53 protein-coding genes (1 of these 53 cut by a window edge) are annotated in these 57379 nt (G+C 61.5%); 26 read left to right on the top strand and 27 right to left on the bottom strand.

The genetic code is table 11. From position 1 onward, the window contains the following. Positions 1-144: 144 nt before the first annotated feature. From FOY53_RS00520 to FOY53_RS00490, 7 genes are read left to right on the top strand one after another with little or no spacing between them, the layout of a single operon-like run. Positions 145-849, top strand: a complete 705-nt coding sequence (locus FOY53_RS00520) for a FadR/GntR family transcriptional regulator (protein ID WP_186766470.1) — start codon at positions 145-147, stop codon at positions 847-849. Positions 850-851: 2 nt separating this feature from the next. Next, positions 852-1847: an ABC transporter ATP-binding protein gene (locus tag FOY53_RS00515; RefSeq protein WP_146585394.1), complete on the top strand. Its 996-nt coding sequence runs from the start codon at positions 852-854 to the stop codon at positions 1845-1847. Next, positions 1844-2959 (top strand): ABC transporter ATP-binding protein, encoded by a 1116-nt coding sequence (locus FOY53_RS00510; RefSeq protein WP_146584583.1) that lies wholly within the window; start codon positions 1844-1846, stop codon positions 2957-2959. The genes FOY53_RS00515 and FOY53_RS00510 overlap by 4 nt, the downstream gene beginning before the upstream one ends. Further along, positions 2956-4467 (top strand): ABC transporter substrate-binding protein, encoded by a 1512-nt coding sequence (locus tag FOY53_RS00505; RefSeq protein ID WP_146584581.1) that lies wholly within the window; start codon positions 2956-2958, stop codon positions 4465-4467. The genes FOY53_RS00510 and FOY53_RS00505 overlap by 4 nt, the downstream gene beginning before the upstream one ends. Positions 4468-4521: 54 nt before the next feature. Beyond that, positions 4522-5466, top strand: a complete 945-nt coding sequence (locus tag FOY53_RS00500) for an ABC transporter permease (RefSeq protein ID WP_146584579.1) — start codon at positions 4522-4524, stop codon at positions 5464-5466. Further along, positions 5463-6332, top strand: a complete 870-nt coding sequence (locus FOY53_RS00495) for an ABC transporter permease (RefSeq protein ID WP_146584577.1) — start codon at positions 5463-5465, stop codon at positions 6330-6332. The genes FOY53_RS00500 and FOY53_RS00495 overlap by 4 nt, the downstream gene beginning before the upstream one ends. 36 nt (positions 6333-6368) lie before the next feature. Continuing rightward, the gene (locus FOY53_RS00490; RefSeq protein ID WP_146584575.1) at positions 6369-7124 is read left to right on the top strand and encodes a DUF1028 domain-containing protein; all 756 of its coding nucleotides are present in this window, start codon (positions 6369-6371) and stop codon (positions 7122-7124) included. Positions 7125-7218: 94 nt separating this feature from the next. Here the strand turns inward: FOY53_RS00490 and FOY53_RS00485 are convergent, their stop codons facing one another. The 12 genes from FOY53_RS00485 to FOY53_RS00430 form a co-directional block, all read right to left on the bottom strand. Beyond that, complete coding sequence (locus FOY53_RS00485; RefSeq protein ID WP_146584573.1) at positions 7219-7647, bottom strand: hypothetical protein; 429 nt, start codon at positions 7645-7647, stop codon at positions 7219-7221. Further along, entirely contained in the window at positions 7647-8738 is a 1092-nt protein-coding gene (locus FOY53_RS00480) for an EscU/YscU/HrcU family type III secretion system export apparatus switch protein (RefSeq protein WP_146584571.1), read from the bottom strand. Before FOY53_RS00480 ends, FOY53_RS00485 begins: the two co-directional genes overlap by 1 nt. Then, positions 8738-9499 (bottom strand): flagellar biosynthetic protein FliR, encoded by a 762-nt coding sequence (locus FOY53_RS00475; protein ID WP_146584569.1) that lies wholly within the window; start codon positions 9497-9499, stop codon positions 8738-8740. Before FOY53_RS00475 ends, FOY53_RS00480 begins: the two co-directional genes overlap by 1 nt. Further along, the gene (flhA, locus tag FOY53_RS00470; protein WP_246107253.1) at positions 9499-11523 is read right to left on the bottom strand and encodes a flagellar biosynthesis protein FlhA; all 2025 of its coding nucleotides are present in this window, start codon (positions 11521-11523) and stop codon (positions 9499-9501) included. The genes FOY53_RS00475 and flhA overlap by 1 nt, the downstream gene beginning before the upstream one ends. Before the next feature lie 342 nt (positions 11524-11865). After that, positions 11866-12405 carry a transposase gene (locus FOY53_RS24125; protein WP_369333830.1) on the bottom strand — a complete coding sequence of 180 codons (540 nt, stop codon included), beginning with the start codon at positions 12403-12405 and terminating at the stop codon, positions 11866-11868. Positions 12406-13038: 633 nt separating this feature from the next. Further along, positions 13039-15273 carry a hypothetical protein gene (locus FOY53_RS00460; RefSeq protein ID WP_146584563.1) on the bottom strand — a complete coding sequence of 745 codons (2235 nt, stop codon included), beginning with the start codon at positions 15271-15273 and terminating at the stop codon, positions 13039-13041. Next, the gene (gene motA, locus FOY53_RS00455) at positions 15270-16139 is read right to left on the bottom strand and encodes a flagellar motor stator protein MotA (protein ID WP_146584561.1); all 870 of its coding nucleotides are present in this window, start codon (positions 16137-16139) and stop codon (positions 15270-15272) included. The genes FOY53_RS00460 and motA overlap by 4 nt, the downstream gene beginning before the upstream one ends. Positions 16140-16248: 109 nt before the next feature. Further along, entirely contained in the window at positions 16249-17298 is a 1050-nt protein-coding gene (locus FOY53_RS00450) for a flagellar basal body P-ring protein FlgI (RefSeq protein WP_246107252.1), read from the bottom strand. A gap of 62 nt (positions 17299-17360) precedes the next feature. Then, positions 17361-18365, bottom strand: a complete 1005-nt coding sequence (locus FOY53_RS00445; protein ID WP_146584556.1) for a flagellin — start codon at positions 18363-18365, stop codon at positions 17361-17363. A gap of 10 nt (positions 18366-18375) precedes the next feature. Further along, a complete protein-coding gene (gene flgK / locus FOY53_RS00440; protein WP_146584554.1) occupies positions 18376-19821 on the bottom strand; it encodes a flagellar hook-associated protein FlgK in 1446 nt (481 codons plus the stop codon). 50 nt (positions 19822-19871) lie between these two features. Beyond that, the gene (locus tag FOY53_RS00435; RefSeq protein WP_146584552.1) at positions 19872-21173 is read right to left on the bottom strand and encodes a flagellar hook protein FlgE; all 1302 of its coding nucleotides are present in this window, start codon (positions 21171-21173) and stop codon (positions 19872-19874) included. A 108-nt stretch (positions 21174-21281) separates the two neighbouring features. Continuing rightward, entirely contained in the window at positions 21282-22121 is an 840-nt protein-coding gene (locus FOY53_RS00430) for a flagellar motor protein MotB (RefSeq protein ID WP_146584550.1), read from the bottom strand. Between the two features lie 295 nt (positions 22122-22416). On the opposite strand from FOY53_RS00430, the gene FOY53_RS00425 reads away from it, so the two are divergent. Together FOY53_RS00425 and FOY53_RS00420 are read left to right on the top strand one after the other, a co-directional pair. Continuing rightward, the gene (locus FOY53_RS00425) at positions 22417-24462 is read left to right on the top strand and encodes a YjbH domain-containing protein (protein ID WP_146585392.1); all 2046 of its coding nucleotides are present in this window, start codon (positions 22417-22419) and stop codon (positions 24460-24462) included. Positions 24463-24464: 2 nt separating this feature from the next. Continuing rightward, on the top strand, positions 24465-25142 hold the full coding sequence (locus FOY53_RS00420) for a YjbF family lipoprotein (protein WP_186766467.1): 678 nt from the start codon (positions 24465-24467) through the stop codon (positions 25140-25142). Positions 25143-25152: 10 nt separating this feature from the next. Here FOY53_RS00420 and FOY53_RS00415 read toward each other — a convergent pair whose 3' ends face one another. Both FOY53_RS00415 and FOY53_RS00410 read right to left on the bottom strand, forming a co-directional pair. Next, positions 25153-25776: a sugar transferase gene (locus FOY53_RS00415; RefSeq protein ID WP_146584547.1), complete on the bottom strand. Its 624-nt coding sequence runs from the start codon at positions 25774-25776 to the stop codon at positions 25153-25155. Then, positions 25773-26633: an NAD-dependent epimerase/dehydratase family protein gene (locus FOY53_RS00410; RefSeq protein WP_186766466.1), complete on the bottom strand. Its 861-nt coding sequence runs from the start codon at positions 26631-26633 to the stop codon at positions 25773-25775. Before FOY53_RS00410 ends, FOY53_RS00415 begins: the two co-directional genes overlap by 4 nt. A gap of 131 nt (positions 26634-26764) precedes the next feature. On the opposite strand from FOY53_RS00410, the gene FOY53_RS00405 reads away from it, so the two are divergent. Further along, the gene (locus FOY53_RS00405) at positions 26765-27859 is read left to right on the top strand and encodes a polysaccharide biosynthesis/export family protein (protein ID WP_146584543.1); all 1095 of its coding nucleotides are present in this window, start codon (positions 26765-26767) and stop codon (positions 27857-27859) included. A gap of 141 nt (positions 27860-28000) precedes the next feature. Next, complete coding sequence (locus FOY53_RS00400) at positions 28001-28537, top strand: isopentenyl-diphosphate Delta-isomerase (RefSeq protein ID WP_146584541.1); 537 nt, start codon at positions 28001-28003, stop codon at positions 28535-28537. Between the two features lie 55 nt (positions 28538-28592). Here the strand turns inward: FOY53_RS00400 and FOY53_RS00395 are convergent, their stop codons facing one another. Continuing rightward, entirely contained in the window at positions 28593-29459 is an 867-nt protein-coding gene (locus FOY53_RS00395; RefSeq protein WP_146584539.1) for a polyprenyl synthetase family protein, read from the bottom strand. Positions 29460-29901: 442 nt separating this feature from the next. On the opposite strand from FOY53_RS00395, the gene FOY53_RS00390 reads away from it, so the two are divergent. Then, positions 29902-31128 carry an MFS transporter gene (locus FOY53_RS00390; RefSeq protein WP_186766465.1) on the top strand — a complete coding sequence of 409 codons (1227 nt, stop codon included), beginning with the start codon at positions 29902-29904 and terminating at the stop codon, positions 31126-31128. On the opposite strand, the gene FOY53_RS00385 is transcribed toward FOY53_RS00390, so the two are convergent. Genes FOY53_RS00385 through FOY53_RS00375 form a run of 3 tightly spaced genes read right to left on the bottom strand, consistent with a single transcriptional unit; the run spans position 31125 to position 33414 of the window. After that, on the bottom strand, positions 31125-31718 hold the full coding sequence (locus tag FOY53_RS00385) for a Smr/MutS family protein (protein WP_146584537.1): 594 nt from the start codon (positions 31716-31718) through the stop codon (positions 31125-31127). The genes FOY53_RS00390 and FOY53_RS00385 overlap by 4 nt on opposite strands. Then, entirely contained in the window at positions 31715-32758 is a 1044-nt protein-coding gene (gene mltA / locus FOY53_RS00380) for a murein transglycosylase A (RefSeq protein WP_146584535.1), read from the bottom strand. The genes FOY53_RS00385 and mltA overlap by 4 nt, the downstream gene beginning before the upstream one ends. After that, positions 32755-33414, bottom strand: a complete 660-nt coding sequence (locus FOY53_RS00375; RefSeq protein ID WP_146584533.1) for a Tim44/TimA family putative adaptor protein — start codon at positions 33412-33414, stop codon at positions 32755-32757. Before FOY53_RS00375 ends, mltA begins: the two co-directional genes overlap by 4 nt. A 105-nt stretch (positions 33415-33519) precedes the next feature. Here FOY53_RS00375 and FOY53_RS00370 point away from each other — a divergent pair, with 105 nt between their 5' ends. Both FOY53_RS00370 and secB read left to right on the top strand, forming a co-directional pair. Next, positions 33520-34038: an FxsA family protein gene (locus FOY53_RS00370; RefSeq protein ID WP_146584531.1), complete on the top strand. Its 519-nt coding sequence runs from the start codon at positions 33520-33522 to the stop codon at positions 34036-34038. 89 nt (positions 34039-34127) lie between these two features. Then, a complete protein-coding gene (gene secB / locus FOY53_RS00365; RefSeq protein ID WP_146584529.1) occupies positions 34128-34646 on the top strand; it encodes a protein-export chaperone SecB in 519 nt (172 codons plus the stop codon). A gap of 7 nt (positions 34647-34653) precedes the next feature. Here secB and dnaQ read toward each other — a convergent pair whose 3' ends face one another. From dnaQ to FOY53_RS00345, 4 genes are read right to left on the bottom strand one after another with little or no spacing between them, the layout of a single operon-like run. Further along, complete coding sequence (gene dnaQ / locus FOY53_RS00360; RefSeq protein ID WP_146584527.1) at positions 34654-35346, bottom strand: DNA polymerase III subunit epsilon; 693 nt, start codon at positions 35344-35346, stop codon at positions 34654-34656. Then, a complete protein-coding gene (gene coaE / locus FOY53_RS00355) occupies positions 35339-35932 on the bottom strand; it encodes a dephospho-CoA kinase (protein WP_146584525.1) in 594 nt (197 codons plus the stop codon). The genes dnaQ and coaE overlap by 8 nt, the downstream gene beginning before the upstream one ends. Then, positions 35929-36762 (bottom strand): shikimate dehydrogenase, encoded by an 834-nt coding sequence (locus FOY53_RS00350; protein ID WP_146584523.1) that lies wholly within the window; start codon positions 36760-36762, stop codon positions 35929-35931. The genes coaE and FOY53_RS00350 overlap by 4 nt, the downstream gene beginning before the upstream one ends. Further along, a complete protein-coding gene (locus FOY53_RS00345; protein WP_146584521.1) occupies positions 36759-37358 on the bottom strand; it encodes a Maf family protein in 600 nt (199 codons plus the stop codon). The genes FOY53_RS00350 and FOY53_RS00345 overlap by 4 nt, the downstream gene beginning before the upstream one ends. Positions 37359-37899: 541 nt before the next feature. On the opposite strand from FOY53_RS00345, the gene rho reads away from it, so the two are divergent. The 6 genes from rho to FOY53_RS00315 are packed head-to-tail and all read left to right on the top strand — an operon-like array spanning position 37900 to position 44716. After that, positions 37900-39171, top strand: a complete 1272-nt coding sequence (gene rho / locus FOY53_RS00340; RefSeq protein ID WP_146584518.1) for a transcription termination factor Rho — start codon at positions 37900-37902, stop codon at positions 39169-39171. 17 nt (positions 39172-39188) lie between these two features. Next, entirely contained in the window at positions 39189-40472 is a 1284-nt protein-coding gene (mnmE, locus tag FOY53_RS00335; RefSeq protein WP_146584516.1) for a tRNA uridine-5-carboxymethylaminomethyl(34) synthesis GTPase MnmE, read from the top strand. 12 nt (positions 40473-40484) lie between these two features. Continuing rightward, positions 40485-42353, top strand: a complete 1869-nt coding sequence (gene mnmG, locus FOY53_RS00330; RefSeq protein ID WP_146584514.1) for a tRNA uridine-5-carboxymethylaminomethyl(34) synthesis enzyme MnmG — start codon at positions 40485-40487, stop codon at positions 42351-42353. Further along, positions 42350-42973: a 16S rRNA (guanine(527)-N(7))-methyltransferase RsmG gene (rsmG, locus tag FOY53_RS00325; RefSeq protein WP_146584512.1), complete on the top strand. Its 624-nt coding sequence runs from the start codon at positions 42350-42352 to the stop codon at positions 42971-42973. The genes mnmG and rsmG overlap by 4 nt, the downstream gene beginning before the upstream one ends. Next, positions 42966-43775, top strand: a complete 810-nt coding sequence (locus tag FOY53_RS00320; protein ID WP_146584510.1) for a ParA family protein — start codon at positions 42966-42968, stop codon at positions 43773-43775. The genes rsmG and FOY53_RS00320 overlap by 8 nt, the downstream gene beginning before the upstream one ends. A gap of 14 nt (positions 43776-43789) precedes the next feature. Beyond that, positions 43790-44716 carry a ParB/RepB/Spo0J family partition protein gene (locus tag FOY53_RS00315; protein ID WP_146584508.1) on the top strand — a complete coding sequence of 309 codons (927 nt, stop codon included), beginning with the start codon at positions 43790-43792 and terminating at the stop codon, positions 44714-44716. Here FOY53_RS00315 and hemW read toward each other — a convergent pair. The 3 genes from hemW to rph are packed head-to-tail and all read right to left on the bottom strand — an operon-like array spanning position 44713 to position 47194. After that, positions 44713-45879, bottom strand: coding sequence for a radical SAM family heme chaperone HemW (gene hemW / locus FOY53_RS00310; RefSeq protein WP_146584506.1), 1167 nt, complete (start codon positions 45877-45879; stop codon positions 44713-44715). The two genes, FOY53_RS00315 and hemW, sit on opposite strands and share 4 nt — an antisense overlap. Then, positions 45876-46484, bottom strand: a complete 609-nt coding sequence (rdgB, locus tag FOY53_RS00305) for an RdgB/HAM1 family non-canonical purine NTP pyrophosphatase (RefSeq protein WP_146584504.1) — start codon at positions 46482-46484, stop codon at positions 45876-45878. Before rdgB ends, hemW begins: the two co-directional genes overlap by 4 nt. Next, positions 46481-47194, bottom strand: a complete 714-nt coding sequence (gene rph, locus FOY53_RS00300) for a ribonuclease PH (protein ID WP_146584502.1) — start codon at positions 47192-47194, stop codon at positions 46481-46483. Before rph ends, rdgB begins: the two co-directional genes overlap by 4 nt. Positions 47195-47314: 120 nt before the next feature. On the opposite strand from rph, the gene hrcA reads away from it, so the two are divergent. Together hrcA and FOY53_RS00290 are read left to right on the top strand one after the other, a co-directional pair. Then, complete coding sequence (gene hrcA, locus FOY53_RS00295; RefSeq protein WP_146584500.1) at positions 47315-48379, top strand: heat-inducible transcriptional repressor HrcA; 1065 nt, start codon at positions 47315-47317, stop codon at positions 48377-48379. 9 nt (positions 48380-48388) lie between these two features. Further along, on the top strand, positions 48389-48952 hold the full coding sequence (locus tag FOY53_RS00290; RefSeq protein ID WP_146584498.1) for a nucleotide exchange factor GrpE: 564 nt from the start codon (positions 48389-48391) through the stop codon (positions 48950-48952). Between the two features lie 31 nt (positions 48953-48983). Here FOY53_RS00290 and mutS read toward each other — a convergent pair whose 3' ends face one another. Further along, a complete protein-coding gene (mutS, locus tag FOY53_RS00285; protein ID WP_146584496.1) occupies positions 48984-51638 on the bottom strand; it encodes a DNA mismatch repair protein MutS in 2655 nt (884 codons plus the stop codon). A gap of 126 nt (positions 51639-51764) precedes the next feature. Here mutS and FOY53_RS00280 point away from each other — a divergent pair, with 126 nt between their 5' ends. Next, positions 51765-54020 (top strand): NADP-dependent malic enzyme, encoded by a 2256-nt coding sequence (locus FOY53_RS00280; protein WP_146584494.1) that lies wholly within the window; start codon positions 51765-51767, stop codon positions 54018-54020. An 81-nt stretch (positions 54021-54101) separates the two neighbouring features. Further along, entirely contained in the window at positions 54102-54977 is an 876-nt protein-coding gene (locus FOY53_RS00275) for a ribokinase (protein WP_146584492.1), read from the top strand. On the opposite strand, the gene msrA is transcribed toward FOY53_RS00275, so the two are convergent. After that, the gene (msrA, locus tag FOY53_RS00270; protein WP_146584490.1) at positions 54974-55627 is read right to left on the bottom strand and encodes a peptide-methionine (S)-S-oxide reductase MsrA; all 654 of its coding nucleotides are present in this window, start codon (positions 55625-55627) and stop codon (positions 54974-54976) included. The two genes, FOY53_RS00275 and msrA, sit on opposite strands and share 4 nt — an antisense overlap. A gap of 145 nt (positions 55628-55772) precedes the next feature. On the opposite strand from msrA, the gene FOY53_RS00265 reads away from it, so the two are divergent. Together FOY53_RS00265 and FOY53_RS00260 are read left to right on the top strand one after the other, a co-directional pair. Further along, positions 55773-56681, top strand: coding sequence for a D-amino acid aminotransferase (locus FOY53_RS00265; RefSeq protein WP_146584488.1), 909 nt, complete (start codon positions 55773-55775; stop codon positions 56679-56681). Further along, on the top strand, positions 56681-57379 hold the 5' portion of the coding sequence (locus FOY53_RS00260; protein WP_146584487.1) for a sulfotransferase-like domain-containing protein. 18 nt of this gene lie beyond the right edge of the window; only the first 699 of its 717 coding nucleotides appear in the window; it begins with the start codon at positions 56681-56683; its stop codon lies off the right edge, out of view. Before FOY53_RS00265 ends, FOY53_RS00260 begins: the two co-directional genes overlap by 1 nt.

Genomic DNA, 57379 nt, shown 5'->3' with positions numbered 1-57379 from the left:
CCGCCGGACCATCCGCAGAACATCGTCGCCATGCTGAATGGAAAGGGATTGACAGACGGCACAGATGAACCAATCCTTAAATGGTTCGCACGCTGATCCCATCCGGTATCGTCGCGTGTGGTTTTGCAAAGGATGCGCGCTGCCGTGCCGTCAGAAGACTCCTCACCCCGGAATGCCTCTCAGGTGCTGGCCGACGTCCGCAAGCTGATTGCCGGTGGCGGGTTGGATGCAGATGGCAAGCTGCCGAATGAACGCGACCTGTCGGTGCAACTGAATGTCGGGCGTCGCGGCCTGCGCCGCGCGCTGGATGCGCTCGAAGCCGAGGGGCTGATCTGGCGGCGTCAGGGCAAGGGCACATTCATCGGCCAGCCGCCGGATCCCAAGGGCAAGCTGGCTGCCGAAATCAGCGCCGAGGCCAACCCGCTGAGCGTGATGGAAGCGCGGCTGTGCCTGGAGCCGGAACTTGCCGCGCTCTGCGCCCAGCGCGCCGGCCCCGAGGATCTGGTCCGGATGCACCACCTGGTGGATCGCATCGACCAGACATCGGACGCAGAATCCGCCGAACTGTGGGATGGTTCGCTGCACCGGCTGATCGCCCGGGTCGCCGGCAACCCGATCCTGATGACCGCCTTCGCGCTTCTGGATGCGGTGCGCACGTCGCAGACCTGGCAAGATCAGCGCGACCGCGCCCGCTCTCCGGAACTGCGCCGTCTCTACACCCAGCAGCACCGGTCGATCGTGTCCGCCATTGCCCGGCACGATACTGACGGCGCGCGGGCGACGATGCGCGAACACCTGTCTTTGTTGTCCCTGAACCTCAGGGCCGTTTATCCAGGGGACAGGCCGTGACCATGAACACCCCGTTGCTCGAGGTGCGCGACCTGTCCATTCGCGTCGCAGGGGTCGGCCCTGCGCTGGTCGACCGGATTTCGTTCACCCTGAACCCGGGCAAGACGCTGTGTATCGTAGGCGAAAGCGGCTGCGGCAAAAGCCTGACATCACTCGCCCTGATGGGTCTGTTGCAGACGCCGCCCCTGTCCGTGGCAAGTGGCACGGCGGTTTTTGGCGGTCAGGATCTTCTCGCGATGACGCAGGGCGCGCTTGGTCGCGTGCGGGGCGACCGGATGGCAATGATCTTTCAGGAGCCGATGTCTTCCCTGAACCCGTCGTTGAAGATCGGCGAACAGATCGCCGAGTCCGTGCGACGCCACAAGCGGGTGGGCCGGGAGGCCGCCCGCGCCCGAGCACTTGAAATGCTCGAACGGGTCCGGATCCCGGCAGCGGCGCGTCGACTGGACGCGTATCCGCACGAGCTGTCCGGCGGCATGCGCCAGCGGGCGATGATCGCCATGGCACTGGCCAATGACCCGGAACTGCTGATCGCCGACGAACCCACAACGGCTCTGGACGTGACCATTCAGGCGCAAATCCTCAACCTGATGCGCGACCTGCAGGCGGAAACCGGCGCCGCGATGATCCTGATCACCCACGATCTGGGGGTGGTGGCCGAAATGGCGGACGAGGTTGCGGTGATGTATGCCGGTCGCATCGTCGAAATTGGCCCTGTTGCCCGGATCTTTGACGACCCGCAGCACCCCTACACGATCGGCCTCATGGCCTCGATGCCGTCGCTTGGGGCCCGCGCAGACAGGTTGGTGACAATTCCCGGAGTGGTTCCGCAGGCGGCCGAAATGCCGCCAGGGTGCCGCTTTGCCAGCCGCTGTCCCTTTGCCTCGGCGGTGTGCAACACCGTCCCGATGCTGGCCGAACTGGGATCGGATCACGCGGTGGCCTGCTTTCATGCGCCGCTGGAGCAGCCGTCACGGCCGCGCGCGGTCGCCCTGTGAGCGCCCCGGTGATCCTGAGCGCCCAGGGGTTGCGGCGCGATTTCGTGACCCGCAAACCGCTGTTCGGCGCCAACACCATCGTGCGCGCCGTCGATGGAGTCGACTTGCAGATTCTGCAGGGCGAAACCGTGGCGATCGTCGGCGAAAGCGGCTGCGGAAAGTCGACGCTTGCGCGCCTGCTGGTGCGGTTGATCGACCCGTCCGAGGGTTCGGTCTGGTACGGGGGCCGCGACATCGCACAATTGGATCCGCGCGCTCTGCGGGATTTGCGCCGCGACCTGCAATTCATCTTTCAGGATCCGTTTTCATCGCTCAATCCGCGGATGACCGTCGGCGCCCTGATCGAAGAGCCGCTGATAACCCACGGCATCGGGGACAAGGCCCAGCGACGGGCCAGGACCAACGAGCTTCTGGCCCGGGTGGGTCTGCTCCCCAGCCATGCAAACCGGTATCCACACGAGTTTTCGGGCGGGCAGCGGCAGCGTATCGGCATCGCCCGCGCGCTGGCCACCGGCCCGAAACTGATCGTCGCGGACGAACCGGTCAGTGCACTCGACGTGTCGATCCAGGCGCAGGTGGTGAATATTCTCGAGGATCTCAAAGAGGCCTTCGGTCTGACCCTGGTGATCATCGCCCATGACCTGGCAGTCATCCGCCACATGGCCGACCGGGTGGCGGTGATGTATCTGGGCGAAGTGGTCGAAATCGCCCGGACCGAAGACCTGTTTACCGCGCCGCGCCACCCCTATTCCGAGACGTTGCTGGCGGCGATTCCGATCGCCAGCGTCAGGCCCCGCCGCGCCCGGGCGCGGTTCGAAGGCGATCTGCCCAACCCGACTGCGCCACCTCCGGGATGCCGGTTCCACACCCGGTGCCCCTATGCACAGCCACGCTGCCAGACCCACCGGCCGACGTTGCAGGATCTCGGTGACCGTCAGGTGGCCTGCCATTTCGCCGATACGCTGGATCTGAAGGGGCTGAACGGCGGTGCCGTCATGCGCAGTCCAGCCACCACCGCCCGGTTTGCGCTATATCGCGCGGCACGGGCGCAAGAAGACGGGAAAACCGTCGCCGGAAAGACCGACAGCTCAACAGAGGAGTCACTCACATGACCATCACGAAAACACTTGCGCTCGCGCTGACGCTGGGGATCAGCGCCTCGGCGCTGCAGGCCGCCGACCTGCGCATCGGCCTGCAGGAAGATCCCGACATCCTCGACCCCGATCAGTCGCGGACCTTTGTTGGTCGGATTGTCTATGCCTCGCTCTGCGACAAGCTGGTCGACATCACGCCCGAACTGGAAATCGTCCCGCAACTCGCAACCGGCTGGGACTGGTCCGACGACGGTCTCGAGCTGACGATGACCCTGCGCGACGGCGTCACCTTTCATGACGGAACCGCCTTCGACGCCAAGGCCGTGGTCGCCAATATCGATCGCAGCCAGAACATGGACGAGAGCCGCCGCAAATCCGAGCTGACCTCGATCACAGCCGCTGAGGCGGTTGACGATCTGACCGTCAAGTTCACCCTCGGCGCACCCGATGCGACCTTGCTGGCGCAGTTGGCCGATCGTGCCGGCATGATGGTCTCCCCCACCGCCGCGACGGAGGCAGGCGTCGATTTCGGTCTCAACCCGGTCTGTTCCGGACCCTTCAAGTTTGTCGAAAGGGTTCAGCAAGACCGGATCGTGCTGGAAAAATTCACCGGATACTGGGATGCCGACGCGATCCATTTCGACACCGTGGTCTTTCTGCCGATCCCGGACACCACCGTGCGGCTGGCCAATCTGCGTTCCGGCGACCTGGACATGCTGGAACGGCTGGCCGCCACCGATGTCGCCTCGGTGGCAGACGATGGGTTTCTGCTGATGGAGCAGGCGGTTTCGCTGGGCTATCAGGGAATTACCGTGAACGTCGCCAACGGCGAACGCGCCGCCAGCCCGATCGGAGAAAATTCCGCAGTGCGCCGTGCGCTGTCGCTGGCCATCGACCGCAAGGTGATCAATCAGGTGGTGTTCGAGGGCGCCTTTGCCGCCGGCAACCAGCCGTTCCCGCCGACCTCGCCCTGGTACAACAAGGATTTCCCGGTGCCCGAACGTGACGTGGCAGCCGCGAGGGCCCTGCTGGAAGAAGCCGGTTTCGCGGATGGCATCACGATCGAGGTGCAGGTGCCCAACAACCCGGTACAGATGCAGCTGATGCAGGTGGTGCAGGCAATGGCCGCCGAAGCCGGGATCACTGTCGAACTGCTGGCCAAGGAATTTGCCACCCTGCTGTCCGATCAGACCGCCGGCGCCTATACCGCCAGCCAGATCGGCTGGTCAGGCCGGGTCGATCCCGACGGCAATATCCACCAGTTCATGACGACGGACGGCGGCATCAATGACTCTCATTACTCGAACCCGCAGGTCGACGAGCTGCTGAACGGCGCGAGGGTCTCCAACGACATGGCGACCCGCAAGCAAAGCTATGATTCCGCGCTTGCCATCCTGCAGGACGACATGCCGATCATCTACCTTTACCATCAGGCCTGGATCTGGGCGCTGGACGACAAGGTTCAGGGGTTTGTGCCCTACCCCGACGGGATGATCCGGCTGCAGGGCGTGTCGTTTTCACAATGAGCTTGCAGGCCCGGTGCGATGGGTGCCGGGCCTGCCCCACAGCGGAGTCGTTAAATGCTGGCCTTTCTCGGACGCCGCATCCTGATCGCCATTCCGACGATCATTTTGATCTCGATCTTTGTGTTCGGAATGCAGAAACTGCTGCCCGGCGATCCCGTGCTGGTCATGGCAGGCGAAGACCGCAACCCCGAGATGATCGAGTTTCTGCGGGAAAAATACCGTCTCAACGATCCGATTCCGGTTCAGTATCTCACCTGGATCGGCAACGCCTTGCAGGGCGATCTCGGAATATCGCTGCGCACCCGGCAGCCGGTGTTGGAACTGATCGGGGAAAAGCTGCCGGTGACCCTTCAGCTGGCGGTGATGGCGCTGATCATCGCGCTGTTGATCGGTATCCCCGCCGGTGTGCTCTCGGCCTACAAGAAGGGGACCTGGGTGGATTGGCTGGCCAATCTTGTCGCGCTGTCGGGCCTGTCGGTCCCCAATTTCTGGCTCGGGATCATGCTGATCCTGCTGGTGTCGGTCAACCTTGGCTGGCTGCCCGCCTCGGGGTACCGGCCGCTGGCACAGGACCCGCTGCAATCCATCCTGACCATGCTGATGCCCGCCTTCGTGCTGGGCACCGGGCTGGCCGCGACACTGATGCGGCACACGCGTTCCGCCATGCTTGGCGTGTTGCGCTCGGATTATGTCCGCACCGCCCGGGCCAAAGGGCTGCCGGAACGCATGGTGCTGGTCAAACATGCCCTGCGCAACGCGCTGGTGCCGATCGTCACAGTGACAACGCTCCTGTTCGGAGAGCTTCTGGCGGGCGCGGTCCTGACCGAACAGATCTTTACCATTCCCGGATTTGGCAAGCTGATTGTCGACGCGGTGTTCAACCGTGACTATGCAGTGGTTCAGGGCATCGTGCTGTGTACCGGGGTTGCGTTCATTGCCATGAACATCCTCGCCGACGCCGCTTATCGCGTGCTGAATCCAAGGATGAAGGACTCGTGACCATCCTGCCCGTCACCACAGCCCCGGCCCCGCGCACGCCCAGCCGGTTCTGGCGCAAGCTCCGCGCCAGCAAGTCCGCCGTTCTTGGCGGGATCCTTGTGATCTTTTTTGTCGCCGTCGCACTGGCCGCGCCGCTGCTGCCGGTGCCCGGACCGATCGAAACCGACTGGGGGGCGGTCCGCAAAGCCCCGTCGGCGGCGCACCCCTTCGGCACCGACGAAATCGGCCGGGATGTGTTGTCGCGGATGATCTGGGGCGCGCAGGCCTCGTTGTTGGCCGGGGTGGTTTCCGTCCTCATCGCCGTCGTTCTGGGCGTGCCGCTGGGTGTGCTGTCGGGATACCTGCGCGGCTGGACCGATGCCGTGATCTCGCGCTTTACCGAGGCGTTGCTGGCCGCGCCGTTCCTGATCCTCGCCATTGCGCTTGCCGCTTTTCTCGGGCCCAGCCTGTCCAATGCCATGATCGCCATCGGACTGTCGGCAATGCCGCTGTTCATCCGGCTGGCCCGCGCCCAGACGATGAGCGTGATGACCGAGGACTATGTCGAAAGCGCCCGCGCCGTCGGGCTTGGCCATTTTGCGCTGATCCGCAAGTATATCCTGCCAAACATTTTTCCACCCATACTTGTGCAGGCGACACTGACCATCGCCACCGCCATCATCGCCGAGGCGTCGTTGTCCTTTCTCGGGCTTGGGCAGCAACCGCCGGCCCCGAGCTGGGGGTCGATGCTGAACGTGGCAAAGAACTTTCTCGAACAAGCGCCCTGGATGGCGTTGTGGCCCGGCGTCGCGATCTTTCTCGTCGTGCTGGGCTTCAACCTGCTGGGCGACGGATTGCGCGACGCACTTGACCCGCGCGACTTGTGACGCTTCAAGCAACGGGCCGCTGAAAAGGCAGAGAAAATGACCTACTCCATCGTCGCCAGGGATCCCGAAACCGGCCAGTATGGCGTGATCGTCGCCAGCCGCTTTTTTGCCACCGGTGCCCTGGTGCCGCATTTGCGTGGTGGCAGGTGCGCTGTCGCTACCCAGGCCTTTGTAAGCCCGATCTGGGGCATGGAAGCCGCCAACCGGCTCGCCCTCGGGGAACGCGCAGAAGACGTGGTGCCGGACCTTGTCGCGCGGGATGCGGGTCAGGCCATTCGTCAGATCCACATGATCGACATGGCCGGTCGCATCGCGGCCCATACCGGCAAGGACTGCATCGGCTGGTGCGGTCAGATCTCCGCCGACGCGGTGTCCGTGGCCGGCAACATGTTGGCAGGACAGGCGGTTATCGCGGACACACTGGCGGCCTATCTGGCGCATCTGCATTTGCCCTTCGGACCGCGCCTGTTGGAGGCGATGGCGGCAGGGGCCCGCGCCGGCGGCGACAAGCGGGGCACCCAATCCGCCGCGCTGGTGATTCATCAGAGTGAGGACTACCCTTGGCTTGACCTGCGCGCCGACGATCACCCCGACCCTCTGGCCGAACTGCGCAGGTTGTACGAGGTGGCACAGGAAAGATTTGTGCACGTGGCCAAGGCACTGCCGACGCGGGACAATTTCTCGGGCACGACAGACCGGCGCGGCATAGACTCCGCGATCAAGGAGGCGGATGCCGCACGCCGGGCGGCGGGTATACCCAGCAAATCCTTTGCAACTGAACTGGATCCTTGACCCCTGTCACACGCGGCGGGCAAACGGGCGGGCGGGTCATCGGCGCCGCAGCAGGGATGCACCCTATTCGGGTCTGGCAGCGCGGAGTTCAGCGTCAGTACCCCTTTGATGCGGACACCGAGGTCTGCCAGTCTTCCTCCAGACGCCGCTCGGCCAGGGTGAAATTCCTGCGACGCTGCACTTCCCGGTCGTCAGCCGCCAGGTCTGCTGTCACCTGGTGCCGGGCAAACGCGGTCTGCGCCGCCGCCAGGGTTTCAGCCTTGCGGACCTGCAGAACCGCAAGCTCCTGAGTCAGCCGCAACCGCCGTTGTGCCAGCCAGTTCTGCCAGACTCCGTCCGCCCCTAGCATTCTGCGGGCGTGTGCCTGATCATCCTGTCGCAAGGACCGGTGGCGCAGGTTTTCAATCTCGTCCAGTTCACGGCGCAGGGCATCCTCCTGGACCAGCATGTCACGGTGACGCGCCAGCGCCCGTTCCTCCATCAATGCGGCAATGGGTTGCAGATCCTCGAACTCTGATGCCATCAAAACCTTCTTTCCTGCACCCGTTTGCGCATCGCGTCGGCAAACCGTATGGCCGCCGCGACAGGGCGGTAGTGTTCATGCTGGATCGACTGGCCGATCTCAACCGTGGCATAGAGCGCCCGGGCCGTGGGTGGGTCGGAATGGATCGGCACCATCGCCTCCTGACCGGCCTCGCGTATTCTCGCTGCCACGTGATCGACCCCCTTGGCGACACAAACCGGCACATTGCCTGTCTCCCTGTTCCACTTGAGCGCGACGGCATAGCGGGTCGGGTTGACGATGATCACATCCGCAGTGGGCACATCCCGCATCATCTGGTTCATGGCGATTTCCTGCGCCCGCGCCCGGCGCTGCTGCTTCATCGCCGGATCACCTTCGGACTCCTTGTATTCGTCGCGCAGCTCCTTGTGCGACATGCGGTTTTTTCGCAGATGTTCCTGATGTTGCCACAGAAAATCAATTCCGCCGATGACCGCCGCCACGACAGCGACAATGGTCATCATCTTGATCGCAAGTGTCATCAACAGGCTGACGACGCCAGTCGCGCTGCCCTGCAGGGACCCGGCAATCACTGCCATTTGCGCGGACAGGAACAATCCCAGTACAGCCGAATAGACCATGAGTTTGGTGAAGCTCTTGGCGAACTCGAACAACCCACGGCGGCCAAACTTGTTCTTGGCGTTTTCCAGCAGCGACAGACGCGACCATTTCGGGGCCAGTTTCTGCGGTGCCACCACGATCCCCTTCTGCGCAATCAAGACCGCCACAACCAGCAGCCCCGGTCCGATGACCCACGGCAGAACCGGCGCCATGCTGTCCGCGATCAGGCGGCCAACGACCGGTGTGCTGCCCTCGCCAAAGTAGGTCGCAACCAGCAAATGCGGATGGTCAATCAACGGCAACATCGCCTCGGCCAGCCCGAAAAGCGACGCCTGTCCAAGCGCAAGAGCGGTCAGCAATATTCCTGCATAGGCCGTGGCGGTCAGAAGATCCGGCGAGCGCGCGATCTCGCCCTTCTTGCGGGCTTCGTCGAGCTTGTGCTTTGACGCCTCATGTGACTTGTCGCTGTCATCATCGTTTTCGCCTGCCATCAGGGTGGTCCGAAGGGTTTCGCGAGAAAGCTGTCGAAGGCAGTGTGCCACACCGTAAGCAGGATCGGCGCGGTGACAAAGAGCAGCGCAATCGCGCCCAGAGTGATCACCGGCGCGCCGACAAAGGCGACCATGAGCTGCGGCATCGCCTTGTTGATGACACCGAGCGTCACGTTGTAAAGCACAGACAGGATCACAAACGGCGCCGCCAGTGTGAAGGCCAGCCGGAAGGCGTGATTGACATGCTCCCGCCCCCAGTCAGCCAGGACGCCCGGGTCCGGAAACGTTGCCGGCGGCATCGCGTCATAGGACATGATGAACAGGGCCGCCGCTTTGACATGCAGCCCGGTCATCATCATCAGCGCCATCGCCGAAACCGTAAGGACCTGACCAATGGCCGGCATCGGATCCATCGCATTGTTCCCCGTCAACTGGGACAATGACGTCGACTGCGCCGCTATTGCACCGGCCGTCTGCAGTGCCAGCACAAACAGCCGGAGCCCGATACCCAGCGCCAGACCGGCAACGACCTCGGTCGCGATCATCCTGAAAAAAGTCTCGACACCTGGCTGCGGGACTGGATACGTCCCGGTCACGGCCGCCGCGACAATGACCGACATCGCCAGCGACAGGACCAGTCGGATCCGCACCGGCACCGAGCGTTCACCCAGCGCGGGCATGACCGAAAGTGCCGCGCCGACCCGCAAGAACACGGCAAACAGCGTCCAGAGCTGTTCCTGCAAGGTGTCCACCAGTGCCATCACAGTGCGACGACGCCAACGAGGGAGGGGCGCGCTTCGATGCCGATTTCCTCAAACGACAGGACCGGGTTGGCGATCCCTTTTGCGGCCAGGATGGTGCGTAGGAAACGGCGGCGTCTACATGAGGTGACAAGCGCCGGGAACACACCCCGGGCCCCAGCATCTCCGACCTGCCTGGCCACACCGCTGGTCAACGTTTCGAAAGATTCGGGCGGCAGCGCGACATCCATGCCCCCGCGGTCCCCCTCGATTTGATAGCGGGTGAACAATTCCTCCCACTCCGGAGCCAGCTGTATCAACGGGATTGTCCCGTCATTGCGTCGCATCCCCGCGACCAATTGAAATCCCAGACGCTGGCGAACGTGCTCGCATATCGCCTCGGGGCGCGCCTGCTGTCCTCGGGTTTCGGCAATCGCTTCAAGGATCAACGGCAGATTTCGGATCGATACCTGTTCGTCCAGCAACATCCGCAACACCGCGTGCAGCAGGTCGATCTGTACCCTCTCCGGGATGAGTTCATCAATCAGCCGCCGGTTCGCTTCAGCCCGGGCAGTGTTCGAAAGTGACACCATCTCATCAAGGATACGGCGCAGCGACCGCAGGCTCAGGAGCCGGCCGAAATTACGCTTGATGACTTCCAGAAGATGGGTAGCCAGCACCTCGGTCGGGGTGACGATGGTGACGCCGGTCAAAGCCGCGCGCTCCCGGTCCTCGGGCTTGATCCACCGCGCGGGCGCCCCGTAGACCGGTTCGCTGACATCCCGGCCGTCGGGCAGGCGGGTCTGGTCGTCGGGCACGAGTGCCAGCACAAGGTCCGGATTCAGCGAACCCCGGGCAAGCTCTGCCCCCTGAATGCGCACCACATAGGTCCCGGTGGGCAATGCCGCAGAGTCGGTCAGCCGGATTTCGGGCATGATGACGCCAAAGGTCGCGGCAATGTGGTTGCGCATATTGGAGATCCGCACATCAAGGCCGGTACCCGGGTCAAGCACCATGTTCACCAGGTCCGGCGCGAATTCGACGTGGATGTCGTCGAGATCCAGAATATCGCCGATCGGCTTCTGCGCGGCCGCCAATTCAGGCTCGGCATCATCAGGCGCTTCCTGTTCACGCGCGGATTTGCGCGCCATGCCATACGCGGCACCGCCGAGCACGGCGGCACCGGAAATGAAGGGCAAGAATGGCAACCCCGGCACCAGGGCGAACAGTGCCATGAGCACGGCGACCGTGCCCAAAGCCGCGGGATAACGGCCAAGTTGCGCCACCAACGTCAGATCGGTCGCACCGGTGGCACCGCCGCGCGCCAGCAACAGCGCGGACGCAATCGAGATGATCACCGCCGGGATTTGCGACACCAACCCGTCGCCAACGGTCAGGATTGCATAGGTTTCGAAGGCACTGCCGATCGCCATGCCGTGTACAAAAACCCCCATGATGATCCCCATCACGAGGTTCAGCAACGTGATGAGCAAACCGGCGACGGCATCGCCTTTGACAAATTTCGACGCGCCGTCCAGGGATCCGAAAAAAGTCGTTTCCTGCAACTCCCGCTCGCGCCGCTCCTTTGCCTCGGCATGATCGATGGCGCCTGCACTCATGTCGCTGTCGATGGCCAGTTGTTTGCCGGGCATCCCGTCCAGGGCAAAGCGGGCGCCCACCTCTGCCATGCGCGCGGCACCCTTGGTGATCACGGTGAAATTGACGATCATCAGCACGCCAAATACCACGAGGCCCATGAAAACACTGCCATTCATCACGAAACTTGCGAACCCCTGGATGACATTACCAGCGGCGTGGGTACCCTCGTGCCCCTGGCCTATGATCAACTTTGTCGAACTGACGTTCAGCGACAGCCGCAACATGAGCGAAGCAAGCAGGATTGTCGGAAAGGCGGAAAAGTCCAGGGGCCGCTCGATGAACAGCGTGACCGTGAAAATGAGGATGGCCAGCCCGAAAGAGGCGGCGAGGCCGACATCCAGAACCCAGGATGGCACCGGCAAGATCATCATCACGATGACCGCCATCAAAGCGACCGCCAACAGAACCGTAGGGCGGAACAGTGTCTCTTTCAGATCAAGTATCACGCCTCTGAGTCCACGATAACCGCCCGACTTTCCGATCCGGGACCTTTGACCGGCCCGCGATCCGACGGTGCGAGAATCACGTCAGGAAACATTCGGCCCCGCCTTTTGTCTTTCACATCAAACCGAGTATCGGGCCGAACTGGTTTATTATCTGTTGCCAAAAGTGGTCGTTTTGCCAAATGACCGGGATGAAGGTGCTGCGTTCACACGCGTCACTCAACAGCGGCCCGTGTGTGCACCTGGGGGCGGCCATGTATCGCGCCTTCCGGAGCGGCAGGTTGCTCAGCAACGGGGCACAGTCGCGCATACAGGGTGACGGCCGCAGGTTGCCTTTCCCGGTGTCCGGCAGTGCAGGTTTACTTCGAGATGAGCGGAGCGTGGCGTTCTCTTGCTCGGGGTCGACCTGATCGCGCAGTTCCGACAGCACCGGCGCGTCACCGACATCACCGGAAATGGCCCCGGCAGCGCGGATCTCAGGTGTTTTTCCGTCAACTCCAAGCTGAATGTTGCAAAGGACCCGGCGCCAGGAGCCGCCGAGTCCGCATGTGCGCCGCTCAGCTCTATCGCCCTCTTTATGCCAGTGCAATCGACGGGCAGGTGCTGCGCGTTCTTGGAACCACAGGATACGAGGGTCCCTTCCAAGGCCTTCCGCCGACGCGACATTGTGCTGAAGTCGGGCACCATCCTGTCTGGCCCGGAGAAGTTTAGCAGGCTGGCCATGCGCCGGGTGGCCAGTAAAAGCGGCAGCCCCAAGCGGACCTTGTGGTCCAGAAGGCCAGACTTGCCGCACTGAACCGCGCCGCGTTTGCCCGAGATTGGCATTCTGAGAGCCATCTGTTCCATCCCGGCAGGAAAACCGACATCGCTTGCCAGCGTTCTCCCGCATTTCCTTGCGGCCCTTGGCGCAATCCCCTCGCGGCAAATTGCCTGCCTGGCAGCGGGACGGGTGTCCGCGCCGGACGGAATTGGGATCGATACCGTCCAGTCGACTCGCCCGGCGCTGCAGGATGTCATGAGACCGCATCATCCAGAGTGCCGCGTCTCGCCGCTTGCGCATTGCCCATGCCTCTCGGAACCAATGGCGCGATATGGCGCATCGTCACTCTTGCCCCTCAATTCCTTTCAGCAGTTCATTATCCAACATGATGTTCGCCAAAGGGTGCTTGAGCTTGGCATTCTTGTCCTCCAGCTCTTGACCTCGCTTCGCCGGAGCAGGCCGGATCAGCAGCCCAAAGAGGCTGGCATGAACAAGGGACCATCAGGCGACTGGTCGGCGGCAAGAACGCCAAGTCAATAAGAAATATTCCGCAGCTCGACGATCACCCACGGCGCAACCGCCTGAGACAGACTTCTGCCAGCGCGGCATGGGCTTCAACCTGGACAATACCTGAAACCAGTGTCCCGCGAATTTCGTTCGGGACCACACATTTTGCAACCGTGCTGAAGTTGGCGCATTCACCCGTCTGGCAGTAATCTTGTGGCTTGCAACAACTCGTTCAGGGTTTCCCGGGTTTCTTGGCTGTCGCTGACCAGCGCCTCCGAGCCTTCAAGTCTGGCGTCAGCAGAAACCGGCAGAGCGTCAGACTGGGAGAGTCTTGCGGCGTCGGAAAATGGCCCATCGGCAGTTTGTGCGACCGTGTCCCAGTCGCCCGCAATCCATGCTGAGTAAGCTGAATCCGCCTTTCTGCCAACTTCATCGAAAGCCATCTGGGCAAAGCTGTAGTCGCCCATTCTCGCCCTGGCCTCGGCGCGCAGTTCCAGAACGTCCAACCCCTGCAATCCGATCAGCGAGATTTCAGCGTCCTCGGGGCGGTCCTGCGCCAGAAGCACGCGGGCGTCCAAGAGTCTTGCCGGGCGATCCTCCTGGTCCTCTCTGAGGTTCTTCAGCACTTTTGCCGCTGCATCCGGCAGACCCAGCAACAGCATCCGCTCTGTCGCCGCCAGGACGGTATCGCGGTCATTGCCCAAAGGGTGCTCAGAATCAGAAGCGAGCGCGATCCGCAAAAAGGTATTGTCCTCGGCGTGTTCAATCAGCGCATTTGCTGCTTCGACGCGGACGGAACGGTCTGTCTCTGGTTGACCGGAGCTGTCGGAATCCAACTCCTTGAAAGCCTGAGTGAACGCGCCGCGGCCAATCAGTGCCCTGATGTGCGCGCGCCATAGGCCAGGCCTGTCATCCGAGCCGCGATATTCAACGGAATAGGCGGAGGCCAGTTCGGAGATATCCGTCGGCGTCGGCTTTCCGCGCACCGTGTTGATGCTCACAAGCGCCTCGACAGCCTGGGCCGAAGGGTATCCTGTTTCCGTCCGCGCAACTTCCGTGAGCCGTTGTGACGCGGACTCAAGCAAGCCCTCTTGCATGTCCATCCTTGCCCGCGCGAGGGCGACTTCAGCGTTTGGCGCGGGCTGCAACCTTGCGATCCGCTTTAACAAATCCTGCGCGGCGGGACGCTCGCCTTGCGCAAGCAACCTGTCGACCAGACGATGGGCAAGATAGGGCTTGAGAGGTTCTGGCAGGTCTTCGAAGGCGCGCAAAACCGCGTTGGTGTTGATGGTCGGTCCGGGTTGCGTCCCGGTGAGGTTCAGAACGGACCACAGGGCAGCAGGACCGTCGCAGTGAGTCTGTCCCTCAAAAACCGGCACAGGCTTTGGCAAGCCGATCAGCAGGTTGCTGAGGCCGTCCAGGGTTTCCGAGCCGCCGGGATCGGATAACCGCAGCAGCGTCTGCGCTTCGTTGCCCAGCCCAAAATGCAGATAGAACTTTGCCAATCGCATGGCCTTTTGCGGATCAATCAAGTCGAATTCCCCGACCAGATCTTGCCTCAGTTCGCCCAGCTGGACGACAAACGGACCCTCCCCGGCCCAGTCAGCCAACGCCAGATCTTCCGCAGCCATGCAATGCACGCCACTCAGCAGAATGCGCCCTGCCTCAAGCGAGAGATTGGGCTCATCCACCGTCGGATGGGAGACGACAGGGTCATGGCCCGGCGGATGCGGCGGGTCATCAGGGACCGCGGCGGGGCCGGGTGGATCTGCCGAGATGTCCAACAGTCCGCGTGTCACCGCCCGGGCCAGTTGTTGAGTCGCGGTACGCTCTATTTCGGCCAAGGCAATCTGCTGCTCAGCGGTTTGGCGGTCGATTTCCGTCGGAGCGGCATTCGGACCGGAACCATGGCGACTGGCTAGTTTATCCAGAGGCAGGGTGCCGAAGGTTTCCACGGCAGGTGCAACTGCACCGACCGGCGCCGGACCGTACTGCAAGTCTGCGAACATCCGAGGCCGCGCCTTCGGCGTGTTCCGGGACAAAGGCGCGAGACTATTGTCAGGTTCGGCGTCAGAGATGTCTACGACCAACATTTTGCTGTCCAGCACAAATGCGTCAACCTTGCAGTCGCAGGCCAGTTTCAGGCCAAGGTTGCTGGTGGCGGAGGGCGTGCCAACTTCGAGCAGCCTGTCGGCATTCAACCGTTGGAACACGTCCTCGGTATCAAAGGAAAAGCTACGGCCCGGAAATTTAATAACACGGTCATATGGCGGCTGGCCGGGCGACAGCGCCCAATCTGTGCCGGGGGGGATGTCAATGACAAGACGCGTAAAGCCGACATGCTCGCCGGAGCGGACCTGAAGAACCTGGGCGGCAGCGGTGCCCCCCCAAAGTACCATGAGGCATGTGACCAGAAGCCGGATCATGCGGCCTCCTGTTTGACAGCCTTAAGCGCCTCTTCGAGATCCACGAAACTGGGACGGCAATGTGCCGGCGTGTTCTGCCGCCCGACCTCGATGCAGATGTTGGTGGAATGGTTGTAAAGATTCGCCACCAGAACTTCGCGGATCAGCTGATAGAAATGACTGTCCTCTTCGACCACCGCCTTCACCTTGCTCGCAAACGGGGCAACCAGCCCATAAGCAAGGAAAACGCCCAGAAACGTGCCGACCAGCGCGCCACCGATGAGTTTTCCCAGCACTTCGGGAGGCTGGTCGATCGAGCCCATGGTCTTGATAACGCCCAGAACTGCCGCGACGATGCCAAGCGCGGGCAGGCCATCCGCGACTGTCTGCAGGGCATGACTTGAATGCAGCGCATGGTTGAGAGTGGCCTCCATCCGCTTTTCCAGCACTTCCTCCACCTGATGCGGGTCGTCGTAGTTCATGGAGACCGACCGCAGCGTGTCGCAGATAAGCTCGACCGCCTCACGGTCGCTCTGAATCTTTGGGTATCTCCCAAAGATCGAAGACTCTTTGGGGTTTTCAACATGTTCTTCGACAGCGACCGGGCTGCTGCGCGCCAACCGCACGAGTTCGAACAGCAGGCAAAGCAGATCGCGGTAATCATCGTGCTTCCACTTTGGACCCTTGAAGACTTTCGCCATATCTCTGCATGTGTGTTTCACGGCGCTCATATCATTGCCGATAAGAAAGGCGCCGACTGCGGCTCCGCAGATGATCATTATCTCGAACGGCAGAGATTTCAGGATGATGGTCATCTTGCCGCCGGCCAGCAGGTAGCCTCCGAAAACCATCCCGAAAATTACAACGATGCCGATAATTCCAAGCATGTCCAAGCTCCGTTGAGAGACACCAGGGTGGTGTCATGCCGCGTTAAGAGTGCGCCCCTGCGATACAGTTTCGATCCGGTTCCCGCCCGACCGCCAGAAGCCGGGTTGTCTACATCACCACAAATTCCGCATGCAGCGCTCCGGCTGCCTTGATGCTCTTGAGGATGTCGATCATGTCGCGGGGTGAAACGCCCAATGCGTTGAGGCCAGCGATGACCTTCGACAGGGTGGTGCCGGCGGGAACTTCGGCCAGGCCGATGCCCTGTTCCTCTATGATGCCGGTTTCGGTCCGCGGAACGATCACCGTTGCGCCTTCGGAAAACGGGTTCGGCTGAACCGCAATCGGCGCCTCCTGGATCCGCAGGGTCAGATTGCCCTGCGAGACCGCCACCCGCGAGATGCGCACGTCCTCTCCCATAACGATGGTGCCCGAGCGTTGGTCCACGACCACCCGCGCCCGCCGCTCGGGTTCTACCGGAAGGTTCTCGATCGCGACCACGGCATGGGCGGGCGATCTTGCCCCCGACCTGGTCAGGTCCACGCTTACCGTACCTGAATCCAGCATCACGGCCGATGCACGGCCGAATTGTCGGTTTATGACCGTTTCGATCCGGGCCGCCGTGGTGAAGTCCGGTTCACGGAGTGCCAGCCGCAGCGATGAAAGTTCGGTGAAATCAAAGTCGACTTCGCGTTCGATCCGGGCTCCCGCCGGAATGACGCCGGATGTCGGAACCCCCTGGACGACAGAGGCAGCCGCGCCGGTCGCCTCGACCCCGCCGGCAATGATCGTGCCTTGGGCCACAGCGAAGATCTGACCATCCGCGGCATTGAGCGGCGTCATGATCAGCGTCCCGCCCAGCAGGCTTTTTGCGTCACCAATGGCGGATACCGTCACATCGATCTGTCCACCCGCACGGGCAAACGGCGGCAGACGCCCGGTGACAAAGACCGCTGCGACATTCTTGGGGCGGAATTGCTCACCCGAGATGTTCACACCCAGCCTCTCGAGAATGTTGGACATGATTTCTTCGGTAAACGGTGAATTGCGCAGTCCGTCGCCGGTGCCGTTCAGGCCGACAACCAGGCCGTAGCCCACCAGATCGTTGGAACGGACACCGTCAAACTCGACCAGGTCCTTGATCCTCACATTTTGCGACATTGCCTGCGAAGCCAGAACAACAAAAGCAAATGTCACAAGCAGGAGACGTCGCAGCAGCCCGCTCATCGCATGAACTCTGCAAACGACATCCGGGCTGCCCGGGCCGTCACCGCATACAATGCCTCCAGCTGTACTTGCGCGTCCTGCAGGCGAACCGCCGTGTCGTACTGATCCACACCAATCAGTTTCAGGCGGGCCAGCTCGGTCGCTGTGCCTTCCGTGGCATTGCGGGTCTCGGTTTCTTCGATACGAGCCTGAAGCGTGCCCACACCAGACCTCAGGTCGGTCAATGGGACCAGTGCGGTCTGCAACTGCAATCCAGCCGACTTCAGCATATCGGACTTCAGATCAGGCGGAAAAGCCAGAGCGGCATCGTGGCTGAGCGCCGCGAAAGACAGTGCCTTGATCATGTTGCGGAAGACCGGGTCATCGGCGCGTACATTCAGTTTCGCACTGTCGCTGGAACTGAGGCGGGTGTCTGCAACATCGGTTGTCGATCCGGTATAGGCGACAGTGTCGAACCCGCCACCCGGCGTCTCAAACCAGGCGTCCAGCCTGGCCTCGACCCCGGCCACTGTGATTTCGCCGGCCAGTTCGGCGCGCAATGCGTCCAGAATTGTCGTCGCATCCGCGACCGCGGCCCGGTCGGTCGCCACGCCGCCGAAAACCGAGCGGCCTGCCGCGGTCGAATTCAGGTTTGACAGGGTCGCGACAAGTGTGGCTCGGGCATCTTCTGCCAGGGAATTGCGAAGATGCTCTGAAACCACCATTTCCGATTGCAGCATCCGGGGCGACAATTCCTCGATCCGTCCCTGCACCTGCCCCAAGGCCGATTGCATCACTTCCGCGAGGTAGGTCGCTTCGGCAGTGGCGATCCGAAAGCTGTCCAGTGACTTCAGAGAACGGTCCAGCGTTGCGAGAACTGTCAGATCACCTCCAAGATGCGCGGCCTTGTCCCGCGCCACACCGGTGGAAATCTCGACTCCCAGTTGACCGATCTGATCCCGCAGCCTGGTCTGATTGAGACGCATTACGAGCGACTGCGCCATGTCACCAATGGATTGCATCGGGCTCTCCTTAAATCGCCAGAACTGTCTGGATCATGTCGTCCACGGTCGTCATGACCTTTGCGTTGGCCTGAAAACTCTGCTCAAGCAGGATCAGGAACTGCAGTTCCTGATCTGAATCGACGCCTTCGGCGAGAACCAGCTCGCTGAGAGCAACGTTCTGCGCCTGTGCAAAGGACAGCTGCGCATCCTGCCGGACGCGAAACGCGCCAATGGCTGAAGACCAGTCCGACGCACGTTCCGCCACACTCTGAGACGTGGGTGCAAGGCTTGCGGACGACGGCAGGACCGCATCCGTCAGCGTGGCATAAAGTGCGTTGAGCAGTCCGGCCTGGCCGACCTCCCCTGGTCCGGCTGCCCCCAGACCGTCGCGCAGACGCCAGGTTTCGCCGCCGTCGCGGGCGGCAAGCGGGTTGAGCGTGATCCGGCCGGAAATGCCGATTTCCTCGGTCGCAAGAAAGGCCGATCCGGCGTCCATGAAGAGCCCCGGGTCGGACACGGCAATACTGCTGTCCGGCCCGCCGGGCCCCAACCGCTCAATGACGTCGCGGGCGACACCGTCCAACTGGGCCTGAAGCAGGACCGTCTCCTGGTCACGGACCTGAAACCGAGCGCCGAGCGAGCCGCCTGACATGGGGCCATTGACGGACATGTTCACTGACTTGCCGTTGATCGAGAGCCCAGACAGCAACCCGTTTTCCTGCGTCATGTGCGGCAGGATGATGGGCGTCGGCGCAAAGGCCAGCGTGGCGGCGCGTCCGTCCAGCAACGCAACGCCCCCCGTGGAAAAAAGCGCCACTCCGCCGTTGTCGCGCGCGACACTGCGGAGCGGTATCGCCTCGGCGATTGTATCGATGGCCTTCTGCCGTTGGTCCATGAGGGACGAGGCATCCCGGCCCAGCCGCGCAGCGCTCATGATCCGGTTGTTGAGTTTTTCGACCTGCGCCAATGTTTCATTCAGCTTGTCCACCTGAAAATGGATCGCCCTGTCCGCATCTTGCCGTGCATTCTGCAGACCCGCGGACAGACCGTTGAAGGTTGCGGCCAGATCCTCCGCCGCCGCGGACACCGAATTCAGGCGTTGCGCAGAGGCCGGATTGCTGGCGGCGGTGATCAGCGCGTTTTCAAAGGCCGCCATGCGCCCGCTCAGCGAGCCGGAATCCGTGGGTTCGCCGACCAACAGTTCCATTCGGACCGCGAAGTCCTGCAGCGTTTTGCTCATCGCGGTTTCTGCATCGGACAGACGACGATCACCCAGAACAACCGGGTTGACGTGTCGGCGGACCCCGTCGACCCTGACACCGCCAGAGCTCAGGGTGCTGGTGGAAATCGCAAGTTCCCGGCGACCATATCCGTCAGTCTGAGCATTCGAAATGTTCGACGACACGACGCTGGCAGCGCGTGCATTTGCGGTGAGGCCGCTGAGGGCATTGGACAGGGCTCCGGAAAGGGACATGGCGGTTTCCTTTATTTCGTCAAGGCCGGTTCAGGCGAAGTCAGGCCGCGTCAGCGTTTGATGTTGGTTGTTTCCTGCAACATCTCGTCCACGGTCTGGATGACTTTGGCGTTCGAGGAATAGGCGCGCTGCGTCTGGATAAGGTCCGTCAGTTCGCCAGCCACGTCCGTGGTCGATTCCTCACGCGCAAACGAGACGATGTCACCGGAGGGTCCATCCGTGGCATCCCAAAGGAAAAAGCTGCCACTGTCGGGAGACGGCAGGAAGACCTGGCTGTCCAGAGCATAAAGCCCGTTTGGATTCGGCAGGTCGACCAGGGGCACCTGAAAGATGGTCCGGGTGAAGCCGGTGTCGAAATAGGCTTTGACCATGCCTTGTTCGTCGATCTCGACAGAGGTCATATTGCCGACGGGTGAGCCATCTTTGGTGATGTTGAGCGGCGCAAAACTGTCCGACAACTGAGTCAGGCCGTCACTGGCGCCGGGTGTCCCGATCACGATCTCGATCGGACCGCTGGCGACATCGACGATGATGGTGCCTGTTGCCGGGTCATATGCCCCACCCGTGGTGGTGGTTACCGATGACAATGTGCCTCCGGCCGAACGCGAATTGTCGAACGTCATTTCGTATTCGCCGATCACCACTCCAGGCTGCGCCGTGTCAGTGAGCACCATGGTCCACGTGTTGGACGAACCGGCAGCGGGAATGGTGGGCGTGAAGGTCGCGTTGATGTTTTCGGACACACCCAGGTTGTCGTAGTATTCGACCGACAGGTCCAACGAGTCACCGGACGCGTCGAAATATGTTTCTGTCGCAGGCAGATTGACGCCCATGGCCATCTCGGTCGTCGGCTCACCGGACAGCTGGTTGGCAAAGATTCTGACCGGGCTCAATCCGTCGCTCGTATCCCGCGGAAACACCGGGATCACGCCGTCGGCCGTGGCGGGCCAACCCATCAGAACCATGCCGGAGTCCGAAACCAGATAGCCGTCGGAATCGGTCCGGAACGAACCGGTCGTGGTCAGCATCATGGTCGGCTCACCATTGCCATTGGAGACTTCGGCGACGTTGGCAACCGGCAGAAAGCCGCGGCCGCGGACCGCGAGATCGGTTGCATTGCTGGTCGCGACCAGTGAGCCGCCCTGATCGATCATCCGGCGCGATTGGGTGCGCACGCCGCCCGCGGCGTAATTCCCGCCGGTAGACGCCGTCACCATCGATTCAAAATCCGTTTCGACGCGCTTGTACCCGTAGGTTGCCGAATTCGCGATATTGTCCGAAATCGTTGCGAGTCGGCTGGCATTCGAAGCCAGACCCGCCACACCGGCATTCAGGGAAGAAGAGATCGTCATGGACACGCCTTTCTGCTGTATCTGCAACTGTCATCGACACAAATACGCGCGGCAGCTTAACGTGCCGCTAACAGATAAAATCCAATCCATTGCAGCCGGTGGCAGCGGTCAGAGGCGGCGCAGATAGATCACTTCGATCCGGCTGTTTCGAAAATCCATCCTGTCGCGTGTGACCGGTTCGCGGTCGGCATGGGCGGTGACGCGACTGAACCGCGCCGAAGGCATCCCCTGTTCGCGCAGAAGATCGCGCATCAGACCCGCCCGCTCGGCAGACACCTCCCAGGCCCTGTCGCGCAGCAGAACGATCGGCGCCGCGCGCACATGCGCCTCGATGGCAAGTGGATTGGACACCAGGCCCGATACCCGCAGAACCACGCCCGAGAACTGTCGCAACAGCTCGGTCGGCTGGCCCGCATCGTCAAACAGCCGCGCATCCGCGGCCTCGAATATTTCGACAACCAGCCCTTCGTCGGTCACGCGGGTTTCGATGTGCTGCAACAGCGGATCGGCAACCATGCTTTCGCCGCCGCGGCCCATGAGCAACTGCTCGACTTCCCTGAATACCTCGTCTTCTGCCGACTCGCCGTCAGCCTGCGCGCCCCGCATGCCCGATCCGCGCGCCCTGTCGGATTCCGTCGGTCGCAGGCTGGTCGCTCCGGTGCCCATTTTTGGCAAGGTGTTCTCGGAAAAGACCGAGGCTCCACCCAGACTGCCGTCGCCGCCTCCCGAGACGCGACTGATCGCGATCGTCGGCGAAAAGTAATCCGCGATACCTTTTTTCTGTTTTTCCGTTGTCGCGTTCAGCAGCCACATCAACATGAAAAAGGCCATCATTGCAGTCACGAAGTCTGCATACGCAACCTTCCAGGCACCGCCATGGTGCCCGCCGCCTGCGATGATCTTTTTCTTCTTGATGATGACTGGCGCGACATTGCTGTCGGCACCCATCTCCACCACCTTCCATACTCACCCGGAAACAGGGGTAGCAGTCGGGATGTTACCGTCGGCTTAACAATTAAAACTGTCCGGTGAATCTCCGCCGACCGGGACGTTGTCTATATCCCACAGAGGCCGGACAATTTGTGTGGCGGATAGACAGCCTGATGCAAGTGAACTAGCAAAGGCGGAACGGCTGATGATCTGGATGGACGCGAAAATGACCCTGACCGGACCGAGGATGACAGGCGGCGTCAAGGGCCGTGGCGCCCTGACGCGCAAGGCCGCTTTGCTGCTGGGTGCGGCGATGATCACCGTGCCGCTGTCGTCAGGCGCGCAGCCGATCCCGGGGTACAACCTTTACGGCTCGCCGGGTCTGGTGGACATGCCCACCGCCGATGCCGCCCCGGACGCGACGCTTGGCGCGACCGTTTCGAAATTTGGCGACAATACCCGCACGACCCTGTCATTCCAGATCACGCCGCGGCTGTCGGGCAGCTTCCGATATTCCGCGATCGACAATTTCGACACGGTGGCCAGCGTCAACGACGTCTATTACGACCGCAGCTTTGACCTGCGCTATCAGCTACTGACGGAAGGCGCCTATCGCCCGGCCGTCACCATCGGTTTGCAGGACTTCATCGGCACAGGACTTTACGGTGCCGAATACATCGTCGCTTCAAAGGACATCGTACCCGGTCTGCGGGTGACCGGTGGCCTGGGCTGGGGTCGGCTTGCCAGTCGCAATGCCTTTGCCACCATGGGAACGCGCCCCACCCAATTTCTGGGTCAGGGCGGCGTTCCGACATATGACCAGTGGTTCCGTGGCGACGTGGCGGGCTTTGGCGGCATCAGCTATGCCCCCAACGATCGGCTGACTTTCAAGCTGGAGTATTCGTCGGACAACTACGACGAAGAGCGCGTGACCGGGCAGTTCGACGGGACCTCGGCGTGGAACTATGGCATCGACTACCGGTTCCGCAACGGGGCGCAGCTGTCGCTGTACCACGCCTATGGAAACGAAGTCGGCGCCCAGCTGACGCTGTTCGCCAACCCGAAAATCGCGCCGGTGCCCGGCGGTGTCGAGACGGCGCCCCTGCCCGTGGCGGTACGCAACCCGGCCGACATCAACGATCTGGGCTGGACCGCAAACACGGCCACAACCACCGAAGCCAGAACGTCGCTGACCCAGACGATGGCGACGGACGGTCTTGTGATGGAAGGGCTCAAGCTTGAGCCGCGCCGCGCGACCCTGCGCCTGCGCAATCCGCGCTATGGTGCAGCCTCTCAGGCGATTGGCCGCACCGCGCGGGCGATGACCCGGACCCTGCCCGACTCGATCGAGGAATTTGTGATTGTCCCGGTTCAGGACGGGATGCCGATGTCGGCGGTGATCCTGAAGCGGTCCGATCTGGAATCGCTCGAGAATGACGCCGCCGTCGACATGCTGGCCCGCAGCCAGATCGTGGACGGTTTTGGCCGTGCTCCGGCTGTCGAACCGGGGCTGTATCCCCGCTTTACCTGGTCTCTTGCGCCCTTTGTCGCGGTCAGCGCCTTTGATCCCGACAACCCTGTGCGTCTGGACGGCGGGCTGAGGTTGCGCGGAAACTATCTGGTGACGCCCAACTTCGTGCTGGCCGGCGCGGTGACGAAAAAAATTGCCGGGAACCTGGATGCCGTGACCCGGACGATCACATCGAACCTGCCGCGGGTGCGCACCGATTATGCCGAATACAGCAAGCAGGGCGATCCGGCGATCGAGTATCTGACCAGCACCTTCTACGGGCGTCCGGGCGAAAACCTCTACAGCCGCCTGACGCTGGGCTATCTTGAAAAGATGTATGCCGGCGCTTCCGGTGAATTGCTGTGGAAACCGGTGAACAGCCGCCTTGCGCTGGGGGTCGAACTGAACCTCGTGCAACAACGGGCCTTTGACCAGATGCTCGACCTGCGCGACTACCGCGTCGCGATGGGCCATGCCTCGGCCTATTACGATTTCGGCAACGGCTTTCACGGTCAGCTGGACATGGGGCGTTACCTGGCCGGCGACTACGGCGCGACACTCAGCCTCGACCGCGAGTTTGCAAACGGCTGGCGGGTCGGTGCCTATGCGACATTTACCGACGCCTCCTTCGAGGATTTCGGCGAAGGCTCGTTCGACAAGGGCCTGCGGTTCACCATTCCTCTCAGCTGGGCTCTTGGAACGCCGACGCGTCAAAGCAACAATCTGAATATCAAGTCTCTGACCCGCGATGGCGGTGCCCAGCTTGAAGTGCGGGACCGGCTGTATGACCAGGTGCGGACGAACCACACGCCGGAACTGGCGAAAACCTGGGGAAGGTTCTGGAGATGACGATGCACGGTTTTGCACGGATTCTGACTGTTGTGTCGCTGTCACTGGGCCTGGCCGCCTGCGGCAACGACAGGAATGCCACCAGCCCGGTTGATATGGTGCAGCAGGTCTTTCGGTCCCTGACCAGCGGCGGCACCGCCGGTAGCGGAGCGCAAATTCCCGCGTCCCAGATCGAAACCGCCTATGCGGCGACGCCGGCGCCGATCGCGCTGGTCACCATCGAATCGCGTCAGGGGCAGGCGCTTGTGCTCGAGATCGAGCGCAACGGTGCCTACCAGACCTTTGCCACCTCTGGCCGGCAGGTGGTTGTCCTGCGCAATGGCATGATCACCGGGACACGCGGTCTAGGCGGCGATCTGATGTCCTCTGACGCCGACGGGCTTGTCGCCTTGATCCGCGCCAGGCAGGCCGGCAAGACACCCTATGCGATGCGTTTCCTCACCGGCGAAGATGTCACCGAAACGCTGAGCTATTCCTGCGATGTGTTCCCGGACGGCACGCAATCGCTGACACAGGGGCGAATCCGCACCACGGCCACCAAGATGATCGCCAACTGCACCGGCGCGGGCAAACCCTTTACAGACACTTTTCTGGTGGACAGTACCGGCTATGCCCTGAGCAGCCGCCAGTGGGTCGGCGATTACAACAACTACCTGCGGGTGGAAACGCTGCGGAAATGAGGCCGGCGCCCTAACGCGGGCGTTTGTGCATTGTCACCCGGCTCAGGATGGTGGCCCACATCAGTTTGAAATCCTTGCACACCGTGCTCTGGCGCGCATAAATCCGGTCGAGCCGAGCCTTGCGCGGGATGCAGCGGCGGCAGTACACCTCTTCGGTTTCCTGGGCCGTCCTGCATTCGGCCAGCAAGAGTTCCTCGTGTTTGTGAAACGCCATCGTCGCCAGCCCGGTGATCCCGGGACGGGACTTCAGAACTTCGGCATAGATCTCGGGATATTTCATCACATAGCGACGCAGGGGCGGTCTCGGGCCGACAAAACTGATGTCGCCGCGCAGGATGTTCCAGAGCTGCGGTAATTCGTCCAGCCGGTAGCGGCGCAGAAAGCGCCCGGTTGCCGTCACGCGCTCGGCCTTGTGCCCGCCTGACACGCCGGAATCCTTTGAGACCACGGTCATCGTGCGGAATTTCCACAACAGAAAGGATCTGTCGGGTGTGGTCATCCGCTTGGATTTATACAGGATCGGGCGACCGTCCTTGATCAGGATCGCCAGCGCCACGCCGATCAAAAGGGGCGACAACACGATGCTCAGGCCAATGGCGCTCAGCATGTCGAAAAGCTTTTTCTGCGGGGTCATTCAGCCTCTTTCCAGCGCAACCAATCCGAAACCAGATACTCTGGGCGGGCATTTTCCATGCGCAGCGGACAAAGCGCATTCAGACGCGCAGTGTCAAGGATGACGCGACGGGTGGCGGCTGCCGGCGCATCCCGCCACACCACCTGCCGACCGGCGGCGCGGACGATCGACTCCATCGACGTCGAAACCGGCGCAGCCACGTTCAGCACCTCGGGCAGATCCTGGCGCGGCAGGGTCGCAAGCTTTGCCAGAACCTGCGCAAGATCCGTGGCCGCGATATAGCTGCGCTCCGGGCCGGCGCCATCGGAAAACCGGTCAAGGTGCACCACCTGTGACCGCGACATCGCCGCAAAGAGACTTTCGGCGCCGGCAACATTGCCGATCCGCAAACTGACGGGCACGGGCCCTCGGTCACGCCGCGAAGCGAGCAGGGCGCGCTCCATCTCCAGCTTGGCCTGACCGTAGTCGGACAACGGAACAAGCGGTACGCATTCGGTCAATGGTTCTGACACCGCGGCATAGATCGCGGCGCTGGAACAATGAAACACCCGATCCGCCCCGACAGCATGCCCGACCTCCATCGCCGCCAGGGCCAGCGCGGTGTTGGCTGCCAAATCCGCCCCCTGCCCCGGGATCACGCCCCACAGCGCGACAACGGCGTCAGCCTGCGGTAAATTCGTCAAGTCCATGCCCGGTGCCCAGACCAGCTCATCTGTAATTCCCGATGCGCGGCGCACAACGGGCACAAAATGCACATCACCGCCGCCACCTGCGGACCAGACGGCCCGCACAAGTCGGCCAAGCTTGCCGTTCGACCCCAGAATGATGATCCGGGGGCCTTGCTGTCTTTGCGCCACTTTTTGCCGCCCTTCGCCGCAATCTTGCATAAACCGTCTGTCTATCAGCGCCGTCTACCGCTAGAAAGACCCCGAAGTCAGACATAATCGTTGGGGGACGATACGTGCGGAACTCTTTGCGCCTGGTTGCCATGTTTTCGGCAGTGTTGCTCGTCGCGGCGTGCAGTCTGCCGCGCGGCGCGGCACTGCAATCCGAAGTGCTGCAGGAGGCACGTGAAGAAAACCCGACTTTCCAGGTTGTTCCCGTGACCCGGGCCAACATGCCCGGCATCGCCTCCTGGCCGGCGACGGGACAAGAGACGCACTTCAACTGGCTGGCCACCAGCGAGGGTCCGAATTCCTCGGTCATTCAGGCCGGCGATCTGGTGGATGTGATCATCTGGGACAGTCAGGAAAATTCGCTGATCACCAACCCGGCGGAAAAGGCCACGACGCTCAAGGGCATCGAGGTTGGATCCGATGGCGCGATCTTCCTGCCCTATGTCAATCAGGTCTATGTCCGCGGACTGACACCTGCGTCGGCGCGCGCGCGCATTCAGGCGCAGATGGAGCCGATTGTCCCCTCGGCGCAGGTTCAGGTCAGCCTGCAACCGGGGCTGGGCAACTCCGTGGATCTGGTTGGCGGAGTGCAACGTCCGAACAATTACCCGCTGGTGTCGCGCAACTACAAGATCCTCAGCCTTCTGGCGACCGGCGGCGGCATCACCCAGACCATGCGCAACCCTGTGGTCAAATTGCTGCGCGGCGGGGCCACCTACCGCATCACCGCCAAGGATCTCTATGCCACCGGAAGCCGCAACACGACGCTGCGCGCCCGCGACACCGTTGTGGTCGAAGAGGACGAGCGCAGCTTTACGGCGCTGGGTGCCTCGGGCAACGAAGACCTGATCTATTTCCCCAAGGATGAGCTCACGGCGCTGGAAGCGATGTCGCTGATGGGCGGCATTCAGGATTCCCGGGCCGACCCCAAGGGTGTGATGGTCCTGCGGGAATATTCGCCCCGCCAAGTGCGGTATGACAACACCGGACCCGGTCGGCAGCATGTCATCTTCACCTTTGATCTGACTTCGGCGGACGGCTTGTTTGCGGCACGCAAATTCCGCATCAACCCGCAGGACACGGTTCTGGCCACCGAGTCCCCGCTGACCAAGGCGCAAACGGTCTTCAGTCTCATCGGCAGTGTCTTTGGCCTCACCCGTCAGGCACAGGGTCTTGCCCTGAACTGAGCGTCAAGAGCCTCTGATCCAGGGCGCTGTCCGGCGCCCCGGCAGCGTGAGGGCATCATGCACCGGGCCCGGGCCGCCATGCAGATGAAACCATCTGTCAGCGTCACCCCCTTTCAGTCATTCACCGCGGGAGACAATTACGTGAGCATCGAAATTCCCGCCTGGGTGAACGGAGAACTCACCCCGGTGGACAAACTCGAGGCGCATGTCAAAGGCCTGCGCCACAAGGCTGTTTCGGTCTTTGTCACGCGCGGAAACGAGGTGTTGATCCAGCGCCGGGCGATGGGCAAATATCACACACCCGGTCTCTGGGCCAACAGTTGCTGCACCCACCCCGGCTGGCAGGAGTCAGGTCTTGACTGCGCTGTGCGCCGTCTCGCCGAAGAACTGGGCATAACCGGCCTGTCGCCTGAATACCGTGACCGGGTGGAATACCGCGCGGATGTCGGCGGAGGGCTGATTGAACATGAAGTCGTCGACATCTTCGTGGCAGAAGCCCCTGTGGATTTGACGCCCGAGCCCGACCCGGGCGAGGTGATGGACATCCGCTGGATCCCCTACGGGGCACTTCTCGCCGCTGTAGCGGCTGAACCGGACGAATTTACGCCCTGGCTGCGGATCTATCTTGGCAGCTACGCAGACCGGATCTTTTCCGCAGCGATGCGGGCGCCGGTCTGACGATCACGGCAAGACTGTTCTTGTCGGGATGCCTGCTCGGTCTCTGAAGCACCGGTCAGACCCGGAAGGTTGACACCACGGGAATGATCCGGTCCGCCTGCATCCGCACCATCTGGGCCAGCCGCGCCTCTCCCGGGCAGGACGGTATCGATGCAATCGCGCCGGACAGAATGTCGTTGAGTCGCCGCGACGCACCCTGAACCCCCAGTTCGCTCACAGCGTTTGGCCGTCCGTGCAGAGAATCCTGCCCGGTCGGTTTGCCCAGGGTGGATGCATCGCACAGCGCATCGCGCAGGTCATCAGCCACCTGGAAGGCCTCGCCAATACGGGCGCCAAGCTCGTACCAGGGTTCAGCCTCGTGACCGGCGGCAATGGCCCCCATCTGCGTCGCGGCAATGAACAGGGCACCGGTCTTGGAGCGATGATAGGCCGAAAGGTCAATTTCGGCCTCGCTCTCCCAACCCTGGCCGGCACAGATACCAGACGGCATGCCCGTCTGCTGCGCCAGCGCCATGACCAGCGCCAAACCCCGACCCGGCACCAGACCGGCAGCCCGGGCGAGCACCTCAAACGCCAGGACGATCAGGGAATCCCCGGTCAAGACAGCCAGTGGATGGGAAAAGGCACGGTGCAGGGATGGTCGGCCACGCCGCATATCGGCGTCATCGAAACAAGGCAGATCATCGTGAACCAGGCTCGCACAGTGGACCAGTTCGACAGCCGCAGCCGCCGCATTCGTCACATCGGGATGGTCTTCGCCACATGCCATCGCCACAGAGACCAAAATGGTCGGCCGGATTCGTGCACCGCCCGGTGTTGTCGCGTAGCTCAATGCCCGGGACAGGTTCGCCGGGGCTTTGCCACCCTGCCCCTGAGCAACCGCATTGCGAATCGCCGCATCGACACGCGCCTCTATGGACATCGGCAACTCCTGTTTCCGGGCCAAGTCAGACTGCCCGGACATGCACTAATTACTTGCGCCGGACCAGCTGCCCGTCTGCGTGATTCCGGGCGCCTGAACCGTCCACCCGTGGGCACCGTCAGACCGCCATGGGTGTAACATCAGTAGAAACCCATGCCGCGCACAGTGGCAAGATGCAGCGTTCCGGAGAGTCTCCTGCATCATGGGCTCAGTCGCGAAAGCGTGTCGTTTTCGTTACGCTTTCGGGCAGTTTCCCGTCTCGCGCTCACGATCCGCCACCCGTCGGGCGCAACACTCCTTACCGGCGTGCAAACAGGCGGATGCGCCTGTCGCCGGGTGCTTCTGCGGAGGTTTGGCGGCAATTCTGGCGATTTCGTCTTAAGGATGTGAAAGTCCCGGAAATTCGCTTGCGCCGCGTTCCAACGGCAGACAAAGAGCAGAGATGGCATTGTTCCTGTTTCTGCGCGAAAACGCCCGCTGGCTGGCTGCCGGCGCGATGCTCAGCTTTCTGTCAAGCTTTGGGCAAACCTTTTTCATTGCGGTATTTTCAGGCGAAATCCGCGCGGCCTTCGGGCTGAGCAACGGTGCCTGGGGCGCGATCTATTCTCTGGGAACCACCTGTTCGGCGATTGCGATGGTCTGGGCGGGCGGTCTCACCGATCTGTATCGGTCGCGGGCTCTGGGGGCGTTTGTGCTGTGCTGTCTGGCCGGCGCCTGTCTGTTCATGGCGCTGAATCCGGTTGCGGCGCTGCTCCCGGTTGTCATTTTCGCGCTGCGGTTCTTTGGTCAGGGCATGACCAGCCACATTGCGGTGGTGTCGATGTCGCGCTGGTTTGTCGCCACGCGCGGACGGGCGCTGTCCGTGGCCGGCCTCGGCGTTGCACTGGGCGAGGCGGTGCTGCCGATCACCTTTGTATCGCTGATGCTGGTTGTCGACTGGCGGCTGCTCTGGATTGTCGCCGCTCTGATCGGCCTGGGCGCGATTCCACTGCTGTTTGCGCTGCTGCGGCAGGAACGCACACCGCAGAGCATGGCAGAAACCGACCAGTCCGCCGGAATGGAGGGCCGCCATTGGCGCCGCAACGAAGTGTTTCGCAACCGACTGTTCTGGTTCATGATTCCGGCGCTCATGGGGCCACCCGCCTTCAGCACCGCGTTTTTCTTCCACCAGGTGCATTATGCCGGGGTCAAGGGGTGGGATCACCTGTCGCTGGTCGCCATGTTCCCGGCCTTCACCCTCGTCGGCGTCACGTCGATGATCCTGTCGGGTTGGGCGCTGGATCGTTTCGGTACACCCCGTGTGCTGCCCTGGTTCCAGCTGCCGGCAGCGATTGCATTCCTGTTTTTCGCCCAGGGCGACACCTTGAGCGGCGCCTTGGCGGGTCTGGTGTTCCTTGGCATGACACAGGGCATGCAATCGACCCTGCCCAATGCCTTCTGGGCGGAATTTTTCGGAACCCGCCATCTCGGCTCGATCAAGGCGATGGGGGCGGCCGTGATGGTCTTCGGCACCGCTGTCGGTCCCGGACTGACAGGCATTCTGATTGATCACGGCCTGTCGATCAGTACCCAGTATCTGGGCGTTGCCGGGTATTTCATCTTTGCCACACTGATGATGCGGTTCGGGGTCAGGCGCGCGGCCGCGCTGCTTGGACCGCAAACCCCCTAACGGTTGCGGCGGAGGTAAACGTAATAGGCGCCGGCGCCCCCGTGACGTATATGCGCTTCGGTGACCTGCAACACCGCCTGCGCAACCGGCGCCATGCGCAGCCACATCGGCACCTGCTGTTTCAGCACCCCGCGCCGGTGCGGCATCGGCGCATAGGGATCTTCGCGCTGACCCTTTCCGGTGATCACCAGCACCAACCGCGCGCCCTGGGATTGCTGCGTCAGGATAAAGCGGATCAGACTGGGATGGGCCTGATCCAGGGTCATCCCGTGCAGGTCGATCCGTGCCTCGGGGGTCAGCTTGCCGCGTTTGAGGCGCGTGTGCGCCTTCTTGTCCATATGCACCGCCTCGCCACGCAAACGCTGTGTGGTGGTGCGGGGCAGTGGCGAAACCTCGGGACTGTTCGGCGCCAGTTGTCCCAGCGTGAATGGGGTCAGAGGATCAACGGATCGCGGCGGCGGCGCGGCGTCCGGTTTGCGGGCGGCTGGTCCGATCGGGGCAAAATGATCGCGCCGGCCCAGTTTTTCCGTGCTGCGCGCCACCTGTCGCCACAGCTCGAGTTCTTCGGGCCGCACGCGCCGACGGGTCATTGCAGCGGATCCGGCAACAGCGCATAGGCGCGTTGTATCGGCATCAAAACCACCAACCGTCCGGGGTCCTTCAGCTGACCTGCCGCCTGCCCTGCGGAGTCGCCGGTGCCAAAGAAGATGTCCGCCCGCTGCGCCCCCTTGATCGCCGACCCGGTGTCCTGGGCGATCATCAATCGGTTCAGCGGCGCCTGCCCGTGCTTTTCGATCCATACGGGTGCCCCCAGGGGCGTGTAGGCAGGATCGACGGCAATGGACCGCATCGCAGTAATCGACCGGTTCATTGCGCCCAGCGGTCCCTTGTCCGCCGGCACTTCGCTGACTTCGCGGAAAAACACATAGGATGGATTGGTAAACAGCAGCTCTTCGCCCTCGAACGGATTGCGCCGTACCCAGTTCTTGATCACCTCGGCAGACACCTGGTGGGCATCATAGGTGCCGCGACGGACCAGTTCCTGACCGATTGACCGATATGGGTGACCGTTTGCGCCGCCGTAACCCACACGGACCGTGCGCCCGTCGGAATAGCGCACACGTCCGGAGCCTTGCACCTGCAGAAAGAACAGCTCGACCGGATCATCGACCCAGCAAATTTCAAGGCCGCGCCCGGACATTGCGGTGCCCGTCAGAATGTCCCGCCGGCTGAGCCAGGGCCCGGCGCTCGCCGCCTCTGGCGGCATGCGGTAAATGGGATACCGGAAACGTGGCGTTGGCACCGGCGAGCCGTCCAGCTCCGGCTCGAAATAGCCTGTGAAAAGCCCGTCGGCGCCGTCGCTGATCTGCACCGGGCGAAAGAACAGTTCAAAAAACTGCCGGGCATCGCGGGCATCCCGTGCCAACGCGCAGAGAGATCGCCAGTCCGGGCCTTCCAGATCCTGACATGTGTTGCGAAACACCGCCAGCGCGGCGGCGTGATCGTCATCGGCCCAGTTGTGCAGATCGTCGAAATCAAGAAGCGCATAGCCCGGTTCGGTGTCAGCCCTGCCTTCAGCACCCGCCATCACGACCCCCGTAAGAAGTGCTGTAAACAGCGCTCGGATCATTCGCCTGTTGCGACAAGCTGCCAATTGGGATCGTCGCTTCCCATGGTGCGGGCGTAGGTCCAGATGTCCTTCTGCTTCTTGGTCTGCTTGGCACTGCCTTCGACGATCTGCCCGGAGCTGTCCCGCACAACCGACGTGAGTTCCCCAACATAGCGCACGGTCAGTTCCGCCAGACCGGTTTCATCGTTCAGCGTCGCATCCTGCAACACCATCTCGCGCACCCCGATGAAGTCGGCCTCGATCTTCAGGCCCTGCGTTTCGCGGGCTTCAACCACGTCGGCAAAGCTCTCGTACACTTCTGCGCCGAGGAACGGCTTGATCTCGGCCAGATTGCCGTGCTCGAACCCCATCAGGATCATCTCATAAGCGCCACGTGCGCCGCCGAGAAAATCACCGACCCCAAAACTTGGCTCGATCCGCTTCATCCGGGCCAGCGCATCCGCTGCCGGGCTGCCTTCGGGCACATGGTCGATGATGTCGTGATCAGGCCCGCCTTCGATCACTTCGAAATCCGGACGTCCCTTGCCTTTCGGCAGGGATCCGGAGGAGGGCGGCTTTTCAAATCCGTCCCGTGTTCCCAACACGCCACGCAGGCGCAGGATCAGGAAAACGGCCACTCCGGCAAGAACCAGAAGTTGGATAATCGGTGAGTTCATCGAGACCTCGCGGTAAGGCATGCATTTAAAAGGATCGGTTATGACCTTATGTAGGTGCTGCGTGCGGGTGAGTCCACCGCGCCGCAGGAGAAGGAGACCGGACAGATGTGGCTATTTGCAGCTTTTCTTGCAGTCCCGATCATCGAGATTGCGCTGTTCATCCAGGTGGGTGGGCTGATCGGCCTGTGGCCGACCCTTGCCATCGTGGTTCTGACGGCTGTCCTTGGTACATATCTTGTGCGTTCACAGGGGGTGCAGGCGCTGAACAATGTGCGACGGTCGTTTTCGGATTTGAACGATCCGACCGAACCGCTGGCACATGGCGCGATGATCCTGGTGGCCGGCGTATTGTTGCTGACTCCGGGATTTTTTACCGACGCGGTCGGGTTTGCGCTTCTGACACCTCCGGTGCGCGTCGCGGTTTTCAACTATCTGCGCAAGCACATCAAGGTGCAACGGTTCGAAATGGGACGCGGCCCGGGGCCACAACGACCACAAGGGCCACGGCGGCCCGCAGGTCGCGGTGACGTGATCGATGGTGATTACGAGGATGTGACCGCCGCCGAAGATGTGCTGCCGCCAAAACAGCCGACGCATCCCGGCTCGGGGTGGACCAAGCACTGATGGCGACGCCAGGTCGGGCCACTGACCATTGAGGGACGCTGGCGATACTGCTAAGCACTGTGCGAAATGAGCCTCTAGGGAGAAGACACATGGCCGACGAACCGACACCGAACGGTGCGGATGGTGGCGCAACCGCCGCCCCGCAGATCAAAATGAACGTGCTCGCGCAATTCATCCGCGACATGTCGTTTGAAAACATCCTTGCGCAGAAGGGCACCGGCGGCGAAATGACCCCGGACGTTCAGGTTCAGGTGAACCTTGATGCGCGCAAACGTTCGGTCGAAAACCAGTACGAAGTGGTGATGAAGATCAAGGTCGACGCCAAGGCCAAAAGCTCGGGCGACCAGCTGTTCCTGTTGGAACTGGACTACGCCGGCGTTTTCAACATCGAGAACGTGCCCGAAGATCAGATGCACCCGTTCCTTTTGATCGAATGCCCGCGCATGTTGTTCCCGTTTGTGCGCCGCATCGTCTCTGACGTCACCCGCGACGGCGGCTTCCCGGCGCTGAACCTGGAAACGATTGATTTCGTGTCTCTGTATCGCAACGAAATCGCCCGGCGTCAGGCCGCGCAGGCACAGGCACAGGCTCCCGCTGGCAGCGCCTGAGCGCGCCCTAGTCCTTTGACCACAGGGCATTTGCCCCAAGCTTGGCGACAAAGGCGGCGTGTGCCGCCTTTTCCATCTCCGTGATCCGGGCCGGCAGCGGGGCAGGGCGCGGCATCGGACGCCACTGCGCGTCGGCGTTTGTGGCCTGGCTCGGCTCGTTGCGCGCCTGCGACAGCCCGAAATCCGGCTGCTTTCCGCCCACAAGCTCAAGGTACACTTCGGCAAGGATTTCAGAATCCAGCAGGGCGCCGTGCAGGGTCCGCGACGCATTGTCGATATTGAACCGGCGGCACAGGGCGTCAAGCGAGGCCGGCGAGCCCGGAAACTTCTTTTTTGCTATGGCCAGTGTGTCGATCGCCTGTTCCCACGGCAACTGGCGCTTGCCCAGCCAGCGCAGCTCGGCATTGAGGAATTTCATGTCGAACGACGCATTGTGGATCACCATCTTCGAGTCGCCGACAAACTCCAGAAAGGCGTCCGCGATCGCCGCGAACTTTGGCTTGTCGCGCAGAAACTCATCGCCGAGGCCGTGAACCTGAAATGCCTCGTTCGGCATCATGCGCTCGGGGTTTATGTACTGGTGGTAGATGTTGCCAGTCGGAATATGGCCCATCAGTTCAACTGCGCCTATCTCAACGATCCGATCACCGGATTCAGGGTCGAACCCGGTGGTTTCGGTGTCGAGCACAATTTCACGCATCGTTCAGCCGCCTTTCGATATCCGCCAGAACATCCTGCACCTGGGCGCTGGCATGCTCAAGGGTGTCCGTCTCGATCACATAATCGCTCCGGGCAATCTTCTCTGCAATCGGGTACTGCCGGGCAAGGATTTGCTGAAACTGCTTCTCGCTCATCGTGCCACGGTCCATCACCCGCTTTTTCTGTATTTCGGGCGAAACAGTGACACATGCGACCGCATCCATACCAACGTCGCCACCAGTTTCAAACAGCAGAGGAATGTCAAAAACCCCGATTTTCCCGGGGTGTGCGTGCATGAATGCCAGCCGGTCCTGCTGAACCAGCGGATGTACGATGGCTTCGATCTTCCCGATCAACTCGGGTGAACGAGCCAGGATGTCTCGCAGGATGGTCCGGTCGACGCCTTGATCCGTCACCGCCTCCGGAAACAGGGCCTGCATTGGTGCCACTGCGGCACCACCCGGGCCATACAGCCTGTGCACGGCCGCATCGGCATCCCAGACCGCGCAGCCAAGGTCTGCAAACAGACGCGCCGTGGTGGATTTTCCCATCCCGATGGAGCCGGTCAATCCAAGGCGAAACCTCATCCTAGAACGGCAGTCCGGGTCGATTCATCCACTTCCGGCCGCATCCCGAACCAGCGTTCAAAGCCCGGCACCGCCTGGTGCAGCAACATGCCCAAACCGTCTACGCAGGTGCAGCCCTGCTCGGCGGCGACCCGCAGCAGCCGGGTCTGAAGGGGAGTGTAGACCAGATCGGTCACAAGGGTTCCGGGCCGAAGCCCATCCAGCGGCACCCGCATCTCGGGCTTGCCGACCATGCCCAGCGAGGTCGTGTTGACCACAGTCGTTGCATCGTCCATGACATTCCCGGCCTGCACCCATTCAACCACATGCACACGCTGACCAAAGTCCTCGCGCAACTTGTCGGCGCGGATACGGGTGCGGTTTGTCAGGCGGATTTCCGGAACACCGCTGTCCAGCAGGCTGGCAACAATCGCGCGCGCGGCCCCGCCGGCGCCCAGAACAACCGCCGGGCCGGCTTCGGGCATCCAGTCCGGTGCGTTTTGACGCAGATTTTCGATAAAACCATATCCGTCGGTGTTGTCAGCGTGAATCTTGCCGTCGCGGCGAAAGATCAGCGTGTTCGCCGCGCCGATCAAAGTCGCCCGGTCCGTGACCAGGTCCGCCAGTTCCAGCACCCTTTCCTTGTAGGGCAGGGTGACGTTCAACCCGACAAAGCCAAGCTTCGGCAGAAACCGCAGGGTGTCTGCTAGGTCGTCCGGCGCAATTTCCATCGGGATATAGTGCCCCCGCAGCCCGTGTTTGCGCAACCAGTGACCATGCAGCCGCGGCGACTTGGAGTGATGTATGGGGTGGCCGATGACTCCGGCCAGGGGGATCCGGTCCGCGCTCATGAGGGCAAGCTTCCTTTCAGCACGAGGTGGTTCAGCAGTTCCAGAAGCGGCAAGCCAAGTATGGTGAAATGATCGCCCTCGATACGGGTAAACAAGCGTACACCTTCTTCTTCGAGCTTATAGCCGCCGACGGAATGGCGGATACTGTTCCAGTTTCTATTCAGGTAGTCGTCCAGATAGGCGTCGGACAGGGCACGCATGTGCATCCGCGCAATCCCGACATGGCGCCACAGCGGGGTTCCGTTCTCGTACAGCACAGCAGCAGACAACAGAGTGTGTTTCTGCCCCCGCAACCGACGCAGATGCCTTCCGGCATCGTCGATGTCGGCGGGTTTTCCGAACACCTCGCGGTCGATGGCGAGCACCTGGTCACAGCCCAGCACCAAAGCACCGGGATTGCGATCGCTGACCTTGCGCGCTTTCATTTCTGCCAGTGTGTCGGCCAGATCCCGAGGCGAGGCTTGTTCGCTGGCAAGAGCCGCGCGCACCGAATCTTCATCTATCCGGGGTACATCGATTCGATGTTCCACCCCGGCCGCGCGCAGCAATTCTGCCCGAATGGACGATCCCGAAGCGAGGACAAACGCCTGCATCATGTGGACAAACCCGTTGAAAACCCTGGTGGCAGCACCGGTGTCAGTTCTGGGGAAAAAGCAGTGCCTTTGCAAGACGGGGGATAAACCGACCGTCCCAGCATCGCTCGCCGGTGTTCTCAGGCTATGGAAAAGAACAACTCAAAACCTTTGAAAACTCTCGAGGTTCACAGTTCTGCGCATAGTTATGCACAAGCTGAGCCTTGCACCGGTCTCTTATTATCATAAAGATATCATGCTGTTACTTTTACAACTGGCGGTTTCAACAAGAAGCTTCCAAGAAATTACCCACAGCACCGTGCTCTGGGGGTAAATCGCGGTGAAATGACTTATCCCAAGCTTCGGCGTGACCTAACTTCATCATCATCTCTTTTATCTTAATACTAATTTAAGAGGGACCTTACCGATCGAACCCTCCCTCGAGACCCATGATTGACTTTGGTCCGTTTCACGCCTAAGTGCTTACCTCGCCTTCGTCCGAAGGTGTTTTTTCCCGAAGATGGATACGTGACGGACAGCCCGGCTGATCCCGTGAGGAGTTTGCATGGAAATCGAAAAACTGGATCTCGCCGATCTCAAGGCGAAAAGCCCCAAAGATCTGTTGGCAATGGCGGAAGAACTCGAGATCGAGAACGCTTCGACCATGCGCAAAGGCGAGATGATGTTCCAGATCCTGCGCGAGCGGGCGGACGAGGGCTGGCAGATTTTCGGAGATGGTGTGCTGGAAGTGCTGCAGGATGGCTTTGGCTTTCTGCGTTCTCCGGAAGCAAACTATCTGCCGGGACCCGATGACATCTATGTTTCCCCCGAGATGACGCGCAAATTTTCATTGCGCACGGGCGACACGATCGAAGGTGAAATTCGCGCTCCCGAGAACGAAGAGCGGTATTTTGCCCTGACCGATGTGGCGCGCATCAACTTTGAAGATCCGGAAAAGGCGCGTCACAAGATCGCCTTTGACAACCTGACGCCGCTGTATCCGGACGAACGGTTGAAGATGGAGATCGAGGACCCGACGATCAAGGATCGTTCGGCCCGTATCATCGACCTGGTCGCCCCGATCGGCAAAGGTCAGCGCGGACTGATCGTGGCGCCGCCGCGGACCGGTAAAACGGTGCTGCTGCAGAATATCGCCGCCAGCATCGAACGGAACCACCCGGACGTGTACCTGATCGTGCTGCTGATTGACGAACGTCCGGAAGAAGTCACCGACATGCAGCGCTCGGTAAAGGGAGAGGTTGTCTCATCGACCTTTGACGAGCCGGCCACACGGCACGTCGCTGTCTCCGAGATGGTGATTGAAAAAGCCAAAAGGCTTGTCGAGCATAAACGAGATGTAGTGATCCTTTTGGACTCAATCACTAGACTTGGTAGGGCTTTCAACACTGTGGTGCCTTCGTCAGGTAAAGTTCTGACCGGTGGTGTGGATGCCAATGCTTTGCAGCGGCCAAAGCGCTTCTTTGGCGCGGCGCGCAATATTGAAGAGGGTGGCTCTCTGACAATCATCGCAACGGCGCTGATCGATACGGGTTCGCGTATGGACGAAGTGATCTTTGAAGAGTTCAAGGGCACCGGTAACTCCGAACTGGTCCTTGATCGCAAGGTGGCTGACAAGCGCGTGTTCCCGGCAATGGATATCCTCAAGTCGGGCACCCGGAAAGAAGAGCTTCTGGTCGATAAGGGTGATCTTCAGAAGACATTCGTGCTGCGGCGTATCCTGAATCCGATGGGAACCACTGACGCGATCGAATTCCTGATCTCCAAGCTCAAGCAAACCAAAACCAACTCGGAATTTTTCGACTCGATGAACACCTGACCTGTTAGGGGTAGGGGATGGACACGATATACGCTCTGGCCACGGCGCAGGGCAAATCGGGTGTGGCAATTGTGCGGGTGTCCGGGCCTCTGGCCTGGGACGCCGGTCGCGTGCTTGCCGGAACCCTGCCGGAACCCCGACGCGCGGCTGTGCGTCGGCTGACCGGTCCGGACGGCGGTTATCTTGATGAAGCCCTGGTCTTGTGTTTTCCGGAAAAGCACAGCTTTACCGGCGAGCAGGTCGTCGAGTTCCAACTGCATGGCAGTGTTGCTGTCGTGCGGGCGGTGCTCGCGGCATTGAGCGTACAAAGCGGTCTGAGATCGGCGGAACCCGGCGAATTTACCCGCCGGGCGCTGGAAAACGGTCGTCTGGATCTGACTCAGGTAGAAGGCCTTGCCGATCTCATCGAGTCCGAGACCGAAGCCCAAAGACGTCAGGCCTTGCGGGTGCTTTCCGGGGATCTGGGGCAGCGTGTCACCGCGTGGCGCCGGGACCTGATTCGTGCGGCCTCTTTGCTGGAGGCGGTGATAGACTTTGCAGACGAAGACGTTCCGGTCGATGTGACGCCTGAAGTGTTGGAACTCGTTTCCAGTGTTCAAGAGGCCCTTGGACGGGAACTGGCCGGTTTCGAAGGCGCGGAGCGCATTCGTTCCGGGTTCGAGGTTGCGATTGTCGGTGCGCCCAATGTCGGGAAATCCACCCTGCTGAATGCGCTCGCGGGCCGGGACGCGGCGATCACGTCGGACGTTGCCGGCACAACACGGGATGTGATCGAGGTCCGGATGGACCTGGGTGGGCTGGCAGTCACCTTGTTGGATACAGCCGGGATTCGTGAAACCGTGGATGCGGTCGAAGCCTTGGGTGTTGCTCGCGCACGCGACAGAGCGGCCGCGGCGGACCTGCGGGTCTTTCTGGTTGAGGCCGGAACGCAACCCGATATGGCCGCCGAACCTGATGACATCATCCTCGAGGCCAAGGCTGACCTGCGGTCGGACGGGCGCGGTATATCCGGTAAAACCGGGCAGGGGCTCGATCTTCTGGTGAGCGAAGTTCAGCGAAAACTTTCTGAACGAGCGTCCGGGGCGAGCCTCGTGACCAGGGAGCGCCACAGATTGGCGCTGAGTGAAGGCGGACAGGCGCTTGCCGTCGCATCTGCTGTGGTTGCCGATGGTCCTGACAGTTATGATATCGCGGCGGAAGAGATCCGAGTAGCGATTCGCCGACTAAGCGCGCTGATCGGGAGTGTCGATGTCGAGATGCTGCTGGACGAGATCTTTGCGAGTTTTTGCCTGGGTAAGTGAGGAGTGTTTCACGTGAAACATTTGGAATTCGATGTTCTCGTGATCGGTGGCGGTCATGCCGGTTGCGAAGCAGCCCATGCCGCCGCACGGATGGGCGCGCGGACGGCGTTGATCACACTCAAACGCTCTGGCATCGGAGTGATGTCCTGCAATCCGGCAATCGGAGGGCTTGGCAAAGGCCATCTGGTGCGTGAAATCGACGCCATGGACGGCGTCATGGGGCGGGTGGCAGACCAAGCCGGGATTCAGTTCCGCCTTCTGAACCGTCGCAAGGGACCGGCTGTGCAGGGTCCCCGGGCTCAGGCTGATCGCAAGATTTACCGCACAGCAATGCTCCACGAAATGAAAGCTCACCCGAACCTGGACATTGTGGAAGGTGAAGTTGTTGATCTTCTGACCGTGGATCACAAGATTTCGGGCGTTCTGCTTGCAAGCGGCATCAGGATAAACGCGCGCGCGGTTGTGCTGACAACCGGGACATTTCTTCGCGGTGTCATCCACATCGGTGATGTCTCGCGCCCCGGGGGACGCATGGGCGACAACCCGTCTGTGCGGCTTGCGGCACGCATTGACGAACTGAAACTTCCGCTTGGCCGTTTGAAAACCGGCACCCCCCCACGTCTGGACGGGGGAACAATTGATTGGCAAAGTTTGCAGACTCAGCCCGGTGACGACGACCCAGTGATGTTTTCCTTTTTGAACAAGACTCCGATGGTTCGGCAGATCTCCTGCGGAATCACGCATACCAACGAGAAGACTCACGATATCATCCGTGAAAATCTCTCGCGGTCAGCGATGTACGGCGGCCATATCGAGGGCATCGGCCCACGCTATTGCCCGTCTATCGAAGACAAGATTGTGCGTTTTGCAGAGAAAACCTCGCACCAGATCTTTCTGGAACCGGAAGGGCTGGACGATACCACTGTTTACCCGAACGGAATTTCCACATCCCTTCCGGTGGATGTGCAAGAGGCTTATGTGCGTTCGATAGAAGGACTGAGCAACGCCAAAATACTGCAGCCAGGCTATGCGATCGAATATGATTATGTTGATCCCCGGGCGCTGGATTTAAGACTGCAAGTCAAAGACGTTCCGGGTTTCTTTCTGGCAGGCCAGATCAATGGGACGACAGGTTACGAGGAAGCCGCGGCCCAGGGGCTGGTTGCGGGGCTGAACGCCGCCCAGCACGCGGCAGACAAAGAACCAATCCTGTTCAGCAGATCTGACAGCTATATCGGGGTGATGATTGACGATCTGACGTCGCGCGGCGTGACCGAACCTTACCGAATGTTCACTTCGCGGGCCGAATTCCGGTTGTCGCTGCGGGCGGACAACGCCGATCAACGGCTGACCACGAAAGGGCTTGAGATTGGTTGCGTTGGCGAAGATCGCGAGCGTCTCTTCCTCGACAAGATGGACAGACTGAGCGCCGGCCGGGCCTTGCTCGAGGGCAGGGTTTATAAGTCGAGTGACATTGAGAAAATGGGCATCCCGGTGAGTCAGGACGGCGCCCGCCGTTCGGGGTATCAGTTGCTTGCGTTTCCCGACGTCACGTTCGCCGTCCTTGCCGAACATGACCCGGAAATTTCTGGAGTCGAGGATGATATCCGCACGCAGCTGGAGCGGGACGCGCTTTACGTGCACTACATTGAACGGCAGTCACGAGACATAACGGCGTTGAAGAAAGAGGAGTCCTTGCAAATTCCGCAGGATTTTGCCTTCGACGCGATTGATGGCCTGTCCAATGAACTGAAATTGAAGTTGTCACGCTCGCGCCCGTCCAACCTTGCGCAGGCAGGTCGCATTGACGGAATGACTCCGGCTGCACTCACCTTGATTCTGGCCAAGTTGCGTCAGTTCGACAAAAGGAAATCTGCATGACTCCAACTTCTGCTGACGCGGCGCTTGGAGATGTTTCACGTGAAACAGTAGCGACCCTGGAAAAATACGTCGCGCTGCTGCTCAAGTGGAATCGGCGTATAAACCTCGTCTCGCAGAGCACCCTGAAGGATGTCTGGACCCGGCACGTACAGGATTCCCTCCAGCTATATGACCTTGCGCCGGAAAAAACAGCGCACTGGGTGGATCTGGGCAGCGGCGGCGGCTTTCCTGGATTGGTCATCGCAATTCTTTCGCGAGAAAAAGACCCCCAGCGACGCGTGACACTTGTTGAAAGTGACCAAAGAAAATCCACTTTTCTGCGGCAAGTTCTGCGGGAAACCGGCGTCAAAGCGACAGTGCTCTCCGAGCGCATAGAAGTTGTCCCGCCCTTGTCTGCAACCATCCTCAGCGCGCGTGCACTGACAGATCTTGAGGGGCTTTGCGGCTATGCCCACCGTCACCTCGGCAAGGATGGCACTGCGCTGTTTCCCAAGGGCGCAACCTGGAAAAATGAGCTTGGCGCCGCACGGAATGCATGGTCATTTTCCTTGGTAGAGCATACAAGTCAAACCGACCCAAATGCTGTGATCCTGCAAATCGGAGAGCTTGCCAATGTCTGATCCGACCCGTCCTGCCGGACCAAAGATAATCGCGATCGCCAATCAGAAGGGCGGCGTCGGCAAGACGACGACCACCATCAATCTGGGTGCCGCTTTGGCAGAAGAGGGGCTCAAGATCCTCGTTGTCGATCTTGATCCGCAGGGCAATGCGTCGACGGGCCTTGGGATTGTTCCGGACAATCGGGATTACACCACTTACGAGCTTCTTCTGGAAGACATCGACCTCGAGGATGTCATTCAGAAAACCGACACGGATCGGCTTTTTCTCATCCCGGCGACGGTCGACCTTAGTTCAGCCGACATGGAATTGATTTCGAACGAAAAGCGCAGCTTTCTGCTGCACGACGCCCTGCGGCAGACGGCCATTGATGCGTTTGGCTTCGACTACATTCTGATTGATTGCCCTCCGTCTCTGAACCTGTTGACAGTCAACGCCATGGTGGCCGCGCATTCAATTCTGGTGCCCCTGCAGAGCGAGTTTTTCGCACTCGAGGGGCTATCTCAATTGATGCTGACCATCCGCGAAATCCGCCAGTCCGCCAATCCCGATCTCAGAATCGAAGGTGTCGTTCTGACCATGTACGACGCGCGCAACAATCTGTCGCAACAGGTTGAGGCTGATGCCCGCGCCAATCTTGGCGATCTGGTGTTCACCTCCGTCATTCCGCGCAACGTTCGGGTGAGCGAGGCGCCATCTTACGCTCTACCGGTTCTGGCTTATGACAGCACCTCCAAGGGTGCATTGGCCTATCGCGCCCTGGCGCAGGAATTTCTGAAGAAAAACGCAAAAATTGCCGCCTAGGAAAGTGGGTCAAAATGTCTGAGAAAAGAGAACCCCGCCGTGGCCTTGGTCGTGGCCTGTCCGCCCTCATGGCTGATGTGGAACCGCGCGCGGTCGAAAGCGAAGTTGGCGTTGACAACAAACGACGTCCCGACCGCATGATTCCGGTCGAGCGGATTGTTCCGAACCCGGATCAGCCTCGCCGCAGTTTCACCGAAGCACAGTTGGGTGAACTGGCGGATTCGATCCGCACCAAGGGTGTGATCCAGCCATTGATCGTGCGGCCGCGGCCCGGCAGCACCGAGGATGAATATGAAATCGTCGCTGGCGAGCGACGGTGGCGCGCTGCACAAATGGCACAATTGCACGAAGTGCCGGTGCTGATCCGTGACTTCTCTGACACCGAAGTTCTGGAAGTTGCGATTATCGAGAACATTCAGCGTGCAGACCTGAATGCAATCGAAGAAGCGGCGGGTTACCGGCAGCTGATGACGCGGTTCGGCCACACTCAGGAGAAACTTGCCGAAGCGCTCGGAAAGAGCCGCAGCCACATCGCCAACCTGCTGCGTCTGCTCAATCTGCCGGAGGAAATTCAGACCCACGTGGTGAATGGAACCCTGAGCGCCGGACATGCCCGGGCGCTGATCACCGCGCCCAATCCTTCCGAGATGGCCGAGAATGTTGTGAGGCGCGGGCTGTCTGTTCGGGAAACCGAAAAGCTTTCCCGGTCTGCGTCGGAAGCGGCGGATCCAAACCGTCCACGGCGCAAGCGGTCAGAGGGGGCATATGGGTCCGACAAGGATGCGGATACGAAAGCCCTGGAAGGCGATTTGTCCGCGACCCTGGGAATGAAGGTGGTGGTCGATCATGCGCCGGGTCAAGAGGGCGGGCGGGTCACGATCAGTTACGACACGCTCGAACAGCTTGACGCGCTTTGCATGATCCTGAGTTCCGGTCGTTAGGGCAAGAGCTCTGCGATCACGGAGTTCAGTAACAACCGACCCTGTTTGGTCACGCCCAGTCGGCCATCACCGCGCCACAAGAGACCCATGTCTTCCAATGATCGGCAGGTATTCTCGGGCAACGCCTTCGGTGACAGACGCCGAAGGCGATCAACATCTATGCCTTCGGTGACGCGCAGGCCCATCATCATGTATTCCCCTGCCTGATCTGCGCCTGAAAGCGGGTCAAAGACCTGGTCTCCGGAACCGGCTTCGGCCTGTTCGATCCATTTTCCGGGCGCGGTCCATGCCTCGGTGGCATATTTGATGCCGTCAATGGTCATCCGCCCATGCGCCCCCGGACCCACGCCGGCGTAGTCGCCGTAATGCCAATAGATCAGATTGTGCCGGGACTCGGACCCCGAAGGCGCGTGGTTGGAAACCTCATAGGCAGGCATCCCGGCGGCCTCGCAAAGCTCCTGCGTCAGGTCGTACATATCCGCAGCAAGACCTTCCTCGGGCAGGCCCTTGAGGCCGCCCCGCTTCGCGCGGTCATGAAAGGCCGTGCCCTGTTCGATGGTCAGCTGGTAGAGGGACAAATGGTCGACGGCCATGCTCAGCGCTTCGCCCAATTCGGCCCGCCAATCTTCGAGGCGCTGATCCTGTCGGGCGTAGATGAGATCGAAACTTACCCGGTCAAAGACCGACCGGGCGACATCAAACGCCTGTCTCGCCTCTGCCACGGTATGAAGTCGCCCCAGACGCCTCAGATCATCGGAGCGCAGCGATTGAATGCCCATCGACACCCGGTTCACGCCGGCTTCGACGAATCCCCGAAAGCGTCCCGCCTCAACCGAACGCGGGTTGGCCTCGAGCGTGATTTCGATGTCATTCGCGAGGGTCCAGGTGCGCCGCACGGCATCCAGAACTGCCGCCACGGTTTCGGGGGCCATCAGGCTGGGTGTGCCGCCGCCGAAAAATACCGAATTCAGCACCCGTCCGGGCGTCAGGCGACCAACCCGCTCAACTTCGCGCACCAGCGCGCGTGCCCAGCGTGCCTGATCAACCTGGGCGACAACATGTGAGTTGAAATCGCAGTAGGGACACTTTGCCTCGCAAAACGGCCAGTGGACGTAAAGCCCAAAGCCGCCGTGCCGCCAGTCCTCGTCAAATCGGGCGTTCAAAAGCACCCCGCCACAAACTTTGCGAAAGCGTCAGCCCGGTGCGAGATCTTGTTCTTGAGCTGACGATCCATTTCGCCGAATGTCCTGTCATGGCCTGCGGGCTGGAAGATCGGATCATAGCCATGCCCCTGAGTACCCCGCATCGGCCAGACAACCTGACCTTCCATCACGCCGGGAAAGACTTCGTCATGACCATCTGGCCAGGCAAGGACAAGCGTGCAGCAAAACCGGGCTGTCCGCGGGGCAGGGGCACCCCTGGCCTCCAGAAGATCATGCGTCTTTTGCATCGCCATGACAAAGTCCCGGCCAGAGCCGGTTTCCGCCCAGTCGGCGGTGTAGACTCCGGGTGCCTTGTCCAGCGCGTCGATTTCGATCCCGGAATCGTCTGACAGGGCGGGCAGTCCGGTGGCCTTGGCCGCGGCATGGGCCTTGATCCGGGCGTTTTCGGCAAATGTCGTTCCGGTTTCCTCAGGTTCCGAAAGCCCCATCCGAGCCGCGCCCACCACCTCAACGCCAAAGGGCTTCAGCAGGTCTGCAATCTCTTCCAGCTTTCCGGCATTGTGCGTTGCCACCAAAAGTTTCTTGCCGTCGAACTTGCGGGTCATGCGACCGCTTTCATCTGCATGGCAACCAGTTCGGCAACGCCTTTTTCGGCCAGATCCAGCAACTGCCCCATCTGGACGCGCGAAAAGGTCGAACCCTCGGCCGACATCTGCACTTCGATCATCTGACCATCGCCGCGCAGGATAAAATTGCCGTCGACACCGGCTTCGCTGTCTTCGGGATAATCCAGATCCAGAACCGGCTGTCCGGCATAGATCCCGCAGCTGACCGCCGCGACCGGCGAGATCAGCGGATCGCTGACAATCTCGCGCGCCTTGATCAGCTTGTTGACGGCAAGCTTCAACGCGACCCAGCCGCCGGTGATCGACGCGCAGCGCGTGCCGCCATCGGCCTGGATCACATCGCAGTCGATGGTGATCTGCCGCTCGCCCATGGCGACGCGGTCAACGCCGGCCCGCAGGGATCGCCCGATCAGACGTTGAATCTCGACCGTGCGGCCGCCCTGTTTGCCGCTGGCGGCTTCCCGACGCATCCGGCTGGTGGTTGACCGCGGCAACATGCCGTATTCTGCCGTGACCCAGCCCAGGCCGGACCCCTTGATGAACGGCGGCACACGGTCTTCGATGGTGGCGGTGCAGAGAACATGGGTGTCCCCGATCCGGATCATGCAGGATCCTTCGGCATGCTTCGTTACACCGGTTTCGATGGACACGGCGCGCATCTGATCTAGTTTTCGTCCTGAAGGTCGCATGGTTTTTCCCTTATCTGCTGCATCGCGGGCATATAGGGGCATCGCCCGGTTGCGCAACAGAAACCGCAATTGACCTCCCGGCGCAGGGGCCTTTAATGGTTCCCATGAAGGGTCACCCAGATGAATGACGGCAGGAATATTCTCGATCAGATGAACCACCGCTCGCGCGAAGTGTTTCGCCGCGTGGTCGAGGGTTATCTTGACAGTGGCGAACCCGTCGGCTCGCGCACCCTCACGCGCACTCTCAGCGAAAAGGTCTCGGCAGCGACGATCCGCAACGTGATGCAGGATCTCGAATTCCTCGGCCTTCTGAACAGCCCGCATGTCAGCGCCGGCCGCATACCGACGCAGTTGGGGCTGCGGATGTTCGTTGACGGTCTGCTCGAAGTGCGCGACCTCGACAGTTCCGACCGCCAGAAACTTGACGCGACTCTGACCAACAACACCGACGATGTCGGCGGGCTGCTTGACAGGATCGGCTCGGCCCTGTCCGGCGTGACTCACGGGGCCTCTCTGGTGTTGACACCGAAACACGAGGCACCGATCCGCCACATCGAATTTGTCGCCCTGGGCCACGACCGGGCGCTGGTGGTGCTGGTCTTTGCTGACGGTCACGTTGAAAACCGCCTGTTCCACCCGCCGCCCGGTCAGACCCCGAGCTCGATGCGCGAAGCGGCCAACTTCCTGAACGCCCTGATCGAAGGCAAGACGCTGTCCGAACTGCGCCATGTCATGGCCCGGGAAATCAGCGCCCGTCGGCAAGAGATAGACACTCTGGCGCGGGACCTCGTGGACTCGGGTCTCGCGGTCTGGGCCACCGAAGGGGATCAATCGGAACGTCTCATCGTCCGGGGCCGTGCAAACCTGCTGGCGGGCGACAGCCAAAGTGAGGAACTCGACAAGATTCGCAGCCTGTTCGACGATCTTGAACGCAAGCGCGACATCGCGGAGTTTCTGGAACTGACCGAAGATGGCGAAGGTGTGCGCATATTTATCGGCTCCGAGAACAAACTTTTTTCACTTTCGGGTTCCTCTCTGGTGGTCTCTCCATATATGAACGCGGATCGTAAGATAATCGGTGCGGTTGGTGTCATCGGACCCACGCGCCTTAACTATGGACGTATCGTGCCGATCGTGGATTACACGGCCCAGTTGGTCGGCAAGCTGATCTCCGACCGGAGGTAGAGGACAAGAATGGCAGACACGAGAAAAGATGATTTCCTCGACGATGTGGATGACGCCACCGCCGAGGAATACGCCGCAGAAATGGAAGAGATGGACGATGATGCCATCGAGCTGGATTCGCTGCGCGCCGAGCGTGACGAACTGAAGGACCGTTTCATGCGCGCCCTGGCAGATGCCGAGAATTCGCGCAAGCGGGCCGACAAGGATCGCCGCGAGGCGGAAAATTATGGCGGCTCCAAGCTGGCCCGGGATCTTCTTCCGGTTTACGACAACATGCAGCGTGCGCTTGCTGCTGCCACCGATGAGCAAAAGCAGATCTCTGCGGCGCTGCTTGAAGGTGTGGAACTCACGTTGCGCGAGCTGACGTCGGTGTTCAAGAAACACGGCATCCAGCCGATCAGCCCCAAGGTCGGGGATAAATTCGACCCGCAGCAGCATCAGGCGATGTTCGAAGCCCCGGTGCCGGGCACCAAGGCGGGTGAGATCATCCAGGTTTCGGCCGAAGGGTTCATGTTGCATGATCGCCTGCTGCGTCCTGCGCAGGTCGGCGTAAGCTCGATGCCCGCGAGCTAAGGCTTCACGTGAAACACAGCAGGGGCGGGGGTCAAACCCCGCCCTTTTTTTTGCTCAGACCCTTCAGTTCGTACAGCGCCTGCAACGCCTCCCTCGGAGTCATCTCGTCGGGCATCAGCAGCGCCAACCTGTCTTCAACATCGGATGACGCAGCCTTGGCAACCGGGGCAGGGGCGCGCGCCATCGCCGAGAACAGCGGCAGATCGTCGATCAGTGCCTTGGGGGACGCTCTTTCCCGTTCGCCTTTCTCGAGCTGCTCCAGAACGTGCCGCGCCCGGGAAATCACGGACGCTGGCAACCCCGCCAGTTGCGCCACTTGAACACCATAGGACCGATCCGCCGCGCCGGGTCGCACTTCGTGCAGGAAAATGACTTCGCCGTCCCACTCCTTGACGGCGACCGTGGCGTTGGTGACCCCCGGAAGCTTGCCGGCCAGAGCCGTCAGTTCGTGGTAGTGGGTTGCGAACAGTCCGCGCACCCGGTTGACCGCGTGCAGATGTTCCAGCGTCGCCCAGGCGATGCTCAGGCCGTCATAGGTCGCGGTACCGCGACCGATCTCGTCCAGTATGACCAGCGCCCGGTCATCTGCCAAATTAAGGATTGCCGCGGTTTCCACCATCTCGACCATGAAGGTGGACCGCCCGCGCGCCAGGTCGTCCGACGCGCCGACCCGGCTGAAAATCTGGCTCACCAGCCCGATATGCGCCGACGCCGCCGGCACGTAGGCCCCCATCTGCGCCAGCAAGGCGATCAATGCGTTCTGACGCAGATAGGTTGATTTACCCGCCATGTTCGGGCCGGTCAGAAGCTGCACCGCCGCTGCTTGGCCTTCGGGGGACAGGCCGCAGTCATTGGCGATGAACGGTGCACCACCCTGAGACTTGAGTGCGCGCTCGACGACCGGATGCCGTCCTCCTTCGATCTCGAATGCGCGGCTCTCGTCCACACGCGGCCGACACCAGTCCTGCGCGGATGCCAGATCGGCAAGACCGCTGGCAAGGTCAAACTCGGCCAGCGCCAGCGCGGTGAGCGAAATCTCGGCAGCCCGCTCCAGAACGGCACCTTTCAGGGCATCATAGTGCCGCTTTTCGATGTCGATGGCCCGCCCGCCTGCATTCAGGATTTTCGTCTCTATCTCGGAAAGCTCGACAGTGGTGAACCGAACCTGATTTGCGGTTGTCTGCCGGTGAATGAAGGTCTCTGACAAAGGGGCCGACAGCATCTTTTCCGCGTGGGTGGCGGTTGTTTCGATAAAGTAGCCCAGCACGTTGTTGTGCTTGATCTTCAGGCTGGAGACGCCCGCCAGGGCGGCATATTCGGCCTGCATCCGGGCTATGACGCCGCGGCCTTCGTCCCGAAGCGTGCGCGCTTCGTCCAGTTCTGTGTCATAACCGGGCGCAATGAATCCGCCGTCGCGGGCCAGCAATGGCGGATCGGCGATCAGGGCGGCGTCGAGAAGAGCGGTGAGTTCGTCATGTCCACCCAGACCCTGACAGGCCTCGTTCAGCAGAGTAGGCAATTCGCACCCCGCCAAACGTGTGGCAATCGCTGCCGCTTCCTCCAGCGCATTGCGCACTGCCGCGAGATCCCTCGGACCGCCGCGATCCAGCCCCAAACGGGACAGTGCCCGGTCCAGATCCGGTACCCGTTTAAGCGCATTCCGCAGGAACAGAGCCACATCGACCGAGTCGAGACACCACGCCACAGCGTCCTGGCGCGCCTGAACCACGCTCAGTTCCCGTGACGGAGACGACAAACGCCGTTCGAGCAGTCGCGCACCGCCGGCGGTCACGGTTCGGTCAATCACCGCCAGAAGCGACCCGGCGCGGCCGCCGTTCAAGGCATGGGTCAGCTCAAGATTGCGACGCGTGGCAGCATCAATCTGCATGAGGCGCGTGACCTGATCCTGACGCGGTGGCTGCAACAGCGGCAGTTTGCCCTTCTGGGTGATGTCGAGGTAATCGACCAGTGCGCCCATGGCCGACACTTCGACCCGGGCAAACCGCCCGAAGGCATCCAGTGAGGCGACCGCGAACAACCCGCACAGTCGCGTCTCGGACCCGGTGGAATCAAACGACGCCCGCCCCAGAACCGTCGGCAGGATTCCGAGGTCTGCCAATACCTCGCGCAGCGCTTCTTCGACCATGTCCGAGACCAGCACTTCGCTTGGGGCCAGGCGCGCCAGTTCCGCCCCGATCCGTGCCTGTCCCAAAGACATCACGTGAAACACACCCGTTGAGATATCGCACCAGCTCAGGGCCCATTCGTCCCGAACACAGGCCAATGCCGCGAGATAATTGTGCCGTCGCGCTTCAAGCAGACTCTCTTCGGTCAATGTACCCGGAGTCACCAGCCGCACGACATCGCGATGCACCACGGATTTTGCACCGCGTTTCTTGGCTTCGGCCGGGCTCTCCATCTGCTCGCAGACGGCAACCCGAAACCCCTTGCGGATCAGGGTCAGCAGATAGCCTTCGGCGGCGTGGACGGGAACGCCGCACATCGGAATGTCGTCACCGTCATGCTTGCCACGCTTGGTCAGCGCGATGTCCAGCGCCGATGACGCCGCGACGGCATCATCAAAGAACATCTCGTAGAAATCGCCCATCCGGTAGAACAGCAACGCGTCTTTGTACTGCGCCTTGATCTCCTGGTACTGCGCCATCATCGGCGTGACTGCGTTCATGCGGCCCCCTTGCATTCTCGCGCGACCCTACAAATCCCGCACCGGACGCGAAAGGTGAAAACCGAAGTTGAGCCGTACGGCGCCGTGGGCTAGAAGCACCGGACCGCTACGAGAGGAGCGCCCTACATGTCGAACCAGAAATACACCCGCGAAGAGGCACTGGCCTTTCACCTCGACCCGACGCCGGGGAAGTGGGAAGTGACGGCGACCGTCCCCATGACCACCCAGCGCGATCTGTCGCTGGCCTATTCGCCCGGTGTTGCCGTTCCCTGTGTCGAGATCGCGGCCAACCCGGAACTGGCCTATGATTACACCAACAAGGGCAACCTCGTGGCGGTGATTTCGAACGGAACTGCGGTCCTGGGTCTGGGCAATCTGGGAGCGTTGGGCTCGAAACCGGTGATGGAGGGCAAGTCTGTCCTGTTCAAACGTTTTGCCGACGTAAACTCGATCGACATCGAGCTCGACACAGAGGACCCGGAAGAATTCATCAAGGCTGTACGCCTGATGGGGCCGACCTTCGGCGGCATCAACCTCGAAGACATCAAGGCGCCGGAATGCTTCATCATCGAGCAGACGCTGAAAGAGCTGATGGACATCCCGGTGTTTCACGACGACCAGCACGGCACCGCCGTGATCTGCGCCGCAGGGCTGATCAACGCATTGCACCTGTCGGGCAAAAAGATCGAAGACGTGAAGATCGTCCTGAACGGGGCCGGCGCGGCGGGCATTGCCTGTCTTGAGTTGCTGAAGTCCATGGGCGCCCGGCACGACAACTGCATCATGTGCGATACCAAGGGCGTGATCTACCAGGGCCGCAGCGAAGGCATGAACCAGTGGAAATCGGCCCATGCAGCGATGACCGATGCCCGCAGCCTCGAGGACGCGATGAAAGACTGCGACGTCTTTCTCGGTGTCTCGGCCAAGGGGGCGGTCACACAGGAGATGGTTCTGTCGATGGCGCGCAACCCGGTGATTTTTGCCATGGCCAACCCCGACCCCGAGATCACTCCGGAAGAGGCACATGCCGTGCGCGAAGACGCCATCGTTGCCACCGGCCGCTCGGACTATCCCAACCAGGTCAACAACGTCCTGGGGTTCCCTTACCTGTTTCGCGGTGCGTTGGACATCCATGCCCGCGCGATCAATGACGAGATGAAAATCGCCTGCGCCGAAGCGCTGGCCGCGCTGGCCCGCGAAGACGTGCCGGACGAAGTGGCCCTGGCCTATGGCAAGAACCTCAGTTTCGGTCGTGATTACATCATCCCGACACCCTTCGACCCGCGGCTGATTCACCGCATCCCGACCGCGGTGGCGCGGGCGGGCATGGACACCGGCGTTGCGCGGCGTCCGATCATCGACATGGACGCTTACGAGCTTTCGCTGAAATCCCGCATGGACCCGACCGCAAGCATCCTGCGCGGAATCAACGCCCGCGCCCGCGCTGCCCAGTCGCGGATGATCTTTGCCGAGGGCGACGATCCGCGGGTGCTGCGCGCCGCAGTGATGTACCAGCGTTCGGGTCTGGGTCAGGCGCTGGTTGTCGGCCGCGAGCCGGATGTTGCAGCCAAGCTCACGGCCGCCGGAATGGCGGACGCGATCAGCGAACTCGAGGTGATCAACGCCGCAAACACGCACCATCTGGATGCCTACAAGGCGTTCCTCTATGACCGCCTGCAACGCAAGGGCCATGACCGCACGGATATCCACCGGTTGGCGACCCGGGACCGGCATGTCTTTGCCGCGCTGATGCTGGCCCATGGACATGGTGACGGGTTGATCACCGGAGCGACCCGAAAATCGGCACATGTGATGGAGCTGCTCAACCACGTGTTTGACGCCGATGCCGAACACGGCGCCGCCGGAGTCACGGCGTTGTTGCACAAGGGGCGGATCGTGTTGATCGCCGACACCCTGGTGCACGAATGGCCGGGCGAAGAGGATCTGGCCGACATTGCCGAACGCGCGGCGGGCGTGGCGCGGCATCTGGGACTGGAACCGCGCGTTGCCTTTGTTTCGTTTTCGACCTTTGGCTATCCGGTGTCCGAGCGTTCGGAAAAGATGCACCATGCCTCGCGCGTGCTGGACGCGCGTGGTGTCGATTTCGAATACGAGGGTGAGATGACGGTCGATGTGGCGCTGAACGCGCGCGCGCAGGAATCCTATCCGTTTCAGCGCCTGACCGGACCGGCAAATATCCTGGTCGTGCCGGCCCGCCATTCGTCGTCGATTTCCGTCAAGCTGATGCAGGAAATGGCCGGGGCCACCGTGATCGGGCCGATCCTGACCGGGGTGGATCAGTCGATTCAGATCTGCTCGACCAATTCCACGGCAAACGACATTCTGAACATGGCGGTTCTGGCGGCCTGCAAGGTCGGGTGAACGCGCCTTTTTCCGACGCCGGAGTGGGGGCCCGCCCCCACACCCCCGGAGTATTTGACAAGAGAAGAAGGGGCAGCCGCCGTGACCATCTATAATCTGGGGTCGATCAATGCCGATCTGGTCTATCGCGTGCCGCATCTTCCCGGTCCTGGAGAAACTCTGGCCTCGACATCGCATTCGCGCGGACTGGGTGGCAAGGGGGCCAACATGTCGGTCGCGGCAGCCCGGGCGGGAAGCCATGTCGCGCATATCGGCGCGGTTGGCGCGGACGGCGCCTGGGCGGTGGAGCGGCTTCTGGAATATGGTGTCGACACGCGGGGCATCGCGGTTGTCGGCGTTCCGACCGGTCACGCCGTGATTGCGGTGGACGATGCCGGAGAGAACCTTATCCTGCTCTGTGCCGGCGCCAACATGTCGGTGGGTGAAGCAGACATCGCTCTGGCGCTGAAGGATGCGGGACCGCAGGACACGTTCCTGTTCCAGAACGAGACCAATGCCGGGCCCTTCGCCGCGCAGCAGGCCTCGGCGCTGGGGTTGCGCGTGGCGCATGTGGCGGCGCCGTTCGATGCGGCCGCGGTCGCGCAGGTACTGCCTTTGCTGGATCTCCTGGTCCTGAATGAAGTCGAGGCGGCACAGCTTGTGGCGGCGACCGGAGTTGCCTTGCCGGATCTGCCTGTGCGCGACATTGTCGTGACGCTCGGGGCCGAGGGATGCCGCTGGCACGATACCGATACCGGTACGACCCGCGAGTTCGCTGCCTTGCCGGTGACGCCGGTCGATACAACCGGCGCCGGCGATACCTTTACAGGGTATCTGCTCGCCGGTCTGGATCGGGGCATGCCCATGGCGCAGGCGATCGGCCTTGCGCAGCGTGCCGCCGCGATCATGGTGACACGGCACGGTGCGGCGGATGTCATCCCGGACATGAAGGATGTGGCGGAGTCACGCTTTGCCTAACCGCCGACAAAAGGTGCATCGGCCCCCCAGAGCGCCCGCACCCGGGCATCGCGGCCACAGCCGACCCGGTAGCGGTGATAGGCGTCGTCCTGCCGGATCACGCCAAAGCGGGTGACGACCCGGTTGGTGCCCTTGTAATAATCCTGGTGGTAGGCCTCGGCCATGTAAAACACCGCCGCCGGCAGTATCGGGGTGACGATCTTCTGTCCGAGCGCCGCCTCGGCCCGCGCCTTTGCCTGTTCCGCTGCCGCCCTTTGGGCGGAATCAGCGACAAAAATGGCTGTACGGTAGCTGTCGCCCCGGTCACAGAACTGGCCGCCTGCATCGGTCGGGTCAATCGAGCGGAAAAACATCGTGTAAAGCTGGGCCAGGCTGATCTGCGCCGGATCATAGCGGATCTGTACCGCCTCGTAGTGCCCGGTGCCGCCGCGGGTCACCTGTTTGTAGGTCGGGTCCTTCACCGATCCGCCAGTGTAGCCGGAGACCACTTCCGAGACGCCGCGGACCTTTTCAAAGTCGGCCTCAACGCACCAGAAGCAGCCGCCGGCGACAACGATTTCAGCCGCCTGCGCCGCACGGGACTGGATGAACAGGCCAAGCGCGATGGACAGGCCCAGTATGGCGGGTTTCCAGAAATTCAAACGCAACATCTGATCCTCCTGTACTGACACCATGGCACCACAATGCAACCCGTTCCGGCAACCGCTGACATCGGATGTCACGCAGAGGTGACGTGACTTTACCGCTTGGCCGCCACGCGCCTTCGCCCTAGCCTGAGGCAAAAGGGACCCCACCGTGACCGATCATGTGACCACACATCAGGCCGAAGATGATGCCCGCAACCAGGACATCCTCATCTGGGTGAACGGCAAGCTGAAAGCGCGGGCCGAGGCGCTTGTCAGTGTCTATGACAGCGGTTTCATGCTGGGAGACGGCGTGTGGGAGGGGTTGCGGCTTTACGACGGGCGCTGGGCCTTTCTGGACGCGCATATGGACCGGTTGTTCGAGGCGGCCAGGGCCATAGATCTCGAGATCGGCCTGACCCGCAAGCAATTGATCGCGGCTTTGACAGAGACGCAGATCGCCAACGGCATGACCACCGATGCGCACGCCCGGCTGATGATTACCCGCGGTGTCAAGACACGGCCATTCCAGCATCCGTCGCTGTCCCGCTCCGGTCCGACGGTGGTCATCATCATGGAACATTCGCGCCCCAAGATACCGCGCCCGATCCGCCTGGCGACAGTGCCGCACATGCGCGGGCTGCCGATGACGCAGGACCCAAAGCTGAACAGCCACTCCAAGCTGAACTGCATCCTTGCCTGTATCGCCGCCGAAAAGGCTGGCGCCGACGAGGCTCTGATGCTGGATGTGCATGGCTTCGTGAACACCACCAACGCCTGCAACTTCTTTGTGGTGCGCCGCGGGCAGGTCTGGACCAGCACGGGCGACTATTGCATGAACGGAATCACCCGGGAAAAGGTGATCGTGGTCTGCCGTGCCGCGGGCATTCCGGTGTTCGAACGCAACTTCAGCCTGGTGGAGGCCTATGGTGCGGACGAAGCGTTTCTCACCGGCACCTTCGGGGCCCAGACGCCGGTGGGCGAAATTGACGGGCGCAGGATCGGATCAGGCGACATGGGGCCAATGACGCGGCGGATCCGCGAACTCTACAAGGACCTGATCCTGCAAGAGTCTGCGTGATGCGCATTGCCATGTGGTCAGGCCCGCGCAACCTTTCGACGGCGCTGATGTACAGTTTTGGCAACCGTGCCGATATGTTTGTTGTGGACGAGCCGTTTTACGGACCCTACCTGCGGCGCACGGGGTTAAGGCATCCGATGCGCGACGAGATCATCGAAAGCCGCCCCGAAACCGCCGATCAGGTGGTGGATGCGTTGCTTGGCCCGGTCCCGGGTGGCAAACCGCACGCTTATCACAAGCACATGTCGCAGCACATGATTGACGGGATTCCGCGCGACTGGATCCCGCAGGTCACAAATGTGTTCCTGATCCGCCATCCGGCGCGGGTTCTTGCGAGCTTCAGCGCAAAATACGAAGAGACCACGCTCGCGGACATCGGCTTTGTCCAGCAGGTGGAGCTGTTCGACCGGCTTTGTCAGCAGGGACAGACTCCGATCGTCGTTGACAGCGCCGATATCCGGGCAAATCCGGAACAGATGCTTCGCGCCCTGTGCGCCGCGATAGATCTGCCGTTTGATCCGGCAATGCTGTCCTGGCCGGCTGGCGGACACCCCCAGGACGGGGTCTGGGCGCCAGTCTGGTACGGGTCGGTGCACCAATCGACCGGATTTGCCGGACCCGAGGGTGCGTTGCCTCAGGTCAGCGGTGCCATGGCCGAGATCGTGCGTCAGGCATTGCCGCTGTATGACCACCTGGCA

The organism is Puniceibacterium confluentis (genome assembly GCF_007923445.1).
In the GTDB taxonomy this organism is placed as follows: Bacteria; Pseudomonadota; Alphaproteobacteria; order Rhodobacterales; family Rhodobacteraceae; genus Puniceibacterium; species Puniceibacterium confluentis.
Note: the sequence above shows the minus strand (reverse complement) of the source record. Positions and strands in the feature narration are given on the sequence as shown.

Coding starts and splice junctions, on each gene's coding strand:
- FOY53_RS00390 (WP_186766465.1), top strand. CDS start 29,902: ATGGCATTGTTCCTGTTTCTGCGCGAAAACGCCCGCTGGCTGGCTGCC.
- coaE (WP_146584525.1), bottom strand. CDS start 35,932: ATGAGGTTTCGCCTTGGATTGACCGGCTCCATCGGGATGGGAAAATCC.
- FOY53_RS00505 (WP_146584581.1), top strand. CDS start 2,956: ATGACCATCACGAAAACACTTGCGCTCGCGCTGACGCTGGGGATCAGC.
- FOY53_RS00430 (WP_146584550.1), bottom strand. CDS start 22,121: ATGGGTGCCGACAGCAATGTCGCGCCAGTCATCATCAAGAAGAAAAAG.
- FOY53_RS00375 (WP_146584533.1), bottom strand. CDS start 33,414: ATGAACTCACCGATTATCCAACTTCTGGTTCTTGCCGGAGTGGCCGTT.
- hrcA (WP_146584500.1), top strand. CDS start 47,315: ATGAATGACGGCAGGAATATTCTCGATCAGATGAACCACCGCTCGCGC.
- FOY53_RS00405 (WP_146584543.1), top strand. CDS start 26,765: ATGTTTTCGGCAGTGTTGCTCGTCGCGGCGTGCAGTCTGCCGCGCGGC.
- motA (WP_146584561.1), bottom strand. CDS start 16,139: ATGCTTGGAATTATCGGCATCGTTGTAATTTTCGGGATGGTTTTCGGA.
- rdgB (WP_146584504.1), bottom strand. CDS start 46,484: ATGACCCGCAAGTTCGACGGCAAGAAACTTTTGGTGGCAACGCACAAT.
- FOY53_RS00385 (WP_146584537.1), bottom strand. CDS start 31,718: ATGACCCGTCGGCGCGTGCGGCCCGAAGAACTCGAGCTGTGGCGACAG.
- FOY53_RS00320 (WP_146584510.1), top strand. CDS start 42,966: ATGTCTGATCCGACCCGTCCTGCCGGACCAAAGATAATCGCGATCGCC.
- FOY53_RS00460 (WP_146584563.1), bottom strand. CDS start 15,273: ATGATCCGGCTTCTGGTCACATGCCTCATGGTACTTTGGGGGGGCACC.
- FOY53_RS00490 (WP_146584575.1), top strand. CDS start 6,369: ATGACCTACTCCATCGTCGCCAGGGATCCCGAAACCGGCCAGTATGGC.
- msrA (WP_146584490.1), bottom strand. CDS start 55,627: ATGTTGCGTTTGAATTTCTGGAAACCCGCCATACTGGGCCTGTCCATC.
- FOY53_RS00315 (WP_146584508.1), top strand. CDS start 43,790: ATGTCTGAGAAAAGAGAACCCCGCCGTGGCCTTGGTCGTGGCCTGTCC.
- flgK (WP_146584554.1), bottom strand. CDS start 19,821: ATGTCCCTTTCCGGAGCCCTGTCCAATGCCCTCAGCGGCCTCACCGCA.
- dnaQ (WP_146584527.1), bottom strand. CDS start 35,346: ATGCGTGAAATTGTGCTCGACACCGAAACCACCGGGTTCGACCCTGAA.
- FOY53_RS00280 (WP_146584494.1), top strand. CDS start 51,765: ATGTCGAACCAGAAATACACCCGCGAAGAGGCACTGGCCTTTCACCTC.
- FOY53_RS00290 (WP_146584498.1), top strand. CDS start 48,389: ATGGCAGACACGAGAAAAGATGATTTCCTCGACGATGTGGATGACGCC.
- rph (WP_146584502.1), bottom strand. CDS start 47,194: ATGCGACCTTCAGGACGAAAACTAGATCAGATGCGCGCCGTGTCCATC.
- FOY53_RS24125 (WP_369333830.1), bottom strand. CDS start 12,405: ATGCCAATCTCGGGCAAACGCGGCGCGGTTCAGTGCGGCAAGTCTGGC.
- FOY53_RS00445 (WP_146584556.1), bottom strand. CDS start 18,365: ATGCAATCCATTGGTGACATGGCGCAGTCGCTCGTAATGCGTCTCAAT.
- FOY53_RS00435 (WP_146584552.1), bottom strand. CDS start 21,173: ATGACGATCTCTTCTTCCCTGAATGCCGGTGTGGCGGGTCTGGCTTCG.
- FOY53_RS00415 (WP_146584547.1), bottom strand. CDS start 25,776: ATGACCCCGCAGAAAAAGCTTTTCGACATGCTGAGCGCCATTGGCCTG.
- FOY53_RS00345 (WP_146584521.1), bottom strand. CDS start 37,358: ATGATGCAGGCGTTTGTCCTCGCTTCGGGATCGTCCATTCGGGCAGAA.
- FOY53_RS00425 (WP_146585392.1), top strand. CDS start 22,417: ATGATCACCGTGCCGCTGTCGTCAGGCGCGCAGCCGATCCCGGGGTAC.
- FOY53_RS00420 (WP_186766467.1), top strand. CDS start 24,465: ATGCACGGTTTTGCACGGATTCTGACTGTTGTGTCGCTGTCACTGGGC.
- FOY53_RS00395 (WP_146584539.1), bottom strand. CDS start 29,459: ATGTCCATAGAGGCGCGTGTCGATGCGGCGATTCGCAATGCGGTTGCT.
- rho (WP_146584518.1), top strand. CDS start 37,900: ATGGAAATCGAAAAACTGGATCTCGCCGATCTCAAGGCGAAAAGCCCC.
- FOY53_RS00485 (WP_146584573.1), bottom strand. CDS start 7,647: ATGGCATCAGAGTTCGAGGATCTGCAACCCATTGCCGCATTGATGGAG.
- mnmE (WP_146584516.1), top strand. CDS start 39,189: ATGGACACGATATACGCTCTGGCCACGGCGCAGGGCAAATCGGGTGTG.
- mutS (WP_146584496.1), bottom strand. CDS start 51,638: ATGAACGCAGTCACGCCGATGATGGCGCAGTACCAGGAGATCAAGGCG.
- flhA (WP_246107253.1), bottom strand. CDS start 11,523: ATGGCGGTCATCGTGATGATGATCTTGCCGGTGCCATCCTGGGTTCTG.
- mltA (WP_146584535.1), bottom strand. CDS start 32,758: ATGATCCGAGCGCTGTTTACAGCACTTCTTACGGGGGTCGTGATGGCG.
- FOY53_RS00450 (WP_246107252.1), bottom strand. CDS start 17,298: ATGTCGCAAAATGTGAGGATCAAGGACCTGGTCGAGTTTGACGGTGTC.
- FOY53_RS00515 (WP_146585394.1), top strand. CDS start 852: ATGAACACCCCGTTGCTCGAGGTGCGCGACCTGTCCATTCGCGTCGCA.
- FOY53_RS00475 (WP_146584569.1), bottom strand. CDS start 9,499: ATGGCACTGGTGGACACCTTGCAGGAACAGCTCTGGACGCTGTTTGCC.
- FOY53_RS00370 (WP_146584531.1), top strand. CDS start 33,520: ATGTGGCTATTTGCAGCTTTTCTTGCAGTCCCGATCATCGAGATTGCG.
- secB (WP_146584529.1), top strand. CDS start 34,128: ATGGCCGACGAACCGACACCGAACGGTGCGGATGGTGGCGCAACCGCC.
- rsmG (WP_146584512.1), top strand. CDS start 42,350: ATGACTCCAACTTCTGCTGACGCGGCGCTTGGAGATGTTTCACGTGAA.
- FOY53_RS00350 (WP_146584523.1), bottom strand. CDS start 36,762: ATGAGCGCGGACCGGATCCCCCTGGCCGGAGTCATCGGCCACCCCATA.
- FOY53_RS00480 (WP_146584571.1), bottom strand. CDS start 8,738: ATGGCAGGCGAAAACGATGATGACAGCGACAAGTCACATGAGGCGTCA.
- FOY53_RS00500 (WP_146584579.1), top strand. CDS start 4,522: ATGCTGGCCTTTCTCGGACGCCGCATCCTGATCGCCATTCCGACGATC.